Raw genomic sequence first — 56398 nt, 5'->3', positions numbered from 1 at the left:
GCTCGCGCAGCCAGCCGAGCGGGTCTGGCACGGTGGCGGGCGGGCACAGCCCGTGGGTGAGCAGGCCCCGGCGCACGCCGGCGACGACGACCGCGCAGGCCCGGCTCACCTCGATCCCGGCCGCGGCGGCGATCTCGGCCACCGTACGGCGCCCGTCGCAGCGCTCCAGCACCCCCGCGGCGTCGCGCATGGGGCGGGTCCAGGTCTTGCGCCGGGGCACCAGCCCGGCCACCACCGCCGGGTCGGCCAGGATGCGCTCCTGAAGGGCCTCGCCGACGCGGGCGGCGGGGTAGGCGACCCGGGCGGCGCACGCGCGGTGCCCGGCCCAGGTGTAGCCGCTGGGGGCGCGGGGATCGACCCGGCCGTAGTCGATCGGCCCGAAGAAGCTCATGGTCTCGCACTTGGCGCACAGCCGCTGCACGTACGCGGCGAGCTGCCGCCGCATCCGCCTGCCCTGCACTCCCCGGCACACGTCGCGGTAGACGGCGGGCGCGGAGGTGACCAGCGCGTCCAGGAAGCGCTCGTCGGCGGTGACCGCGGCCAGGGCCGCGCCGGCCGCGGCCGAATCGGCCTCGACGGCGGCGGGCAGCGCGGCCCTGACCTCCTCCAGCCTGGTCGTGATCTTGTTCCAGGCGGCGATCCAGCCGGGCGGGCCCGGCGTGCGCGGGGGCAGCGGCCTGAGGTTGCGCAGCCTGCTGAGCGGGCCGCGCGGCAGGTGACCGCCCGGCGGGCGGTCGGCGAGCAGGTCGCGCGCCTGCCGTTCCAGCCGCGCGATCTCCCCGGCGATCTCCCCGGCGCGGGGGTGGGCCAGGGCGAGCACCGTCTCCCACGGGAACCCGGCGCTGCGCACGACCAGCGTGGGCAGCAGGGTCCAGGTCTCCTCCCGGCTCATGCCGGCACCCTCCTCAGGGCCAGGCGGAACTCCGAGGTGGTGGGCCGCCCGCCGTGGCGCAGCCACAGCCCCTCCGGCCCCGGGCGCATCTCGCTCAGCGCCACCGGCACCAGGGCGCCGGCCACGAGGGCGACGAGCGCCTCGACGGCGAGGGGGTTGTCCAGGTCGATGCCGACCGGCTTGGGCTCGCCGGGCACGTGGGCGAAGACGAAGCGGGGCACCTCCCGGGTGACGCGCAGGCGCTGCGCGGCGGCGAAGGCGTCGCCGCCGCGCCCGGCGTTCTCGCGCGGGCTCACGTAGCGGGGCAGGCCCAGGTCGGACGGGGTGATCCACCAGCGGGCGCGCTGCACCACGACGTCGCCGACCACCACGCGCGGGGCGAGGGCGGCGCCGGGCGTCCTGATCAGCGGGAGCGCGGCGGCGGGCGGGGCGAAGGCGGCCAGGTGGGGGCGCTGGTCCTCGCCCGCGTACAGGACCACAGGCCCGGCGGCGTCGCTCAGCACCGGTTCGCCGTCGCGCAGCGTGACGGTCAGGTCGGTGATCGGCACGGTGCGCCGTCCGTCGGCGGTCGCGGTCGCCGTGATCTCCACGAACCGGCCCGGGAACCACTCGGCGACCAGGCCCTTGTGCCGGCGCCTGCGGATCACGGTGACCAGGCGCTCCCGGCCGCCCCACGGCGACAGGTCCTCCTCGAACGCCGCGAGCAGGCCCTCGGGGTCGGGGCTGAACAGCCCCTGCGAGCCCCAGGCGAACACGTACGGGTGCATCTCGCCCAGGACCAGCCGCGGATCGCGGCCGGGGCGGGCCTCCAGCAGCAGATCGGGGGCGGCGAAGCACGGGCCGGCGGCGGGAGGGTGCAGCGCGGCCAGCTCGGCCGGGTCGAGCACCGACTCCACGCCGATACGGCGCCGCTCGGCCAGCTCCGCCAGCGCCGCGGCGAACCGCCTGGCGGGCTCCCCGTGCCCGGCGGCGGGCGGCCGTGCGCCGTGGCCGGGCCACGGCGGCAGCTCCTCCTCACCGCCGATCATCCCGCGCAGCCGCCGGATCAGCTCGTCGTACGGCATGCGCTCGGCCCCCGCGGCCCGCATCACCGCCGCGCACAGCCCGGCCGCGGCCCGGCGCCGCAGCTCGCCGTAGTGCGCCGCGGCGTCGAGCACCGGCCCGAGCGCCGCCTCCCAGCGGCGGGCGACATCGCCCCCGACACGCACCGGCGACTGGTCGCCCTCCGCGTCGATGAAGGCGACCAGGCGGTCGGCGTACATCTTGCCGCCCTCGCGGCGGGGCTGCGCGCCGGCCAGGCCGGAGAAGACGCGCTCCAGCTCGGCCAGCGCGGCCGCCCTGGCACGGTGATCGGGCGCGGCGCAGTAGCGGGCGGCGGCTTCGCGCAGGCCACGCAGGGACTTCGGCCAGTGGGTGCCGCCCGCGTACCGCTCGGCGCGGGCGATGAGCCAGTCGAGCGGACGGGGCATGGCCGAGGGCGGCTCGGGCGCGAGGCGTACGGCGCCCGCGCGGCGAAGCCGCGTCACCAGCGCGTCCACCTCGCCGGGGGCCACGCCCGACTCGGTGGCCAGCCGCCCGGCCTCGCGCGAGCCGTCGATGAGCGCCACGACCCGCCACTGCTCGTGCGTCAGCGCGACACGCCGCCCGCCCGGCAGCGTGATCGCACCCCGGTCGCCGCCGGCGACGGGCTCGCGGCGGCAGGCGGGCACCCAGGTGACCGGGAGCCGCGCGGCCACCTCCGGGTCGGCGGCCATCCGCTCGGCCAGCCGGCAGACCGCCCAGAAGGCCACGAACGCCTCCGCGCGCAGCACGCCGCCGGGCGTCTCGGGGCCGAGCGCGATCCCGGCGGCCGAGGGGTCCACCTCGCCGTGCACGAGCGGCCCGAAGAAGCCGGTGGTCTCGTTCTTGGCGGCCAGCCGCTGCACGTAGAGGTAGGCGCGGCGCAGGAACGCCCGCCCCTTGGCGTCGTCGCGGGCCCGGACGCGCAGGCGGCGCTCGGCCTCCCGGTGGAAGGAGGGCGCGAGCTGGAGCAGGGCGTCCAGGACGCGCTCGTCGCGCAGCACCCCGGCCACCCGCTCGGCCCGTGTGCCCGCCTCCTCGGCCAGCACGGCGTCCAGCGAGCACCGCGCCCGCTCCAGCGCCCGCACGGCGGCGGCGTACCGGGCGAGCAGCGCCGCCGTCCCATCGCCGGAGGCGGTCTCACCCAGATCAACCGGAGCGCCAGGAAGCCGCTCACCCAGATCGGCCGACGCGACAGGCAGCCGCTCACCCAGATCGGCCGGAGCCGCAGGCAGCGGCTCATCCAGATCGGCCGGGGCGGCGGGCAGCCGCCGCGCCACCCTGCGGCGGCAGCGCGACAGCGCCCGCAGGCGGTCCCGGTCGCCGGCCGCGGCGGCGGTCACCACGGCCTTGGGGATCTCCTGCAACAGCGCGCCGCGCACCGCCTCCAGGGCCCGCACCCGGTCCCGGTACACCTCGGCGGCGCCCGCGGCCGGGCCGTCGGCCACGGCGTACAGCAGCTCGAAGGGGAAGCCAGCCCGGCGCAGCAGCAGCCGGGGGTACAACCGCCATTCCCCGCGTCGCCCGGACGTCGTCCCTGAAAGCACCCTCACCCCTGGAAGTTGACGAGATCGAAGGGCCGGTTCAGCTTGGTGCGCGGGCCCGGCAGCAGCTCCGCCGCCCCCACCGCGGAATCGGCGCGCTCGCACAACGCGCGGGCCCGGCCGGCGTTGGCCAGGCTGCGCGCCGCGACGGCCGCCACCTCCGCGCCCGGGGCCCGGCCGCCGCACACCGCCTGGCCCGCCAGCGCCAGCGCGATCCGGTAGGGGTCGCCGAGCCTGCGCGCCGCCTCCTCCCCGGCCGCGAAGCACGCGTACGCCCCCGCCGCGTCGCCCGCGCGGACCAGCAGCCCGCCGGTCTCCAGCCGGATCTCGCAGGCGTGGAAGTCGTCACGCGACTCCTCCGCGCACGCCAGCGACCGCTCCAGGCCCGCCGTCGCGGCGTCGCGGTCGGCCGCGAGCAGCGCGAGCCCGGCCGCACGGTAGGCGTGGTGCTTGGCGAACGGCGTGTTCGACGCCCCGGCCGCCCGCTCGAACCTGGCCCAGGTCGCCAGCGCCTGCCGGTGCCGGCCGGTCTTCTCCTGCAGCACGCTGACGTTCGACAGCAGGTTGATCCGCAGGTGGACGCTGCTCGCGTCGGACAGGCCCTCGATGCAGGCCAGGGCCCGCTTCTCGTGCTCCAGCGCCTCGCGCGGCTCGCCCAGCGCGAAGCAGGTGAGCCCGCGCAGGTTGTGCAGCCAGCCCCGCTCGCGCCGGTGGCCGCCGGACTCGCCCGCGCGCGGCGGCACGGCGGCGAAGCCCCGCTCCAGCTCGCGGATCGCCTCACCGACCCGGTCCATGCGCTTGACCAGGGTGAGCGCGGCGTACAGGTGGGACTGGGCGCGGACCTCCGGCAGCACCCGGCCCTCGCCGCCGCGCATCGCCCGGAAGCACGCCAGCGCCTCGTCCTGCCTGCCGCGGAACGTCGCCTGGATGCCCAGGACCTTGCACAGGTAGGCCCGCAGGTCGGCCGCGGTGCGCAGCACGGCGGGCTCGAACTCGATCGCCTCGGCCTGCCCGTCGTGCCGGCCCGCGGCCTCCAGCACGGCGGGCACCCGCGCGTCGGGGAGCCCGCGGGTCAGCCCGAGCGCCGCCGCGGCGACCACCGCCATGCCCTCCCAGTTGGCGGTGAAGAACGCCGCCCTGGAGTAGGCCAGCGCCGCCGCGAGCCGGTCGGCGGCCGGCGCGCCGGGGTCCATCGCCCGGCGGTACAGCTCGCCGTCGGGCCACCCCGCGGCGTCGTCCGCCCCGCTCGCGGGCAGGTCGGCCCGCAGATCGCCGGGCTCCAGGCCGAGCCCCATGCGCCGCAGGCACCCCGCCCGCTCGGCCCGCAGATCCGCGGCCTCGGCGAGCGGCGCGCGCACCCGCTCCGGGTCGCGCGGCACGATGTCGGCCCCCGGCACGGTACGGGCGTGCTCGACGGCCCGCATGAACCCGCGCAACGACGGCAGATCGGCCCCGCCCACACCCAGCAGCACCAACGGCCGCCCGACCTCGGCCACCCCATGGCACAGCGCCGCCGCCCCCACCGCCAGCACCCGGAAAACCTGCTCCGACTCCCGGTGCAACCGCCGCTCGGAGGCCGCCAGCGCGATCTCGGCCAGCACCGGCCCCCCACTTCCCTCCCCCGGGAACAACTCGGCCCACTCCACCCCGTACCGCCCGGGGATCTCCCCGAACGTCGCCCCCGCATCACGAAGCGCCTCGATCGCCCGCCGCAGCCCCGCATAGGCGACAGCGGGCCCGGTGTTCACCTCGGCCTCCACACCGACGAGCCCGGCGATCCTGGCGTCGGTGCGGGTCACGGCCGAATACCCTCATCGACCGCCAGCGCCAACGGCGCGATCTTGTTCTCCACCTCGTCCAGATCGAAGTCGAGGTCATCCAGATCGTCCAGATCGTCGAGATCGTCCAGGCCCTCCGGGTCCTCCGGGTCGTCCGAGTCGTCGAGGTCCTCCGGCTCCTCCGCCCCGCCGCCGGCCCCCGGCACATCACCGCCGTCGGCGTCCACACCTGCATCGGCGTCCACACCTGCATCCCGCCCCACGACAGCCCGGCCCGCGGTGGCCTCCGGGCCCGCGATGGCCTCCCGGCCTCCGGTCATGTCCCGGCCGGCAGTGGCATCGCCATCCGGGAGGGTGCCCCCGCCTGCACGTGCGTCCGGACCTGCCGCGGCCTCCCCGCCCGCAGCAGCGCCCCGGCCCACGGCCCCATCCAGCCCCGCAGCAGCATCCCGCTCGGCAGCGGCATCCCGGCCTGCGGCAGCATCCTCCTTCGCAGCGGCATGCGGCCCCATGGCGGCCTCCCGACCCGTGGCGACCTCTCGCCCCGTCGCCATCTCCCGACCCCTGGCGACCTGTCGCCCCGTCGCCACCTCGCGCCCCATGGCGGCCTCCCGTCCTATGACGGGCTCCCCTCCCATGGCCGCGGTGGTGCTGTCATGGGGCCTGGGCTCCGCCTGGGCCTTGTCCCGTGTGGTCGTGGGCGGGATGGCGCCACCGCCGCCCACCGCACCCCTGTCCTCGCCCCTGTCCTCGCCGCTGTCCTCGTCGTCCATCGCCGCCGTCTCCCCTCCTCGCTGGGGCGTGCTTTTCCCGCACAATTCGATGAGGTGGCGGCTTTCGACGCCGACCTCACGCAATGCAAGAGCGTACGGAGGCGTATTTCACTGTCAACGGCCCTTACCGGGCACGGCAATAGGCCCGGACATTTCCCAAAGATCCCGCCTTTTCCCCACTTTTCGCCGAGATCCCTCGTACGCGAGCGACGCTCGTTTCATCACTCTCCGCGCATAACACCGGCCACGTGTCACCCCTTGAGTCGCTGTAACGTAGCCAAAGGGTCGATCTCCGTCACCCTCGGTTAGCAAGATCAGGCGCTCCTGCCAGCCGGGCCGCCGGCCCGCACCCCCGTACAGAAAATCGGCCGATTCGCCAATCGCGCGATCCGCACCGGGCGTTTCCCGGAAAAACGCGCGGTCGCAGAAGAGGCCGACCCGCGCCCGTGCCACCGCGAGTGTGAAGATGGGGGTATGACACCCTTACTCGTCTATGACGGAGACTGCGGCTTCTGCACCCGATGTGTGCGCTTCGCCGAGCGGCGCGTCCACACCCGGGCGCGGGCGATCCCCTGGCAGGCCGCCGACCTGGACGCCCTCGGCGTGACCCGTGAGCGGGCCGAGCACGAGGTGCTGTGGCTGGCCGGGGGGCGGGTGCTCGGCGGCGCGCTCGCCGTCGCCGAACTGCTGGTGGACGCCGGTCCCCCGTGGCGGGCGCTGGGCCGGGTCATCCGCTCCCGGCCCGTACGCCCCCTCGCCGCCGCCGTCTACCGGCTGGTCGCGCGCAACCGGCACCGCATGCCGGGCGGCACCCCCGCCTGCGCGCTCCCCCCGGCCGAGCGCCCGGCCGCGAAGGGGCGCGACTGACGCCCGGCTTCGGCCGGCGCGTCCAGTACCCCGGCGCCCTCGAAACCCGGCCTCAGTGCCCGGGGCGCTCAGTACCCGGGGCGCAGGAAGGCGGGCCGTCCCTCGCGCCAACCGGGCGGGTCCAGCTCGTTGAGCGCCTGCACGATCCGTTTCTCCTCGTACAGGAAGTGCGAGTCGAGCAGGGCCGACAGGCCGTCCAGCTCACCGCGTACGCGCCGGACCTCCTCGGGAGCGGGGTTCGAGCCGAGGCCGGCGAGCAGGTCCTCGATCGCGCGCAGGATGCCGGTGACGATGTCGTGGTCGCGGCGCAGCTCCTCCAGCACCGGGCGCAGCCCGGGATGGCGCTCGGCCAGGAGCGGGAAGGCCGTCTCGTCCTCGCCGGTGTGGTGCCGGGTCAGCGCGGCGCAGAAGGCCAGGCAGTGCGCCCGCAGGTCCCGGGACCGGCCCGTACGGCCGGCGTCGAGGGAGGCGCGCAGCGCGGCCAGCTCCTCGCGCAGCCAGGTGTGCATGTCGATCAACTGATTGCCGAACGCCGTCAGGCGGCCGTCAGGCGGGGTGGGTGTGTCCATGGTCGTCCCATGATCCGGCGCCTCCATGCCCTCGGCGGACTTCGTGCCGGGTACACCGCGACGCTGACCCGGGATTCGATCACCGGGCCCCCTGTGGTGTCAAATCGCCCGGTCAGGTGGAGCGGGAGGACAGCGCGGTGAGCATGGCCTCTATCCGGTCGAGACGGGCGTTGATGGCGGCGACGTCGCCGTGGGAGGCGTTCTCCTCCTCCGGGCGCAGCCGGACCAGCAGGGTGCCGCCGGGCTCCAGGGTCACCGAGCGGACGTCGGTCACCCGGTTGCCGCCCTGGCGTTTGATCGCCATCTCCAGGTCGGCGGCGCGCAGGCCGAGGCGGGCCAGGGTGCGCGAGTCGTACCGGCCGTCCTCGGCGAGCGTGACGGGCCGGCCCTCGAGCAGCGCGCCGAGCCGGTTCCAGCGCGCCGCGGCGCGGGCCAGGACCGCGTTGGTCCCGAGCAGCACGACCGCGCCGAAGACCGCCCCCAGGACGGAGTTGTCCGGGCCGATGATCGCGTTCTGCACGACGTTCGACAGCAGCAGCATCACCACCAGGTCGAAGGTGTTGAGCTGCGCCAGGTCGCGCCTGCCGACCACCCGGAGCAGCGCCACCACGCTCAGGTAGACCAGCACGGTGCGGGCCGCCTTCTCGGCCAGGGGGATGCCGCTCACCATCAGATCGGCCCACATCGCCGCTCACCCTCCTCAAGATCGCCGCTCCGGCTTTCCGGGGCGACGATACCTCCGGGCGTGCGGCACGGAAAATTCCAGCATTATTCGCGGCGCACGTTCCACGGACGCGATGACGGGAGATAATGGCCTCATGAAGGGCAGGCGAGGCAACGGAATATCGCTGTTCATGCCCGCGGCATGTGGGATCGCGATCGGGCTGGGCGGCGTCGCGGCATGGTACGCGCCGGAGCCCGCGGACCAGGTCGCGAGCGTGGCCGCGGCCGCGATCGCCCTGTTCGCGCTGACCCTCCAGATCCGCCAGGCGCTCCGGGGTGACGGCGGTCCGGGGGCGTCGGCCACCATTGCCGGAGAATTCCCCCCAGACTCACAGAATTCCCCATCACCGCCAAATCCGACACCGCTTCCAGGCAAGACAAAAGGGGGCCCAATAGAGATATCCCCCGGACTCCCCCATACCGCGCCTGCCCCGAATGCCATGAGATATCGCCGTATCGAGGTGATGTCCGGCGCACTGCTCGCGCTCTCGGCCGCGACGCTCGCCTTCGTCGTCGCGATCGGCCCGCCCCTCCTCGGCGGCGGCGCCGGCCCGCCCACCGGCGACGGCGTGGCCGCCGCCGCGAAGACGGATCGCACCGGCACCGGCCCCGACGGAACCCTGGGCACGGCGGTCGATGCGGGCCAGGGCTTCGAACAGCCCCCCGGCACCGGTCAGGACCCGAGAGCGGCACACATTCCGGGCCAGGGCCAGGGCACCGGCCAGATCCCCGGCACGACCGGCTCCCCGGGCACGGGCCCACCGGCGGGCAACGCGCTCGGGCGAAGCGGCCCGGCGCCGATCGGCATGGCCGTCATCGAGCGCCCCGGCTACGGCGCCGTGCTACCCACCTGCGCCAAGGCCCTCGGCACCGCCGTACTCCCCGACCTCGGCCGGCTCTGGCTGGTCACCCGCAGCCCGCACGGCCACCACTACTTCGTCGATGAGATCACCGTGGAACGCTGGAAGAAGCGGGTGGTCATCGGCGGCGAGTCAGGCGAGGGCGCGGGCCGGCACTTCGCCATCGAGGTGTACTGGGTCCCCAGCGGCACCCCCAGCCCCTCCACCCCCGACCACGCCATCACCCTGCCCCAAGGCGCCCGCCTGCACGACAGCGTCCTGGTCACCAAGGACCCGGAACGTCCCACCTGCTGAGGCCCCGGGGGTACGCCGTCCGCGGCACAACCGCTTCGGGCACCGGCCGCGCGCCCGCGCTGACCGCCGTCGCCGCCCGCGGCGTTGGCGGGAGGTGGTGCGGCACCGGCCGGTGGCCCGGGCTGACCGCCATTACCGCCCGCGGCGTCAACGGGAGGTGGTGCGGCACCGGCCGGTGCCATCCTCGGACCGTCATCGGCGGGCGTGGGCGAGCTACCGGACCACTGGCACATTTCGTCTCCTGGGCCCGATCTTCGCCCGCTACCGGTGGTTGTCGCCCGGTGCGGTGGGCGGAGGTGCTTTGATGGCGGGGGAGGTGGGGCATGGCCGGGCGTGGAGGCGAGGAGCGCGACGGGGTCGCGCTGACGAATCTCGACCAGCCGTTGTTCGAGGGGGCCGGGGCCACCAAGCGGGATCTGGTGGACTATCTCGACGCCATGAGCGAACGGGTGCTGCCCGAGTTGCGTGATCGGCCGCTGTCGGTGTTGCGGGTGTTGCGCGGGCAGGAGCCGTTCATGCAGAAGAACGTGCCGAAGTACACCCCGGAGTGGGTGCGCACGGTCACGCTGTGGGCGGAGAGTTCGCGGCGGGAGGTGCGGTACGCGCTGTGCGACGACCGCCGTACGCTGCTGTGGTTCGCCAACCAGCGGGCGGTGGAGTACCACCCGGCGCTGTTCCGGGCCGCGCACTGGGACCGGCCCACCCACCTCGTGCTCGACCTCGACCCGCCCTCCGCCGACGCGTTCGGCATGGTCGTGGCCGCGGCGCGGCTGGTGCGGCAGGCGCTGGCCGAGGCCGGGCTGGACGGAGTGGTGAAGACGAGCGGGGCCAAGGGCGTGCACGTGTTCGTGCCGATCGAGGGGCTGGCCACGCACGAGGAGGCGGCGGCTGCCACGCGTGCCCTGGCCGCGCGCGCCGAGCGGCTGGACCCGGCGCTGGCCACCACGGCGTACATCATCGAGGACCGGGGCGGGAAGGTGTTCCTCGACTCCACCCGCGCCTACGGCGCCACGGTCGCGGCCGTCTACAGCCCGCGCATCCGGCCCGGCACGCCGGTGTCGTTCCCGGTGGCCTGGGAGGACCTGGACGACGTGCGGCCCGGCGACTTCACGCTGCACACCGTGCCCGGCCTGCTCGGCGCGGCCGATCCCTGGGCCGAGCGCATGCCCGCGCCCCGGCCGCTGGGCGAGGACCTGGTCGAAGAGGGCCGGGCGATCCCCACCGCGCGGGTGCAGGCCATGCACGAGGGCAAGCGCCGCGCCCGCGCCCGGCGCGAGGGCTGACTATTACTGTGTTCAGCAGACGATCCGACCGTGTGTGAATGAGGACCGGGATGAGCGAGGAGTCCGCCCGTGGCGCCGCCCGCAGGAGGATCAACACCCAGATCCCACACTCGGCGCGCGTGTGGGACTACTGGCTGGGCGGCACCGAGAACTACCCCGCCGACCGCGAGGTCGGTGACCAGATCCTGCGGGTGATGCCCGACCTGCCGGTCAACGCGCGGGCGGAGCGGCAGTTCATCCGGCGGGTGGTGCGCTACCTGGCCGGTGAGGCCGGGGTCGTCCAGTTCCTCGACATCGGCACCGGCATCCCCACGGCCGGCAACACGCACGAGATCGCGCAGAGCGTCAACCCGGCGGCCAGGATCGTGTACGTGGACAACGACCCGGTGGTGCTCATCCACGCTCGGGAGCTGCTGCACGGTTCCCCGGAGGGGGCGGTCGACTACATCGACGCCGACCTGCGCAACCCCGAGCCGATCCTCCAGGCGGCCACCGAGACCCTCGACTTCACCCAGCCGATCGCGCTGCTGCTGATGGGCGTGCTGGAGTTCGTGCCCGACGACGAGCAGGCGCGGGCGGCGGTGCGCACCCTGCTGCACGCGCTGCCGAGGGGCAGCTACCTCGGCCTCGCGCACAGCGTGCACAGCCCGTCGATGGACGAGGCCGCCGCCCGGTGGAACGCCAGCGACGCCGCGCCGATCATGCTGCGCACCCCCGCGGACCTGGAGATGTTCTTCGAAGGGCTGGAGCTGATGCCGCCGGGCGTGGTGTCGCTGCCGAAGTGGCATCCCGACGCGACGACCCAGTACACCGACCGGGAGGTCTACCAGTACGGAGGGCTGGGGCGCAAACCCTGAGCCGCCGTGTCCCCGTCTCCGGCGATGTCTCCGGTGGCGTCCTTATCTCTGGGGGATCGTCCGTGGTGGGCGGTCTTGTCCGGGCGGTGGGCTCCCGGGTCAGCGGGGGTGGGCGCCGCCGTCCAGGCTGAGCACCTGGTTGGTCAGGTAGCCGTTGCGGAGCACCGCCATGGCCAGGTCGGCGACCTCCTCGGGACGGCCGTAGCGGCCGACGGGCAGGGCGCGGGGGCCGGGGCCGCCCGCGGGCAGCATGCGGGTGTCCTCGATCAGGGCCGGGGCGATGGCGTTGACGGTCACGCCGTCGCCCGCGACCCGGGCGGCGATGAAGTGCAGCATGCCGTGCAGGCCGGCCTTGGACGCGGCGTAGTGGGGGCCGACCACGCCGCCGGTGAAGGCGGCGATCGAGGAGACGAACAGCACCCGGCCGAAGCCGCGCTCGGCCATGCCCGGCACGATCCGCTGGGCCAGCAGGAACGGGGCGCGCAGGTTGACGGCCTGGGTGCGGTCCCAGGTCTCCAGGTCCACCTCGGTGTAGGCGGCCGGGGCGGAGTAGCCAGCGTTGGGGATCAGCAGGTCGATCGGGCCCAGGGCCTCGGTGGTCGCGTCGGCGAGCCGGGCGGGCACCGCGGGGTCGGCGAGGTCGCCCGGCAGTGCGACCGCGTCCACTCCTGCCGCGCGCGCCTCGGCCACCAGTCGCTCGGCCTCGGCCGCGTGGCCGCCGTAGCAGAAGGCCGTGCGCACCCCGGCGGCGATCAGCCGCCGCCCCAGCGCGCCGCCGATGCCGCCCGATGCACCGGTCAGCAGCGCCACCCGTCCCGCGAGCTCCGCGTCGTGCGACACGTGCGTCCCCTTTCCCTGTGATCGCTGGTCCCACTTCTACCCCGTCCGGCATCGTTGGGCGTACGTTCATCGCGGTGTCCGTGCCGTGGCGCGCGCAGTTCAGTCCGGAGGACTTGGGTCCTAGTGCTCACCCTTATGTGCCGGAAAAAGGTGCTTTCAACATGACTGCAGAGATTTCCCGCCGTAACCTCCTGCGCACCGGCGCCGCCGGCGGCCTCGGCATCGCCATCGCGGGCAGCGTCGAGGCCATCGCCGGCCCGGCCGCCGCGCAGGTCGTCGAGGCCGCGGGTCCGGACAAGGGGGCCGGGTACGGCCCGGTCGTCAAGGACCCCAAGGGCCTGCTCTCGCTGCCGAAGGGCTTCTCCTACACCATCGTGGCCCAGGCGGGCGGCACCAAGCTGGAGTCCGGCGAGCCGACCCCCTCCGACACCGACGGCACCGGCTTCTTCCGCGGCCCGAAGGGCGGCGGCGTGCTGGTCAACAACCACGAGATCGGCGGCGACGAGAAGTACGGCGTGCCCGCCCTGGAGGGCCTGACCTACGACGCCGGAGGCCGCGGCGGCACCACCAACATCGTGGTGGACAAGGACGGCAGGCGCGTGCGCGAGTACGTCAGCCTGGCCGGCACGGTGCAGAACTGCGCGGGCGGCGTCACCCCCTGGGGCACCTGGCTGACCTGCGAGGAGACCGAGGTCAAGGCCGGCGGCGCGCTGAAGAAGGACCACGGCTACGTCTTCGACGTGGACCCCTTCGACAACGACCTCAACCAGGACCCGGTGCCGCTGAAGTTCCTCGGCCGCTTCTCGCACGAGGCCGTCGCGGTGGACCCGCGCACCTCGATCATCTACGAGACCGAGGACGCCGACGAGCCGAACGGCCTGTACTTCCGCTGGGTGCCGCCGAAGGGCTTCCGCCCCGGCAAGGGCGCGCTGAAGCGGCTGGCGCTGTCGGAGGGCGGCGACACGGCCGGCAGGCTCCAGGCGATGAAGTGCACCAAGGGCGGCAGGCACATCGCCGACCTGTCCCAGGCCACGCGGCCCGGCACCCGGTACAAGGTCACCTGGGTGGACGTGCCCGACCGCGACGCCAAGACCACCTCCGTGCGCAAGCAGTTCACCGACGAGGAGGTGACCCGCAGCCGCAAGCTGGAGGGCCAGTGGTGGGCCGACGGCGGTGCCTACTTCGTGGCGAGCTACGCCCGGCACGACGACGGCAGCGTCAACGAGCACGACGGCCAGGTGTGGTTCTACGACCCCGAGTCCGAGACGGTCACGCTGAAGACGATCTTCGGCGTGAACCCCGACCCGGACAAGGACACCAACTACGACGGCCCGGACAACATCACCGTCTCGCCGTACGGCGGGATCATCCTGGCCGAGGACGGTGACGGCATCCAGCACCTCGTCGGCGTCACCGACCGCGGCACCGTCTACCCGCTGGCCCGCAACGAGCTCAACGACAGCGAGTTCGCCGGCCCGGTCTTCAGCGCCGACGGCAAGGTCCTCTACGTGGGCATCCAGAGCCCGGGCTACGTCTTCGCCATCACCGGCCCGTGGGGCGGCCGGGGCCGGCGGCACTGAGCGCCGCCCGGCCGCGGTCAGCGCGGCCGGATGACGATCTCCAGGTAGTCCATGGGCAGCAGCAGCGTGGACCCGTCCTGGTTCAGCTCGGTCACCATGCGGGCCAGGTCGGCGACGAGGGCGGCGCGGCCCTCGTCGTCCAGTGCCTGCGCGGTCATCCGGGTGGGGCCGTAGACCTCGGCCCAGACGCGGGCGTGCGCCTCGGGGGAGGAGAACCTCCACCGGAGCGTACGCCCCGTCACCCGGATGTCGGCCTCGCCGCCGAACAGCTCCTCCAGCCCGGACGAGGTGCCCCAGCGGCTGGGCGGGCGGTAGCCGGGCGGCGGCGGCAGGTAGCGGGTGTTCAGCTCCAGCATCCGGCCCATGTAGCCCGACGGGGTCCAGCAGGCCAGGCCGATGCGCCCGCCGGGGCGCAGCACGCGTACCAGCTCGGCCGCGGCGCGTTCCTGGTCGGCGGCGAACATCACCCCGAACGTCGAGGCCACGACGTCAAAGGAGGCGTCCTCGAACGGCAGGGCCTCGGCGTCGCCCTCGCGGAAGGCCACCTCCAGCCCTTCGGCGGCGGCGCGGTCGCGCGCGACCGCGATCAGCTCGGGCACCAGGTCCAGGGCCGTCACCTCGGCCGCGCGCCGGGCCGCGCCGAGGGCGAGGTTGCCGGTGCCGGTGGCGACGTCCAGCACCTTCTCCCCCGCCCTGATCTCCACGGCCTCGCACAGCATCTCGGCCGCGAGCAGGAACTGCACGCCCACGTGCCGGTAGTCGCCGGCCGTCCAGGTCTGACGTTGCCCGCTCTGCCGCACCGCGCCCTCCCCGAGTCGCCGTCCACACCTTCAGCGATCTTCCTGACCGGGCCGTGCCCGTGGCAAGGCCCCCGGGCCTCGACGGCGACAACTCGCCACCGGTACGGCCGTCCGCCGCGCGGGCGGCGCGCTCGGGCGCGGGCCAGGCGGGGCGGGCCAGGCGGGGGGCGGGCCAGCGGGCGGCGTCCAGGATGCGGGCCAGGCGGGGGGCGGGTCAGCGGGCGGCGTCCAGGATGGCGTCCCAGGCGACCTCGGCGGCGAGGGTGGCCAGGCCGGTGGACCGCACGCCGGTCAGGTCCACCTCGTCGGTGGTCATGGTGAACAGCACGTCGCCGTCGTTCTCGGTGTGGAAGGGCTGGATGCCACGCTGCATGGAGCCGTGCACCTGGCGGCCGAGCTGGTTCAGCTCGCGTTCCGGCAGGCGGACGTTGGTGACCAGCACGGTGAGCGTGGTGTTGCCGGGCACCGGGGCGGGGGCGTCGGGCCGGCCGATCATGGCGGCGTAGTCCTCGGCCGGGTGGCGGCGCACGCCCTCGGCGGAGTGGTAGTTGCCGCGTACGATCGCGCCGTCGCGGTCCACCACCACGCCGACCGAGTTGACCACGGTGGCGACCAGCACCTTGACGTCCCCGTACGCCCGGAACGCCGCGCCCTGGCCGGTGAACTCGGCCCGGCCGAACTCGACCTTCCCGGCGGTGGCGCTGCGGCCGGCGCCGCACCGCCCGACCGGGAACTCGCCCTCCTTGGCGTTGCGCAGCGCGGCGCGGCCCAGGGCGGCGTCCGGGGAGACGGCGTTGTCGCGGGCGGAGAAGTCGTAGATCACCGCGCCGGAGACGATCTGCAGGTCGTCCCAGCGCACCTGGTTGCGCCGCCGCGCCAGCAGTTCGTCACTGACGCCGGCCGCGGCGGCCAGGCCGTACACCGAGCCGCCGGCCAGGCAGATGGCGTGGTTGAAGTCGTACCCGCCGCTGAGCCCGACCGCGCCGCCCCGCGCGTCCACGGCGGTGCGCGCCCCGGCCGGGACGTGGACCACGGTGCACCCGGTGGGGCCCTCGGCGTACTCGGCGGTGCCCACGTACACGCCGGGCAGGTCGAACGGCACCACGCCCCGGCCGGGGCTGGCCTGCGGGGTCAGCGGCAGGTCGTCGTTGCCCGCCACGTCCGGCGCGAACGCCGACGGCGCCGCGAGCCGCGGTTCGGCGGATGGTGTCACGGTGCCTCCAACGGTCACAGTGCCTCCATGGGTCACAGTGCCTCCAAGGGTCACAGGGCGTCCAGCAGACGCCTGGAGTATTCGTGCGATGGCGCGGTGTAGAAGGTCTCGGTGCCGGCGGTCTCCACGATCTCGCCGTCGCGCATGACGGCGATGCGGTCGGCGACGTACCGTACGGCGCCGAGGTCGTGGGAGATGAACAGCGCGCTGAAACCGTACTCCGCCTGCAGGTCCTTGATCAGGTTCAGGATCTGGCCCTGTACGGAGACGTCCAGCGCGCTGACCGCCTCGTCGAAGACGACGAACCGGGGGCGGGTCACCAGGGCGCGGGCGATGGAGACGCGCTGGCGCTGGCCACCGGACAGCTCGTGCGGGTAGCGGGCGGCCAGCTCCGGCTCCAGGCCGACGTGCTCCAGCATCTCGGCCACCGGCGCGGTGTCGCGCCGGCCGAGCACGACCAGCGGCTCGGCCACGCTCTGCCCGACCCGCATGCGCGGGTTGAGCGACCAGTGCGGGTGCTGCAGCACGGCCTGCATTCGCCCGGCCAGCTCGCGGCGGCGCTTGGGGAACGGGCGGCCCTCGAACCTGACCGTCCCGGCGGCGGGGCGCTGCAACCCCAGCGCGACCCGGCTGGTGGTGGTCTTGCCCGACCCGGACTCCCCCACCAGGCCCAGCGTCTCGCCCTCGGCCACGTGCAGGGTCACGCCGCGCATGGCGTGGTGGACGCGGCGGCGCAGCGGCGGCCCGGACGCGAAGGTCACGGTCACGTCGTCGAGCTCCAGGATCACGCGTCCACCTCCGCTTCCCGGGCGGCGGTCAGGACCGGCTCGCCCGCCCGGTGGCACAGCACGGTCTGGCCGCCCACCCGGGCCAGCGCGGGGCGCTCGCGGGAGCACCGGTCGATCGCGAACGCGCAGCGGGGCGCGAACGCGCAGCCCGGTGCGGGCCCGGTGAGCACGGGCGGGCGTCCGGGCACCGGCACCAGCCGGGTGCCGGGCCCCGCCGCGGCCGGGGCCGAGCGGGCCAGCGCGGCCGTGTAGGGGTGGGCGGGGCGGCCCAGCACCTCGGCGGCCGGGCCCTCCTCGACCACGCGCCCGCCGTACATGACCGCGACCCGCTCGCAGCGGCGGGCCACGGCGGGCAGGTCGTGGCTGAGCCAGACGATGCCCGCCCCGGCCTCGGCGGCCAGGCCGAACACCACGTTCAGCACCTCCTCGCGCACCTGGCTGTCCAGCGCGGCGGTCGGCTCGTCGGCCACCAGCAGCCGCGGCTCGGTGGCCATGGCCATCGCGATGGCCACGCGCTGGGCCATGCCGCCGGAGAGCTGGTGCGGGTACGCCCGCGCCACCGCCGGGTCGAGCCGGACCCGCTCCAGGTGCCCGGCCACCTCCTTGTCCCCCGCGCGGCGGCCGAGCACCAGGCGGAGCTGCCGGCCCACCCGCATGGTCGGGTCGAGTGAGGCGATCGGGTCCTGGAAGACGAAGCCGAGCAGTTCCCGGCGCAGGCGGCGCAGCGCCGCCGGGGCCAGGTCGAACACCGGCTCGCCCGCCACCCGTACGCCGCCGCCCGCCAGGTGCGCGGCGCGCGGCAGCAGGCGGCCGACGGCCGAGCCGAGCGTGGACTTGCCCGATCCGCTCTCCCCCACCACCCCGATGCTCGCGCCCTCGTCCAGGACGAGATCGGCCCCGTCGAGCGCGCGGACGGTGCGCCCGCCGATCCGGTAGTCCAGGGACAGGTGCTCGACCCGTAGCAATGCGCCGCTCATGTCAGGCTCCTCGGCTGCCGGGGCTCCAGCCGGTCGCGCAGGCCGTCGCCGAGCACGTTGATGGCCAGGATCGCCACCACCAGCACGGCGCACGGCCCGGCGACCAGCCACGGCGCGGCGATCATGTACGTGCCTCCCTGCCGGATCAGCACCCCCAGCGACGCCTGCGGCGGCTGCACGCCGAAGCCGAGGAAGCTCAGCCCGCCCTCGACCGAGATGCCCACCGACAGCGCGTACGTGCCCTGCACCGCGATCGTGCCGGAGACGTTGGGCAGCACGTGCCGCCCGAGCACCCGCGACAGCCGGGCGCCGCTGATCACCGCCGCGGTCACGTAGTCGCGCCGGGCGACGCCCGCGGCGGCGGCGCGTACCAGCCGGGTCATCAGCGGGATCGTGACCAGCACGATCGCGGCCAGCGCGGCCGTCTGGCCCGGCCCCATCACCGCGGCGACCAGGATCGCCAGCACGACGGCCGGGAAGGAGTACAGCACCTCGACCAGGCGCAGCACCAGCTCGCTCACGTACCCGCCCCGGTACCCGGCCAGGATGCCGAACCCGGCGCTGACCACGGCCGTGACCAGCACGGCGACCGAGGAGAGCAGCAGGGTGGTGCCCACGCCCTCCATCACCCGCGGCAGCATCGAGCGGCCCAGGTTGTCGGTGCCCAGCCACCACTGCGGGCCCGGTGGCTGCAGCCGCGGCCCCACGATCGCGTCGGGGTCGCCGCCCAGGTGGACGACCGAGCCCAGCGCCACCAGCACCAGCAGGGCCAGGCAGGCCAGCCCGGCCCGGGACAGCCCGTCCAGGTCGCGCAGCAGAGCTCTCACGCGGCCCCCTTCCCGGTCACGCCCAGGCGCGGGTCCAGCGCCCCGACGGCCAGATCCACCAGCGCGTTCATCACGATGAACACGGCGGCGGCGAGCAGCACGCCCGCCTGCACCACCGCGTAGTCGCGCCGGCCGACCGCCTGCACGATGTAGGACCCGATCCCGGGCAGGTTGAAGACGTACTCCACCACCAGCGCCCCGCCCAGCAGGTACGCGGTGATCGTGGCCACCAGCGTGACCACCGGCCCGGCGGCGTTGCGCAGGATGTGGTGCCTGACGATGAACCAGGGCGTCTCGCCGCGGGCGACGGCGGCGGTGACGTACGGCTCGACCAGCACGCCCAGCACCGCGTCCCGGGTGGTGCGGGCGGTGGCCGACAGCGCGAACACCGACAGCACCGCCGAGGGCAGCACCATCGAGGCCAGGTTCCCGGCCGGGTCCTGCCCGAACGGGACGTACCCGCCGGCCGGCACGCCCAGGGCGTACCGGGAGAACAGGAACACCGCCAGGCTGCCGAGCACGAACTCCGGCACGCTCACCCCCAGGCCGCTGAGCAGCCGACCGGCCGCCGCGCCACCGCGCGGCCGGGCCCGCACCGCGGTGAGGACGCCCAGGGGCACGCCGAGCAGCAGCGCCGCCGCCACCGAGAACGCCGTCAGCTCGGCGGTCACCGGGAGCCTGGCCAGCAGCTCGTCCGCCACCGGCTGCCGGCTGATCATCGAGGTGCCGAAGTCGCCGCCGGCGACGGCGGCCAGCCAGTGCCCGTACTGCAGGAACACCGGCTGGTCCAGCCCGTAGCGCGCGGCCAGCTCGGCCTTCTGCTCCGGCGTGGCGAACGGGCCGAGGATCGTCTCGGCGAACCCGCCGGGCATCATCCGGACCGCCGCGAAGATCAGCACGGACACGCCGAGCAGCGTCGCCGCGGCGCTCAGCGCCCGTCCGGACCACCACAGTGCCAACCGCATCGCGGCTACTGCGCCTTCTTGGCGCGGATCTCGGGCAGCAGCCGCAGCACGTTGCCGTAGCCCTCGGTGGCGTACAGGCTCGGGCTGAGCGCGTCGGTGCGGTAGGCGACCGTGACCGGGCGGGTGACCAGCGGGATCATCTGCGCGTCGCGGTCGGCCTCCTGGCACACCTTGGCCAGCGCCTCCGTACGCGCCGCGCCGGTGGCCTTCCCGGCCGCGTCGATCGCCTCGCTGAGGGCGGCGTCGGCCTTCATGAAGCCGGCGTTGAACCCGGCCACGTCGGGGTTCCACCACTTGGTGACCATGCCGGCGTCGGCGTACCCGGCGAACCACGACAGGGCGGCGTCGAACTCCGCCGGCGCCTTGCCGTACACCTTGCCGGCCCAGGTCGCCTCGTCGGTCTGCTCGATCTTCACCGTGATGCCCGCCTGCTGGAGGTTCTGCTGGATCACCTGCGCGACCGCGGGCGCGGGCTCGGTGGAGTAGATCGCCAGGGTGAACGACAGGTTCTGCGCGCCCGCCTCGGCCAGCAGCCTGCGCGCCGCCTCCGCGCCGCCGCCGGTGGCCGAGGGCAGCGTGGCCGGGTCGCACGCGCCGGGCAGGCCCGCGGGGGTGACGCCGGTCGGCTTGCCCTGCCCGCCGGTGGCGACCTCGGCGATCTGGGTGCGGTTCATGGCCAGGTTGACCGCCTGCCGCACCCGGGGGTCGGCGAACTTGGAGCCCGGCGCCTGAGTGTTGAGCATCAGGTAGTAGAAGTCGGTGGTGGCCTGGCTGAGCACCTGGACGTTGGCCGCGCCCGCCAGCATGCCGGCCGAGTCCACGTTGCCCAGCGTGGCCATCGAGGCGCTGCCGTTCTGCAACGCCGCGATCCGCGCGGCCTCCTCCGGCGCGATGGTCACGTTGACGGCGTCGAGCGCCGGCCTGCCCTGCGCCCAGTACTCCGGGTTCCGCCTGAAGGACCAGGACACGTCCTGGCGGTGCTCGCCCACCACGTACGGCCCGGTGCCCAGCATCGTGGTGGCCAGGTCCACGGACTTGTCCTCCACCTCCTTCATGGGCAGGACCGCGGCCGGTACGTTGGCCAGCGCGGCCAGGAACGGGGCGTACGGCTCCTTCAGCGTGACCCTGACGGCCGCGTCGCCGTCCTTGGCGACCGACTTCACCGGGCCGAGCTGGCCCACCCACACCGACTTGGAGGCCAGCAGCCGCTTCAGGCTGCCCACCACGTCGTCGGCGGTCATCGCCCGCCCGTTGGAGAACTTCACGCCCTCGCGCAGGTGGAAGACGTACGTGGTGGGGTCGGGGGTCTCCCAGCGCTCGGCCAGCATCGGCTGGATCGAGAAGTCCGGGCCCACCGTGACCAGCGTCTCGTACACCAGCGACATGAGCTGCCAGGAGGTGGCCACGTCGGCGAGCTGCGGGTCCAGGCCGGTGGCCGCGCCGGTGTCCACGTGCACCTGGAAGTTGAGCGTGCCGCCCCCGGGCAGGGCGGGGTCGGCGACGGCGAGGTAGCCGGGCTTGGCGGGGGCGGGGGTGGCGGCGCCGGGCGCGGCGCCCGGTCCCGGGGAGCACGCCGCGGCGAGCAGCACGAGGGCCGTCACGCCGACGGCCGGCCGGGTGTGGCGCATGGGGGCTCCGTTCAGCGAGGGGAGGTCAGTGACAGGGGGCGGAGGAGTCGTGACGGGCGCTCGGCGGGACGTCGAGCGTGGGGTTGCGGTCGAAGAACCCGGCCGGTCTGAGCGTGAACCCGCAGGAGTCCACGGGCATCACCGGCCAGTCCTCCGTACGCGGGAAGTGGGTCATGCCGAACGTGTGCCACAGCACGATGTCCTGACCGTCGATGTCGCGGCCGGCCGCGGCGTAGCGGGGCAGGCCCGCCCCGCCGGGATGCTGGTTGACCAGGTCGCCGGCCGGATACCGCTCGGCAGGGTCGTACCTGGTGACCCACAGGTGGTGGGCGGCGAACTCCGCGCGCCGGCGGATCGAGGAGCCCTCGGCGGCCAGCAGCAGCGGGCCCGCCTGCGGGTACAGCGCGTACCCGACCGGATCGCCGAGCCGGTTGCGCACCTCCGGGTTGACGATGTGCCAGGTGCGGCCCCTGGCGGCGTCCGCGTCGCGCCGGGCCTCGGCCTCGGTGCGCAGCCGGGTGACGGTGCGGCCGAAGGCGTTGCCGTACGGATTGCCGGGCCCCATCGGGCGGGTGGCGACGTCCACCTCGTCCACGGCGTTGCGCGGTCCGTCCACCGCCATGTCCAGGCGGGCGCTGAACAGGTGCTGGTGGTAGGGCGCGGCCAGGCCGGGCGCCACCTGCGAGGCGTACGGCGCGGCGCGCTCGTCGTACGCGGCGGTGAACACGATGCCGGTGGCCTTGACCTCCAGCTCGATGGTCCCGTCGAGGTACAGGTACCAGTAGAAGCCGTAGTCGTAGTTGCCGACGGTGACGAAGAAGGAGATCACCAGGCGGCGCTGCCTGCGGGTCTCCGCCGAGCCGTTGGCCGGGTCGGTGTGCTTCCACAGCACGCCGAAGTCCTCCTCGTGCATGCAGATCGCGTTGCGCAGCACCTTGGGGGTCCCGTCGCCGCCGGTGACGGTCACGTCGAAGTAGGTGATCTCGCCCAGGCAGTCGCAGCCCAGCTCCAGCGAGTTGGCCAGCTTGCCGAGCTGGTACTCGCCGGTGTCGAAGTAGTTCTGCCAGAACCGCACCGGGCTCGGGTCGCCGTAGGGGACGAGCATCTCGGCCACCGACGCGCGGTGCACGATCGGGCGCACCCGCCCGCCGTCCTCGAACCCGATCTGGTGCAGGACCAGGCCCTCGCGCATGTCGTAGCCGATCCGCACCCGCCACTTCTCCCAGGTCACCAGAGTGCCGTCGATCTCGAAGCTCGGCCCCTGCGGCTGGGTGATCTCGATCGGCCGCTGGGTGGTGCGCCACGGGCCGAACGCGCCGGGCAGGTGGTAGTCGCCCGGCTCGCGCGGCACCGGCAGCACGCCGCTGTCCACGATCTCCAGCACCGCGCCCTTGATCAGATCGACGTACGCGACCAGGCCGTCCACCGGGTGCGCCCACGGCAGGCTCTCCTGCGTGGGCCGCAGGTGCGCCAGCACCCGCGCGATCCGCCGCCCCTCCTCCCCGGGCAACCCGTAGTGCCCGGCGCTGAGCGCGGCCAGGTACACCCGCCCGGGGTCGTCGATCCCCCGGCGCGCCAGCGCGGCGGCCCACTCCGCGTCCTGCGCCAGCACCCGGCGCACCAGGGCGTGCTCCTCGTCCAGCATCGGCACCTGACCGTCGGTCACCGGGTCGATGGCCCGGCGCGACTCGACCCGCCCGTCGCGCAGCGAGACCACCACGTCCTCGGCCTCGCCGCCGGTCACGTCCAGCAGGAACGCCCGCGCCCTGCGCCCCGGATCGGGCCCGTCCTTCGGCGGCTCCTCCAGCCCGAGATAGGCCACCCGCGTGGACTCCCCCAGCGCCCCCGCCTCCACCAGGACCCGCCGTACCTGGAGGATCTCCTCGCCGCGCAGCGGGTCGAGCGGGTGCGGCGTTCCCCCCTCTCCGAGCACCCGCCCCTGGTGGGGGGCGCACGCCGTGGACTTCGATCTGTCGGGCACAGTGAGCTCTCCGAGGTAGTGACCGGCCAAGCGCGTCCTGAGTTGCCGGAACGTTCCGGCTCGCGCCAACATACTTCCGGCGACGGCGAGGTGACAAGGGGTACCAGACTCCCGATACACGGCGTTAACACCAGAGCGGGCAATCATCCGGCTACCGCTACCATCGGGGCGTGCGCGAAGAGGAGCCGGTCACCATCATCACCGTGGCCAAACGGGCCGGGGTGTCCAAGACCACCGCGTCCGACGCCCTGCGCGGCTCGGGGCGGGTCTCGGCCGAGACCCGGGCCACGGTCATGCGGGTCGCCGAAGACCTGGGCTACGTGCCGAACGGGTCGGCCCGGCACCTGCGCCGCGCCAGCACCGGGACCATCGGGCTGCACGTGCCGGAGGTCCTCACCCGCTCCAGCTACTACATGTCCTTCGTCTTCGGCGTCGTGGAGCGGGCCGCGGTCAACGACTACGACGTCACCCTGATCACCAGCGGCGAGCGCCGCGCCCGCACCCCCCGCGTGGACGGCCTCGTCCTCGGCGACCCCCTCGTGGGCGACCCGGTGGTCGAGCGGCTGATGTCCGCACGGCTGCCCACGGTCACCTGCGAGCGCTTCCCGGGCGGGCGTGGAGCCGACGGGGTGGTGCTGTCGCCGCACGCCGACATGGTCGGGCGCCTGCTGGACCACCTGCGCGACTCCGGCGCCCGGCGCCCGGCGCTGATCGTGGCGGGCGACGAGAGCGACTGGGCGGCCGAGCTGCACCAGGGCTACCGGCGCTGGTGCCGGGCCAACGGCGTGCCCACCGCCACCCGTACGGTGCCGTTCGACGCGCCGGCCGACCAGGTGCGCGCCGCCGCCCGCGAGCTGCTCGACGCCCGGCCCGCCCCCGACGCCCTGGTCTGCGGGCCCGCCGGCGCCGCCACCGAGGTCCTGCCCGTGGTGCGCGCGGCCGGCCGCGAGGCCGGCCGCGACCTGCTGCTCGCGTCCTGCGTGGACACCCCCGGAATGGCGCTGGCCGACCCGCCCATCACCTCGATCGACCTGCGCCCGCGCGAGGCCGGCGCGGCCTGCGCCGAGCTGCTGTTCGACCTGCTCAACGGCACCGCCCAGCCGGGCACCGAGCGCGTGCACCCGATAGAGCTGCGGCCCCGCGCCTCCACCACGGGCTGACCCGGGCTGAGCTGACCCGGGACCCACCCGCCCGTACGCGCCGGCCCGGCCATTCGCCCTAGTTATATATGACCAAAATGCGTACTACGTGGAACCTTTGACCGCGCTCAGCGCGTCTTATGGGAAGCCGGTACGAGGAAGGAATCCCTGAATGAACCCAACCCGCAAGATGTGGATCTCCGCCGGTGTCGTCGGCGTGGTCCTCGTCGGCGGCGTCTCCGTCGCTGCGGCCGCCACGGCGGGCAGGATCGAGAAGGTCAATCAGGAGACCACCGTCGTCACCACCGGCCAGGACGCCCCCCGCGACGCGGCCGAGCCCATGGCGACGCCGACTCCCGAGGACTACGTCGTCAGCGAGGACGTCAACCCCGACCCCGAGGGCGTCGCGGAGTACTGGGACCACGACCGCCTCGAAGACGCCGACCCGATGCCGATGCCGATGGTGACGTTCAGTCCCAACGGCTCAGGGGAGTAAGTAGGGCAAGGGCGCTGCGGGCGCACCGGGAGACCGGCGCCCGCGCCGCCGCATGCCCGGCACACAGCACACCGACGCACATTTCCCGCACATTGACAAGCAGGACAAGCAGGACAACGCGCACGACCAGTACGACCAGACAGTCGTGGCCAGACGAGCACGCCCACGATCCGGCGATCGAGCGCGCCCGGAGGACATGACCCGTCCTCGGGTATTGGTGACGCCCGGACGGGAATTAACTCGGCGCGCAGGCGTTATTGATACTGGTGCGCAGAGCGGCAGACATCCGCCCCACCCGGACCACAGCCTCGAACCAAAGCCGTTGACACGATCACTCCCATTTGGAGGAGGTGCCCTCATGCCCAGAACCGCCGTGGCGACCCCGCCCGCGGGTTCCGCGACGACTCTCGACCGCCTGCTCGACCGAGGGCGAGCCCAGGGTCACCTTTCTCTTGCCGAGCTTCGCCACGCGTTCGCCGAGGCCGGGCTGACCCCCACCGAGGGCCGCTCGATCCTGCGCGAGCTGACCGAGGCCGGTGTCAGCCTGGGCGCGGACGAGGAGCCCGCGCTGGGCGCCCGCCCCAGGAAGAAGGCGACCACCACGTCCACCCGGTCCGCACGCGGTAAGGGTACCTCCTCACGCCGCGCGAAGGCCAATGCCGCCAAGGCGGAGTCCCCCGCCCCCAAGCCCGCCGCCCCCGCCGAGGGCCGCAAGGCCGCCGGCGAGCCCACCGGGCCCGCCGAGTCCCCCGAGCCCGCCGAGGACTGGCTCGACGCTGAGCCGGAGGAGCTGGACGAGGCGGCCGAGGAGGCCGCGCTGCCGAACCTCCCGGCCGACCCGGCGCATACGGCCGGGAGCACCCAAGACGCAGAGGACGACGCCGCCGACGCCGAGCACGGCGACTCCGAGCAGCTCGACCTGGACGACCAGTCCTCGGTCATGGGCGACTCGGTGCACACCTACCTCAAGTCGATCGGCCGCCGCAGCCTGCTCACCGCCGCCCAGGAGGTCGAGCTGGCCAAGCGGATCGAGGCGGGCCTGTACGCCGAGCACAAGCTGGAGACCGAGCCCAACCTGCCCGACGACCTCCGCGTCGAGCTGGAGTGGGTGGCCCGCGACGGCAAGCAGGCCAAGGACCACATGCTGGAGGCCAACCTCCGCCTGGTCGTGTCGGTGGCCAAGAAGTACACCGACCGCGGCATGGCCCTGCTCGACGTGGTCCAGGAGGGCAACCTCGGCCTGATCCGCGCGGTCGAGAAGTTCGACTACACCAAGGGCTACAAGTTCTCCACGTACGCCATGTGGTGGATCAGGCAGGCGATCCAGCGCGGGTTCGCCGACTCCGCGCGTACGATCCGGCTGCCGGTGCACGTGCTGGAGATGCTGTCCAAGCTCTCCCGCGTCGAGCGCGACATGCACCAGCGGCTCGGCCGCGAGCCCACCCCGGAGGAGCTGGCCGTCGAGCTGGACAAGACGCCCGACCAGATCGAGGAACTGCTGCGCACCAGCCGCCAGCCGCTCAGCCTGAACGCCACCATCGGCGACGACGGCGAGACCACGATCGGCGACCTGATCGAGGACGCCGACTCGCTGGAGGCGTCGGAGCTGGTGGACCGGCAGTTGCTGGCCGACCAGTTGCGCGGGGTGCTGGGCAACCTGTCGCCCAGGGAGGCCAAGATCATGGCCCTGCGTTTCGGCCTGATCGACGGCAAGCCGCACACCCTCGACGAGATCGGCAAGCACCTGGGCCTCACCCGCGAGCGCATCCGCCAGCTGGAGAAGGAGTCGCTGTCGAAGCTGCGCCACCCCAGCAACACGCGCCCGCTGCTCGACTGGGCGAGCTGACCCCGACGCGACAAGGCCCCCGACAGGCCGACGACGCCCGGCGCTCCCGCGTGGAGCGCCGGGCGTTCGCGTGTTCCGGGCCTGCTTCCGGAGGGCTACTCCCAGGGCCTGCTTCCGGAGGGCCGCTTCCACGGGGCCGCTTCCGGGGGGCTACTCCCGCGGGCCTGCTTTCGCGGGGCTACTTGCACGGGCCTGCTTCCGCAGGGCTACTTCCGCGGGGCTGCTCCCACGGGCCTGCTTCCGCGGGGCTACTCCCACGGGGCCGCTTCCACGGGGCTACTTCACGTGGGCCGGGACCTCGCGGGGCAGGCGCGGGATGCCGGTCAGGCGGTGCTGCTCGCGCAGGGTGCGCAGGCGGTGGACCTCGGCGGTCCACATGGCGCCCGCGGGGGTCGCCCTGGCCTTGCGGCGGGCGATCCGGTCGTCGTAGGCCCTGACGCCGTACGTGGCGCGGGCGGCGGCCTCGGCGGCGCGCAGGGCGTCGGTCAGGGCGCGGTCGAGCGCCACCCCCAGCTCGCGCAGCCGCTCCTGGGACGCGCCGGCGGCCTGCGCCTCGCGCAGGGCCCGCTCGGCCTCGCGGGCCTTGCCGAGCAGCGCGGGAAAGCCCCTGCCGACCTCCTGGTCGGCGTGGTAGCGGACCTCCGCCTCCCGGCTGACACGCGGTCGGAAGAACGCCATCGCCTGCCCCTCCTCGGGCCTGGCGCCGGATGCCCTCCGGTCGCCTGTTCGAGTCTGTCGAGGAAAACCTTACAGCGCTGCTGAGGGGCCGTGTGCGGGCGCTCCGGCGCGCCGCCCTTTACACAGTAAGGTCGCGCCGGGCATGATGATCGGCATGCCCGCCAAGAGACCGCCCATCCCGCTCTCCCGGGAGCGGATCATCGACGCCGCGCTGGAGATCGCCGACAGCCAGGGGCTGCGCCGCCTGACCATGCGCAGGCTCGGCGACGCGCTCCAGGTCGAGGCGATGGCCATCTACCACCATCTGCCCGGCGGCAAGGAGGCCCTGCTCGACGCGCTGGCGCAGCACGTGACCACCGTGGAGGTGGACCCCTCGGGCGCCGGCTCCTGGCAGGAGCTGGCGGCGGCCTGGTGCCGGGCCGGGCGGGCGGCGCTGCTGGCCCACCCGGGCGTGCTGTCGCTGGCGATGACCAAGCCGCCCAAGGGCAGCGCCGCGGCCACGATCAGGGAGCAGACCCAGCAGCTCGGCGACGCCGGGCTCGCCGATCCGGCGGGGGCGGTGCGGGCGCTGCGCGCGTACGTGTTCGGCAGCGTCGCGGTGGAGCTGCAGCAGACCGGATGGGCCGATCCGAAGACCCAGCCCGTCGAGCCCGACCCCGACGGCGATACCGCCTTTGAGCAGGGACTTTCCGCGCTCATTGCCGGGCTGGCACAAGCGTGATCGACTCTTGATGAAACCGGCGGCGTGTCGCGCTTGGACCGTTATAATCCATAGGACACCCTGTGTGGTGGGTCACACAAGCAACAGCCGGGCGTACCACCCACTCGACGGTCCCGAACCGTCCTAACGGGCTATGTCGCCGGGGTGTGCCACGACGCACACTTGATCTGTCAATGTGTGGTCCGCCACACGCCAACCCCACGTGCTCGTCCGTCGTCAAAGAGGGGTACGGGACACCAGGTCCCAACGAGCCGAGACAAGAAATCCGGAGGCACGGCCAATGTGCCCGCACGAACCGCCCTGTCCGTCAGCGGAATCACAGGACCGCGAAGCCGCCCGCACCATCGCGGCCCACCCCGAGCAGGGGTGGAGCCTGCTGTGCAACGGCGTCGTGCTCTTCGAGGACACCGGTGAGCTGCTTCCCAACGGCGTGGCCATCGCCCCCCACCGTCCGCTCCCGCTCGTAGGCGCGGCCTGAGCGGCACGCCGCTCGCCGGCGTCACATCCGCCATATACGTGACAGCCGTCACATACGTCACATACGTCACATACGTCATATAGGCCATATAGGCCATGTGCGTCATACCCGTGCGCCTTCCAGGCGCGCACGGCCGAGCAGCCACTCGGTCACGACCTCGGTCACGACCTCGCCCACCCGGGCGGGGTCCTTCTTGAGATCGTGACCCTCGCCCGGCAGGACCACCAGCCGGGCCGCGTCCGCCGCGTCGGGCACCCCGAACGGGTCGCGATCTCCGTTCACCACCAGCACGTCCACTCCCGCGCCGCGCAGCTCGTCGGCGCGGGAGCGCTCCGGCCTGCCCGGGGGATGCAGGGGGAACGCCAGCGCCACCACCCAGTCGGCGCCTACGGCCACAGCCGTACGGCAGGCCACCCGCGCCCCGTTGCTCCGCCCGCCCTGCGCCAGCGGCACGCCCGGGAACCGGGCCCGCACCGCCGCGACGATTTCGGCCCACGCCTCGTCCTGGCGCGCGGCCGGGCCCGGGGCCCGCCTGCCGGCCAGCCGGAACGGCTGGGTCACGCGTGCCACCGCCATGCCGGCCTTCAGGGCCGCGTCGCGCACGGCCAGGAGGTCGGGCGCGTCCACTCCCCCGGCCGAGCCGTGGGTGAGCACGAGGAGCAGGCGGGGCTCCGCCACCTCGTCCAGCTCCACCGCGGCGGGGCCGTGCGCCGTCATGACCTCCATGACTGGCAACCGTAACGTGTGCCCGCACCCCCGCAGGTATCCGGCCCCCCATGGATAGCTCTTTGTTTCCGCATAACTACAGACAGTGACCGATCGCATGCGGGAAGATCGCCGCGGTCCCGTCCGGGACCGATGGGCGAGGAGATGAGGAACCCGCATGAAGGCGATCAGCGTCGCCGCGGCCCTGGCGGCCGCGATCCTGGCCGTGCCCCCGGCGGCCCACGCGTCCACCGGGACGAGCCGGCAGCTTGTGGAATGGGTGGCCATGGGCGATTCGTACACGGCGGGCGCCATCCGGGCGGCCGGCGAGGAGTTCGAGTCGCCGCGCGACGGCTGCGTGCGTACCGACCGGTCCTACCCCGAGGTGCTCAGGGCGGCGCTGGCCTCCCAGTACACGCTGCGCAACGTGAGCTGCGGCGGCGCCACGATCGCCGACATCGCCGAGCGCGGGCAGGTGCCCAAGGGGCTGCACTTCCCGCCGCTGCACACCGACCCCGACCACCCCTTCGCCCCGGTGGCGCCGCAGATCCAGGAGGCCGGCCCCGAGACCGGGCTGATCACGATCGGGATCGGCGGCAACACCCTGGGCTTCGGCGAGATCATCCGGACCTGCGTCAAGCTCGGGCTCAAGAGCGCCGGAAGGGGGAGCCCCTGCCGCGACCACTACCGCGCCGAGATGGCCCGCCGGCTGAAGGACCTCGCCGTCCAGTACGACCGCATGCTCACCGCCCTGCACCAGCGGGCGCGCAACGCGCGGATCATCACCGTCGGCTACCCGCACATCGTGCCCGAGGACACCGGCAAGTGCGTCTACGGCAGCCCGGTCGGTTTCGCCACGGTCACCAAGGGCGATCTGGCGTGGCTGCGCACCAACGCGCTCGAACCGCTCAACGACGTGATCGCCAAGACGACCGCGAACCACGGCGACACCTACGTCGACCTGTACGCCTCCAGCGCCGGCCACACCGTCTGCGACAAGCTCACCGGCCCCAACTGGGTGGAGGGCATGCTGGACACCCGGGGCCGCCCGGCCCTGGTCCACCCCAACGCGGCCGGCCACGCCAACGCCGCCAGGCTGCTGGAGCGGGCGATCGTGGGCCTGTGATCCCGCCGCCCGGTCCTCCCCTGGCACGATCCCGTCTGTACCTTCGGACGATGGGCAGGCCCGCGCTCGCTGTCTAGATTGGATGTCGTGCCGGACCAATTCCCTCCGCGCGACGACATGCGCGCCACGATCGAGGCCCGCAGAGACCTCGGTCCCGAGTACGAGGCGGCCCTGATCGAGTCGTTCCTGGACAAGGTCGAGGCGTCGATCGCGATGCGGGTGCGGGCCGAGGTCGACTCGCGCCTCGGCCCGCACCCGTACGCCCCGATGCCGCCGCCGCACCACCTCCCGCAGCCGCGTGCCAACCACGACGCGCTGTGGGTCGCCATCGCCTCGATGGCCCTGGGCATCCCGCTGACCGGCATCGCGGCGGGCACCGCGGGCACCTCGGGCCTGTTCCTCGCCTGGTTCGGCATCGTGCTGATCAACGTGGCCGCGGCGCTCTCACGCCGCCGCTGACCCGGCCCTCAGATGTCGCGGTCGTAGCGCAGGCGCACCTGGCCGGCGAGGTTCTCGTCCTCGTGCTCCAGGCCGTAGCGCCACACGCGCTCGGCGTCCTCGTCGCGCCCGCGCAGCGGCAGGGTACGGGCCAGCAGCTCGATCGCCAGCGCGCCGGTGTCGGCGTCGGTGCCCTCCTCCACCGCCGCCGCGAACTGGGTGCAGGCCATCTCCAGGTGGGCGATGCCCAGCAGCACCCGCAGCCGGTCCACCGCGCCCACCTCGGGCGCCGCCAGCGCGGTCAGCAGCACGTCGGCCGCCTCCCCCGGGTCGCCCTGCTCCAGGAGCTGCTCGGCCAGCCACTGCGCCGCCCGCGCCACCACGTCGGGATCGCCGGTCGCCAGTGCCTCGCGCAGCGCCCGCTCCACCTCGCCCGCGTCGCCCTCGGCGGCGGCGAGCCGGGCCAGCGCCATGTGCGCCAGCGGCAGGTACGCCGCGTTGCCCACGCCGATGACGGCCTGCCAGGCGGCCCGGGCCTGGTCGCGGCGGCCCTCGCGCTCGAAGCTGCTCGCCAGGTGGCAGGCGGCCTGCGCGGCGTACTCGGGGTGGCCGGTGGCCAGGGCGGTGCGCGCCGCGGCGCGGGCCCCCTCCACGTCGCCGCGCTCGTCCAGGACGACCGCGAGCCCGACCGCCGCCTGCGCGCGGTCGGGCCCGTCAGGGTCGGACACGAGCTCCGCGAAGATCCGCGCGGAGCCGTCGAGATCACCGCTCTCGGCGAGGCGGCGCGCCTCGTCCAGCGCGGGGGTGTCCAGCTCTGGGGGGGTCATCGAACTCCTTCGTCACATGATCACCCTGAGCCTAACGACTTGTGCGGGCCCCGTCGCCCGACATGCCCAGACCCGGCATGACGAACTTGCCGGTCCTTTGCCCCCGCTTTACACCAAGTCCAATGATCAATCCTCGTAAGCGGAAAGGGGCGGGCAGGAGCAGACCAGGTTGCGGTCGCCGTACGCCTGGTCGATGCGGCGCACCGGGCTCCAGTACTTGGCGTCCTTCAGGCTCGGCACCGGGTAGGCGGCCTCGGCCCGCGAGTACGGGTGCGGCCACTCCGCCGCCAGCAGCGCGTCGGCGGTGTGGGGCGCGTTGCGCAGCGGGTTGTCGGCGCGGTCCCACTCCCCCGAGGCGACCTTGGCGATCTCGCCCCGGATGGCGATCATGGCCTCGGCGAACCGGTCCAGCTCGGCGAGGTCCTCGCTCTCGGTGGGCTCGATCATCAGCGTGCCGGCCACCGGGAAGGACATCGTCGGGGCGTGGAAGCCGTAGTCGATGAGCCGCTTGGCCACGTCGTCCACGGTGACGCCGGTCTCCTTGGTGATCTGGCGCAGGTCGATGATGCACTCGTGCGCGACCAGCCCGCCGCGCCCGGTGTAGAGCACGGGGTAGTGCGGGGCCAGCCGCCGCGCGAGGTAGTTGGCCGACAGGATGGCCTGCTCGGTGGCGGCGCGCAGGCCGTCGGCGCCCATCATCCGGATGTAGGCCCAGGAGATCGGCAGGATGCCGGCCGACCCGTACGGCGCCGCCGAGACCGGCCCGACCGCGGCGCCGTCGCGCAGCGGGTCGCCCGGCAGGTACGCCGCCAGGTGGGCGCGCACGGCCACCGGCCCCACGCCGGGCCCGCCGCCGCCGTGCGGGATGCAGAAGGTCTTGTGCAGGTTCAGGTGCGAGACGTCGGCGCCGAACTCGCCCGGCTTGGCCAGCCCGACCAGCGCGTTGAGGTTGGCCCCGTCCACGTAGACCTGGCCGCCCGCCTCGTGCACCCGGGCGCAGATCTCGGTGACGGTCTCCTCGTACACGCCGTGGGTGGACGGGTAGGTGAGCATGATCGCGGCGAGCCGGTCGCGGTGCTGGGCGATCTTGGCGTCGAGGTCGGCGAGGTCCACGTTGCCCTCGGCGTCGCAGGCGACCACGACCACCCGCAGCCCGGCCATGACCGCGCTGGCCGCGTTGGTGCCGTGCGCGGAGGACGGGATCAGGCACACGTCCCGCTCCTCCTGGCCGTTGGCCCGGTGGTAGGCCCGGATGGCCAGCAGGCCGGCGAACTCGCCCTGCGACCCGGCGTTGGGCTGCAGCGACACCGCGTCGTAGCCGGTGACCTCGGCCAGCCAGCCCTCCAGGTCGCCGATCAGCTCCAGGTAGCCCTCGACCTGGTCGCGGGGAGCGTACGGGTGGATGCCGCCGAACTCCGGCCAGGTGATCGGCTCCATCTCGGTGGTGGCGTTGAGCTTCATGGTGCAGGAGCCGAGCGGGATCATCGAGCGGTCCAGCGCGACGTCCCGGTCCTGGAGGCGGCGCAGGTAGCGCAGCATGGCCGTCTCGGAGCGGTGCCGGTGGAAGACCGGGTGGGTCAGGTACGCCGAGCGGCGCGCCAGCGCCTCGGGCAGCGCGTCGCCGGTCTCGCGGTCCAGGTCCGCCACGGTGGCGCCGGTCGCGCCGAACGCGGCCAGCACCTGGGTGACGTGCTCGGGCGTGGTGGTCTCGTCGCAGGCGACGGCCACGTGGTCGGCGTCCACGAGCCGCAGGTTGATCCCGCGCTCCAGCGCCGCCTCGACGACGCCCTCGGCGCCGCCGGGCACGCGGGCGAGCACGGTGTCGAAGAACGTCTCGTGCACCACCTCGACGCCGCCGGCGCGCAGCCCCGCGGCCAGCACGGCGGCGAGCCGGTGGGTGCGGCGGGCGATCGTGGCCAGGCCCTCGGGGCCGTGGTAGACGGCGTACATGCCGGCGATCACGGCGAGGAGCACCTGCGCGGTGCAGATGTTGCTGGTGGCCTTCTCACGCCGGATGTGCTGCTCGCGAGTCTGCAGCGCCAGCCGGTACGCCGGGCGCCCGTCGGCGTCCTGCGACACCCCGACGAGGCGGCCGGGCATCTGCCGCTGCAGCCCCTCGCGTACGGACATGTAGGCGGCGTGCGGCCCACCGAAGCCGAGCGGCACGCCGAAGCGCTGGGTGGAGCCCACGGCGATGTCGGCGCCCAGCTCGCCCGGCGAGGTGAGCAGGGTGAGCGCGAGCAGGTCGGCGGCGGCGACGACCAGCGCGCCCCGGGCGCGGGCGGCCTCGGCCACGGCGCGGAACCCGGCCACCCGGCCGCTCGCGCCGGGGTACTGCACGAGCACGCCGAAGCACTCCGGCAGCTCGGCCCCGTCCCCGAAGGAGGACAGGTCGGCGCTGTCGCCGAAGGAGGCCGGGTCGGCCCTGTCGCCGAAGGAGGCGAGATCGACCTCGGCCAGCTCGATGCCCAGGGGCTCGGCGCGGGTGCGCAGCACGGCCTTGGTCTGCGGCAGCGCGTCGGCATCGACGACGAACACCGCGCTCTTGGCCTTGCTCGCGCGCCGGGCCAGCGTCATCGCCTCGGCGGCGGCGGTGGCCTCGTCCAGCAGGGACGCGCCCGCGACGTCGAGGCCGGTCAGGTCGGCGACCATGGTCTGGAAGTTGAGCAGCGCCTCCAGCCGGCCCTGGGAGATCTCGGGCTGGTAGGGCGTGTACGCGGTGTACCAGCCGGGGTTCTCCAGCAGGTTGCGCCGGATCACGGCCGGGGTGATCGTGCCGTGGTAGCCCAGGCCGATCATGGAGGTGAGCACCCGGTTCCGGCCGGCCAGGGCGCGCAGCTCGGCGATGGCCTCGCTCTCGCCCACGGCGGCGGGGAGCTTGAGCCGGTCCTTGGCCCGGATCGCCTCGGGGACCGCGACGGCCACCAGGTCGGCCACCGACTCGAAGCCGACGGCGGCGAGCATGCGGGCCTGCTCGTCCGGGGAGGGGCCGATGTGGCGGGCGGCGAACGGCGGCCCGGCCAGGTCGCCGAGCCGGCGGGGCGACGCGGGAAGGCCGTCGCCGAACGGCGAGAGCGGGGCGAGGTCGGTCATGGAGCCTCCCGAGGCGGTGGAGACCGGCGCGCTGGGCGCGGGCGTGCTGGTGCCGGGTCTCCCCCTCTGTCAGCGCGGGCTGCGCCCGCGACCTGAGAGCTTCACCCCCGCGCGGACGCGGCGGCTTGCACCGTCGGTGAGACGCGCCTGGCTGGAGCGTCTGCTTTCCAGAGTCGCCTCGCCCGTGCGGTACGGGTGCCTGAGAGATTCCGGGGAGGTTGCTCCTTCGGCGCCCCGATGTCGCCGCGGCGCGGCGTCGGGGACTCTCCCGCACGGGGTTGTCGGCCTTTCAGCCCTAACCTTACCCGTTCACGCCGATTGTCCACCGCCAGGCCCTCGGCCGTGGCGCGCGCCGGGGCACGTCCGGGCCCGACCGGCCCGGACGCGCCGTTGCCCCGTCCAGCTCAGCCCGTCTTGCGCGCCCGGCGGCGGCGCGCGAGCTCGTCGTTCGGATGCTGGTCAGTGAGGCCCGGGGCGGCCTCCGCGCGTTCCCCCGGCAGCTCCGCGAGGGATCCCTCGACCTCGCGCCAGACCCGGCCCAAGGCTATGCCGAACACGCCCTGCCCGCCCTGCAGCAGGTCGATCACCTCGTCGGCCGAGGTGCACTCGTAGACGCTGACGCCGTCGCTCATCAGGGTGATCTGCGCGAGGTCGTTGACCCCGCGGTCCCGCAGATGCCGTACGGCGGTGCGGATCTGCTGGAGGGACACGCCCGTGTCGAGCAGCCGCTTGACGACCTTGAGCACCAGGATGTCGCGGAAGCTGTAGAGCCGCTGCGAGCCTGAGCCCTGGGCGGCTCTTATCCCCGGCTCCACGAGCCCCGTGCGGGCCCAGTAGTCGAGCTGCCTGTAGGTGATCCCGGCGGCCGCACAGGCGGTGGGGCCGCGGTAGCCGATGTCGGCGGGCAGCGTCGTCGGCCGCTCGTCGAAGAGCAGTCCCTGCTCACCGGCACGCTGGCGCGCGTTCTCACGCCGCCCCGGATCATCCTGGCCGGCTGTCTTACCCTCGCCGCTGCTGACCGCCACTGCGGACCTCCGGCTTTCTCTCATCCCGCGGTCTGATCTGGGGGTTCGTGAATGACAACCGCAGGGTTCACTTGCACCGTAGGACCGTGGTCATCAGCAGTCAACGATCCCGCTCGGCGCGTCGTGAAGCGTAAATGCACTGAAATGCCTAGCCGGCCCGGCCGAAGTCCTCCGGGCTGATGGTGTCGAGGAACTCGCGGAACTTCTCCACCTCGTCCTCCTGGTCGTCGGGGATCGTCACCCCGGCCTCCTGCATGACCTCCTCACTGGCGAAGATGCGCGCGCCCGTTCGCAGGGCGAGCGCGATGGAGTCGGACGGACGGGCGCTGACCTCCACCCCGTTGGAGAAGATGAGGTCCGCGAAGAAGATCCCGTCGCGGAGCGACACGATGTTGACCGTGCTCAGCCGTACGCTGAGCGCGTCGAGCACGTCCCGGAACAGGTCGTGCGTCAGGGGCCGGGGCGGCGGCTCGTCGGCCTGAGCCATGGCGATGGCCGTCGCCTCCGTCATACCTATCCAAATCGGTAGATATCTCTCCCCGTGCGTCTCCTTGAGCAAGACGATCGGCTGGTTGGTGGGCATCTCGACCCGGACGCCCACGACCTCCATCTGCAACACGGGCTCGCTCCGTATCCGTTGTCGCGCACCTTCCGCGGTCGCCCGCGTCGGGCCTGCTCTCCGTCACCTTTGGCCGCTACCACCGCAATTCAACGTAACACCCGCGGGGACCTGGATGCCCCTATGGGGGTCAACGACCGAGAACGCCGCGTACGCCCGAGCGTACGAGGGCGGCGTGCAGCGCGAGAAGCAGCTCGGAGATCTCCCTGGCCGTCTCGTCGGCCTGGTCGATGGCCCCGGGGGCCCGGCGGCGCAGCAGCGGCGCGACGGCCTGCTCCACGAGCCCGGCCTCGCGCTCGGCGGCGGCCTTGACGGCCCGCAGGTGGCGGGCGTGCAGCCCGAACACGGCCAGCGCGCCGACCGCGCGGGCCACGGCCAGCGCGTCGGCGTCGTAGCGCCGGGCCACCGCGGACAGCAGCCCGTAGTCCTCCAGCTCGGCGAGGGTCTCGTCGTCCAGGCCGCTGGCGGCCAGCAACTCCTCGCGGCTCAGCCGGACCTCGGCGGGCTCGGCCGGCTTGGGCGCCCCCGGCACCGCGCGCGGCCGCGTGAGCGGCCGGTCGTCGCGGTCGGCACGCTCCAAGTGATCCTTGATCACCCGGAGCGGCAGGTACCGGTCGCGCTGCTCGGTGAGGATGTAGCGCAGCCGCTCGACGTCGGCGTGGGTGAACTTGCGGTACCCGGACGGGCTGCGCTGGGGCTCGATCAGCCCCTCGCCCTCCAGGAAACGGATCTTGGAGATGGTGACGTCGGGGAACTCGCCCCGCAGCAGGGCGAGGACCTCCCCGATGCTCATGTACGAGCGTGCTGCCTGGGCGCTCATGGCCCTCCAGCGCCCCTGGTGAGGAACACCAGGCGGAACTTGCCGATCTGCACCTCGTCTCCCCCGTAGAGGGGCACCTCCTCGATGCGCTCGCGGTTGACGTAGGTGCCGTTCAGGCTGCCCACATCGCGCACCGTGAAGTTTCCCCCGCCGCGATGGTAGAACTCCGCATGTCTGCGTGACACCGTCACATCGTCCAGGAAAATGTCGCTCTCCGGGTGGCGACCCGCCGTGGTGAGCTGGTTGTCCAGCAGAAAACGGCTCCCCTCGTTGGGTCCGCGCATCACGACCAGCAGGGCAGTGCCGGGGGGAAGCTGCTCGACCGCGGCCCGTTCGGAGAGGAGCGTCTCACCGGCCTCGGCCTCGTACGCCTCGATCCCGGCGATGGAGATCGTCGAGGTGGTGTCGCCGGGGGCCTCGGTACGGCTCAGCGGCGATCCACATCGCGAGCAGAAACGGGCATCCTCGGGGTTGGCATGTCCGCACTGCGTGCAGTAGACGCTCGGCATCGATCGGCTCGGCCTCCTACCGCGAAGACGCGGCTTTCGTGCTCACGACTGCGTCTCGCTCTTCGCTTCTCAAACGTTCCTCCGACTGCGAATGCCGCAACATACGCTGCTGAGAGCCAAAGGTCAAGACGAGGCTGGACGGTGGGTTCGGTCGCCCACAAAGCTACCGCCGAGCGCGGCCCAAGGTCCATGCCGCCGCGCCGTTGGACATGATCGCCTCTTGAACATGGCAAGATTGTCCCAGCGCCGGGCGCGCCGGGCCAACCGGCCCCAGCCGCCACGCGCCCGCGGCGGCCCGCGCCCGCCCGAAGGCGCGGGCGCTCAGGTGCCGGCGGCGTGCTCCACCACCCGGGCCCAGTGCTCCAGCAGGCTCTGGGCGGAGTCCACGTCGTGCGACTCGGCCCACAGGTGGGTGACCGCCTCGGTCGGGTCGGGCAGCACCAGGGCCCACCCGCCGTCCTCGGCGACCACGCGCACCCCGTCGGTGGTGTCGATGGCGTAGCCCTCGGCGCCCTCGATGACCGAGCGCATGACCGCGCCCTTGGCCGCCCAGGGCGTCGGGACCGTGCGCTTGAGCAGCTTGGCCTCCGGAATCCGGGCGTCGATGCGGCTCAGCGACAGCCGGGTGCGGGCGACCAGGCCGAGCAGGCGCAGGAACACGGCCAGGCCGTCCACCGTAGAGCCGAACTCGGGCACGATGAAGCCGCCACGCCCGTCGCCGGCGAAGATCATGTCCTCGCCCCTGGCGGCGGTGGTGAGGGCGTCCACGGAGGTCGCGGTCCACTCGACCTGCACCCCGTGGAACCGGCACACCTGCTCGGCGACCCTGGTCGTGGTCACCGGCAGGGCCACCCGGCCGCTGCCCCGCTCGGCCGCGACCAGGTCGAGCACCACGAGCAGGGCCCGCTCCTCGCTGATGAGCTGGCCCTTCTCGTCCACCAGGGCGACCCGCTCGCCGACCGGGTCGAAGCGCACGCCGAACGCCGCGCGGGCCGAGGAGACCAGCTCCGACAGCCGCTGCAGGTCGCGGCGGCGCTCGGCCAGCGTCTCGGTCGGCGATGCGTCGTCCAGCCTGGCGTTGACGGTCAGCACGTCCACGCCCACCCGGCCCAGCAGCGTGGGCAGGACCAGGGAGGAGGTGCCCCCGGCGCAGTCCACCACGACCTTCATGCCGGTGTCGCGCACGCCGCGCATGTCGATGCAGCGCAGCAGCTCGTGCGCGTAGTCGTCCACGGCCCTGGCCGGGAAGCTCAGCTCGGCGATCTCGCCCGGGAACGCGCGGCGGAACTCCTGGCGGGAGAAGACCCGCTCCAGCTTGCGCTGGGCGCCCAGTGACAGGTCGGCGCCGCCGCCGTCCATGAAAACGATGTCCACGCTCTGCGGGTCGCCCGGGGTGGTGCGCAGCGCGATCCCGCCCACCGCCGGGGTGCGCGCGGTGTGGAAGCGCGCCACCGGCAGCGGCGCGGCCTCCAGGTCCAGCACGTCGATGGCGCCGGCGTTCAGCGCGCTGATCACCGCCCGCTTCAGCGCCCGCGCGGCCCGCGAGGAGTCGCGCGAGGTGACCACCGAGGCGCCCTTCTTCAGGGTGGTGGCGTAGGCGCTGGCCAGCCGGACGCACAGCTCGGGGGTGATCTCCACGTTGACCAGGCCCGACACGCCCCGGGGGCCGAACAGGCTGCGCTGGCCGCGCGACTCCCAGATGACGCTGGTGTTGACCACCGCGCCGGCCTCGATGGTCTTGAACGGGTAGATCTTCACCCCGGACGAGACGTACGCCTCGGCCTCGATGATGCACTCGTCGCCGATGACCGCGCTCTCCTCGATCCGGGCGCCGGTCATCACGTCGGTGTTCTTGCCGATCACACAGCCGCGCAGGTTGACGCTGGGGCCGATGTAGACGTTGTCGTGCACGACCGCGCGGTGCAGGAACGCCCCCTCGCGCACCACGACGTTGCTGCCCAGCACGGTGAACTCGCGCAGCTCCGCGCCCGCCTCCACCTTGGCGTAGTCGCCGATGTAGACCGGCCCCTTGAGCACGGCGTCGGAGTCGACGAAGGCGCCCTCGGCCACCCACACGCCCGGCGACAGCTCGAAGCCGTCGATCTCGACCTTCACCCGGCCGCTCAGCGCGTCGGACTGGGCCTTCAGGTAGCTCTCGTGGGTGCCGACGTCCTCCCAGTAGCCCTCGGCGACGTAGCCGTACAGGGGCGCGCCCCGGGCCAGCAGGCGCGGGAACACGTCGGAGGACCAGTCCACGGGCCGGCCGGTGGCCACCTCGTCCAGGACCTCGGGCTCCATCACGTAGATGCCGGTGTTGACGGTGTCGGAGAAGACCTGGCCCCAGGTGGGCTTCTCCAGGAACCGCTGCACCCGCCCCTGGTCGTCCACGATCACGATGCCGAACTCCAGCGGGTTGGGCACCCGCTTGAGCCCGATCGTGACCATGGCGCCGTTCTCGCGGTGGAAGCGGATCATGTCGGTCAGGTCGATGTCGGTGAGCGCGTCACCGGAGATGACCAGGAAGGGGTCGTCGCGGAGCTTGTCGGCGGCGTTCTTGACGCTGCCGGCGGTGCCCAGGGGCATGTCCTCGGTGGCGTAGTACAGGTCCATGCCGAGTTCCTCGCCGTCGCCGAAGTAGTTGCGGATCAGCGCGGCGAGGAACTGCACGGTCACGACCGTCTCGGTGAGCCCGTGCCGGCGCAGCAGGCGCAGCACATGCTCCATGATCGGCCGATTGATCACCGGTAGCAGGGGTTTGGGCTGGTTGGCGGTCATCGGCCGCAGCCGCGTGCCCTCACCACCCGCCATCACAACGGCCTTCACGGATCACACCCCTTACGGTGACTTCGCCCCTTTTACGAGCTGTCGCACCTGTACCACATACAGCACCCCCGCCCACCAGTACAGGCCCGTTCCCCAGATGGCGAACGCCCACCCGACGATCCGCGCCGGGTCGGCGTACCAGCCGGTATGGGAGGCCAGGAACAGCAGCGGGAAGGCGTACAGCAGGTTGGCCGTGGCCGCCTTGCCCAGGAAGTGGACCGGCAGCGCCGGGCCGTACCCCAGCCTGCGCAGGATCGGTGGCACGATGACCACCAGCAGCAGGTCACGCAGCGGAATCGCCAGCGCCAGCCACCACGGGATGATCTCCCGCGCGGCCAGCCCGAAGAGCGTGGCCAGGATGTAGAGCCGATCGGCCAGCGGATCGAGCAACCGCCCCAGCCTGCTCGTCTGGTTCCAGGCCCGCGCCAGCTTGCCGTCCAGCCAGTCCGAGGCCCCGGCCAGCGCCAGCAACAGGATCGCCCACCCATCCGCCCGCGGCCCCAGCACCAGCCACAGGAACACCGGCACCCCGAGCAACCGCGCCAGACTCAACGCGTTCGGAATCGTCCAGATGCGATCCTCCGCCGATTTCACGCTCACGGTTGCGACCCTACTGTGCTTATTGCCCGTGCTCCGCACGGGCGGGCTGTGCTTATTGCCCGTGCTCCGCACGGGCGGGGCTTGGGCGCTTCCAGGGCCGTGTCTTCCCTCGTCGGTCGTGAACCCTCCTTCGTCGGGTTCACGCCCTCCTCAGTCCAGACACGGCCCGCGCCCAAGCCCCCACAACCCGCCCGGCACCCGTAGGGCCGTCACCCGCCCACCCCGACACCCGCAACCCCCTCCGCACCCGAAAGGCCGCCGCCCGTCCACCCCGACACCCGCAACCCCCTCCGCACCCGAAAGGCCGTCGCCCGCCCACCCCGGCACCCCCTCGACACCCGTAAGGCGGTCACCCATCCACCCCGGCACCCATGACCCCCTCCGCACCTGCGAGATCATCACCCGGCCACCTCACACCGGCGACCCCTCGCACCCGCGAGATCATCGTCCGCCCACGCGCTCACAACCCGCTGAGCACCCGCCAGAGACCTCCCATCCACGGCCCAAGACCGGACAGCCATCCCCTGCCACACCACCCGCCATCCCCCTGCCGATCACACAGCCCCGGCCCGCACTCCCCCATCCGCGGCCCGCCCCATCCCCCGATCCACCCGGACTCGCAAGGCCGTCACCCGGCCACTCCATACCCGCAACGCCTTGGCGCCTGCGAGGTCATCGCGCGTTCCGCTCACGCGTCCGCAGCCCGCCGGGCGCCCGCCAGGGACCTCCCGCCCACGGCCTCCACGCTGGACATCCAGCCCTCGCAGCACCACCCACCGTCCCCTGCCGGTCACACAGCCCTGGCCCGCACTCTCCCACCCACGGCCCCCGAGACCCCGATCACCCGGCACCGGCGACTCATCACCGCTCGGCTCATGCTCGCAACCCGCCGGGTGCCTGCCAGGGCCTCCCGCCCATGGCCTAAGACCAGCCCCGGGCCCTCACCACACCGGCCGGGAGTGTCCGCATCTTCTTTGCCAAGGCGGGTGGGGTAGGTGCCGGAACCCGCGGCAACGCCATACCCTCCCGCCACCTCCTCCCGGAGGGGGCATACGGGTGTGTCCGTGTTCGGGAGAATCCACCATTGCCCGGACACTCCCCACCGGCCGCCATTCTCCTGTCGCCGGCCTTGGGGGCGGGGTGGGTCAGGGGCGTTTCACGGGGCGGAAGGAGGCGTCCACCAGGCCGATGCGGTGGGCTACGACGGCGGCCTGGGTTCGGTTGCGGAGGCCGAGTTTGTCCATGGCGGAGCCCACGTGGGTCTTGACGGTGGTGACGCCGACGTTGAGGACGTCGGCGATCTCGGCGTTGGACAGGCCCGTGCCCACCAGGGCCAGGACCTCCAGTTCGCGTTCGGTGAGGGAGGCGGGGATGGGCTGGCTGGCCTGTTCCTCGGCGGCCAGGGCGCGTTCGACGACGCGACGCAGGACCGAGGGGGCGAGCAGGGGTTCGCCGGCGGCGGCCAGGCGGACGGCGTCGAGCATGCGTTCGGGCTCGTCGTCCTTGACCAGGAAGCCGAGCGCGCCGGCGCGGAGGGCGGCGTAGACGTTGGCGTCGTCGGCGAAGGTGGTCAGGACCACGATCCGGGCCGAGGGCCAGGACGCGAGGATGCGCCTGGTGGCCTCCAGGCCGTCCAGCTTGGGCATGCGCAGGTCCATCAGCAGCACGTCGGGGCGGTGCTGCTCGCACAGCCGCACGGCCTGCAGGCCGTCCACGGCCTCCGCGCAGACCTCCATTCGGCCGGTGGCCTCCAGGAGCATGCGCACCCCGGCGCGTACGAGGGCCTGGTCGTCGGCGACCAGTACGCGGATCAACGTCGTTCTCCCATGGTTCTGGTGATGCGGCAGGAGTCGCCGAGCAGGGGGCCCGGCGGGGTGTCGCCCAGGGGCAGGGTGGCGATCAGGGACCAGCCGCCGCCGGGGCGGGGGCGGGCGATGAGGGTGCCGCCGAGGGCGGCGGCGCGTTCGCGCATGCCGGGGATGCCCTGGCCGGAGGAGGGGAGGCCGGCCGGCGGAGCGGCGGGCGGGCCGTTGTCGACCTCGACCACCAGGCGGCGGCGTTCCAGGGCCAGGCGCACCTCGACGTCGGTGCCGGGGCCGGCGTGCTTGAGCACGTTGGTCAGCGCCTCCTGGACGATCCTGGCCGCCGAGGTGCTGACCACGAGCGGCGCGTGGGCGGTCTTGGGGTCCAGGTCGAGCTTGATCCGCAGGCCGGCGGCGGTCATCCGCTCCACCGCGTCCACGACCAGGTCGGCGGGCTCGGCGAGGGGCAGGTCATCCGGCGGGTCGGGGTCGCGCAGCACGTTGAGCAGGCCGCGCAGGTCCTCCAGCACCTGGTGGCCGGTGGCGCGGATGTCGGCGAGGGCGTCGGCGACCGGGCCGGGCGGCAGGGCGTACTGGGCGGCTCCGGCGCGCAGGACCATGGCGCCGACGTGGTGGGCCACGATGTCGTGCACGTCGCGGGCGATCCGCTCGCGCTCGGCCAGCCGGTCGGCCCGCATGCGGGCCGCGATGTGCTTTTCGGCCTCGCGAGTCATGGTGCGCTCCAGTTCGGCGGCGAGCCTGCGCCCGCGCAGGTAGCGGCCGATCACGACCGGCGTGGCCACCATGGTCATGAGCAGGAACGCCCGCCACGCCGTCACCTGGGAGGGGTGGTCCACCAGGGTGAGCGCGGTGACCCCGCAGGCGGCGAGGTAGACCACGCCGGTCCAGCCCCAGGAGGCGCGCATCGCGAAGACCGCGACGGTGACCATGAGCATGCCCTGGAGCGTGTCGGCGGCCTTCATGGCGTAGGAGTCGGCGACGAGCAGGATCAGCGCCTGGATCAGGAAGACCATGCCGGGCATGCGGCGTACGACGCCGAGGGACAGGCCGGCGAGGACGACGAGCAGGCCGTTGACCGACACCGGCAGCCCGCCGGTGTGCCATTCGCGCCAGGTGCCGAGCACCGACAGCGCCACGCCGCCGCCCGCGAGCAGCACGTCGGGGCCGAAGCCCTGGGCCTCGCCCTCGGGCAGGCGGCCCTCCGAGCCGCGCAGGTAGCGGCCGACGATCACCGGGACCAGCGCCGCGGCGGCCGAGTAGAACCAGCCCGGCGTGGTGAACGCCACACCGGGGTCGGCGATGTTGAGCGCGGTCGCGCCCGCGCCGCACAGCGCGGCGGGCGCGATCCAGCGCCACCTGCTCTGGTACGCCAGCGCGCCGAGCGCGATCGGCACCAGGATCTGCACGCTGTTGACGGTGTAGGCGCCGAGCTGGTCGGTGAGCACGAGCTGGCCCGACAGGTAGAAGCTCACCGGGCCCGGCCACCGGCGTACGAAGCCCATGGCGCCCCCGACCAGCACCGACAGGGTCAGCCCCAGCCACGCGGGCGCCGACGGCACGCCCCAGGACTCGAAGGAGACGAGCACGTCGAGCGCGATTCCGGCCACCGCCAGGACGATGTCCACGGCCACTCCGTACCTGCGCATGCTGGAACGGTATACGCCACCCCGCACTGCCCGTAGCCCGGCGAACCGTAACGGACCCCCCACAGGGGCGCCATAGCCCTCCAGGGGGGTGGCGTCTCCTCCAAGTGGCCGGAAGATCGGCCGCAAGACGGACGAGAGCACCCGCCCGAAGGCCGTACCTTCTGCACATGCCCAGCGACGCTTCACTCTTCATCGAGCAGTTCATGCGCGCCCCTGCCGTCGTCGGCGCGGTGGCGCCGAGCTCCCGGCGGCTCGCCGAGGCCGTGGCCGCGCCGGTGCCCGAGAAGGGCGAGCCGGTCGTGGTGGAGCTGGGCCCCGGGACGGGCCCGTTCACCGCGGAGATCCAGCGCCGCCTGGGCGGCCGGGGCCACCACCTGGCGGTGGAGATCAACGAGCGCATGGCGGCGCGGCTGGCCGCACGCTTCCCCCGCGTGGACGTCGTGACCGGCGACGCGGGCGAGCTGCCCGACATGCTGGCCGAGCGGGGCCTGCCGGCCGCCGATGTGGTGGTCAGCGGCCTGCCGTGGGCGGCGTTCTCGCAGGAGCGGCAGCGCCGCCTGCTCGGCGCGGTGACCGCCTCGATGGTCCCCGGCGCCGCGTTCACCACCTTCGCGTACGTCCACGCGATGCCGCTGGCGACCGCCCGCAGGTTCCGGCGGCTGCTGCACGAGGTGTTCGAGGAGGTCGTGCCGAGCAGGACCGTGTGGCGCAACCTGCCGCCGGCCTTCGTCTACAACGCGCGCCGCCCGAGGGTGTAGCCGGGTCAGGCGAAGCGCGGGGGCCGCTTCTCGCGCAGGGCGCTCAGCCCTTCGGCCGCGTCGGGGCCGGTGAAGCCGAGGAACTCCAGCGCCAGGGAGGCGTCGAAGGAGGGGCCGGCCTGGCGCAGCCAGTTGTTCAGGGCGTACTTCGTCAGCCTGATCGCCTCCGCCGAGCCCTGGGCGAGGCGGGTGGCGATCTCGATCGCGCGCTCGTGCACCTGGTCGTCCTCGACGCACAGGCTGACCAGGCCCATGCGCTCGGCCTGCTCGCCGCTGACCGGCTCGCACAGCAGCAGGTGGTACTTGGCCTTGGCCAGGCCGCACAGCAGCGGCCAGATGATCGCGGCGTGGTCGCCGGCGGCCACGCCGAGCCGGGTGTGCCCGTCGATGATCCGCGCCGTGCGCCCGGCGACGCTGATGTCGGCGAGCAGGGCGACGGCGAGCCCGGCCCCGACGGCGGGGCCCTGGAGGGCCGAGACGACGGGCTTGGCGCAGTTGACCAGGTTGTAGACGATGTCGCGAGCCTCGGTGAGCACCCGCATGCGGGTGGCGTGGTCGCGCGTCATCTCCTCGATCATGGACAGGTCGCCGCCGGCCGAGAACGCCTCACCGTCGCCCCGTACGACCACCGCGCGCACCTCGTCGTCGCGGTCGATCTCGCGCCAGATCTCCGCCAGCTCCCGGTGGCCCACCGTGTCGACGGCGTTCAGCCGCCTCGGCTCGCTGATGACGACCCGTAGCACCCCGTCGGCGACCCGGTCGATCCGCAGCCGCTCGTATCCCGCGTACTCGCCCATTCCCGAACGATAACCCCGGATCAGGGGCGGGCGGCCTCGACGAACGCCTCGAACAGGCGGTTGTCGTCGCCGCGCTCGGGGTGCCACTGCACGCCCACGCCGAACCGGTGGCCCTGCAGCTCGATCGCCTCCACGATCTGGTCGTCGGCCCAGGCCACGGCCAGCAGGCCGGTGCCGAGCCGCTTGACGGCCTGCCGGTGCGGCGCGATCACCTCGACGTGGTCGCCGACGGCCTTGCCCAGCTTGCTGGACACGCTCACCTGGATCGCGTGCGGGACCCCGGGCTCGTGGTGCCGGTCGTGCCCGACGACCTCGGGCAGCCAGGGGATCAGCGCGCCGCCCTGGGCGACGTTCAGCACGTGCATGCCGCGGGCGATGGCCAGGATCGGCAGGTCGGCCTGTACGGCGGCGCGGGCGAGGGCCAGCTCGAACCGGTCGCGGTGCGGCTGCGGGGCCTCCACCCTCTCGTCCTGCTCGGCGCCGTAGAGGGTGGCGTCGAGCTCCACCCCACCGGCCAGCACCAGCCCGGACAGGCCGCGCATGTAGTCGCCGATCACGTCCAGGCGGATGGGCGGCAGCACGACCGCGGCCCCGCCCGCCTTCTCCACGGCCTTGGCGTACGCCGGCGGCGACAGGACCGCCTCACGGACCCAGGAGCCCCAGCGGGCGGCTTCGAGATAGGAGGTGATTCCGATCAGCGGTCGGGTCATGCGTTCTCCCCAGGTGGCATGCGCGGAGTCGTACCACCCTGCCTCGGGCGACACCCACCCCATTTCCAGCGGCGGTCCCATCATGGCGCACTCCATTTCCGTTATGTCATGGATCTCGGGTTTCCGTTTCGTAGCATTTGCAAGCGTTGGCCGCGTTAGGGTGCGCTGTGCACGCCGGTCGAGGCGGCCAAGTCGTGTTGGTCGCGTTGGCGCAGGTCGGTTGCCGCAGGGCGCGCGTCGCGTTCCCAGTGGACACGACCAGGATCACGAGCAACACCTCACCGGCAGGGCGCACCCCACCACTACCGGCCGTGACCACCTCACCCACTGGGCGCGCCCACACCGGCTACCGATTCAACCCACTAGAAGACTCGGAAACGATCAAGACTCCCGAGTGGCCCTGGATCCGGGGCCAGTAGAGTTGATGAGTGGCCCTCCGCCCGCATTCGCCCAGGGCGGCGGGGCGCGGGCGGGTCTGGTTTGTGGCTCAGACGGGCCCGCCCGACCTGCGACTCAGCTCCGCCGCGACGCCTCCAGGCGTCAGCGTTGCCGGGCGACCGCCGGTTCCCGGATTCCGGTGGACCGGACTCTCCGACCGGTGGACGCTGGATGCGTGTTCGGGACCGAGCAGTTCTATTCGACGGCCGCCCAGGTTCTACCGACGCTACTGGTCGCGATCGCGGTCGAGGGGGGCTTGCTGACGCCGGAGCGTACTGATCGTCGGCGTGGGTAGCCTGGCGGACCCGTCCGGGAAGGACGGGCGCCGCTGTCGTCAGGTGATCACGGCTAGTTCGAGGGCGTAGGACGGCGGTCTTGTGACGCGGATCACACTGTGGTCCCATGAGGACGAAACCGGAGACAAGGGGCCTCATGACCGATCAGCCGTTCCAGCCTGCGCAGAGCGTACGCACGCAGGCGGGCAGCCGCGTGCCGTATCCGGAGGTCGCCGGCCCGCGCGGGCAGGGGTTCCAGGTGCTGAGCCTGGACCTCAACTTCGCGTCCGGGCTGGTCGTCCAGGAGAACCAGCCCGACTCCGACGCCTCGGAGTCGGGCGAGCCGGGGGACGAGGCCCCCGAACTGCCGTCCCACGCGATCGGCTCTTTTGGGGTCGACTTCGACGCGACCGTGCGGTTCGCCGGGAACGAGGCGTGGAAGATCGGCTGGGTGCAGACCGTCGAGTCGGCCGACTTCTGGGTGCTCTACCGCAGCGGCGCGCGCGCCGCCCGGCACCGCACGAGGCTGCCGCAGCGCATGCGGGACAGCGACACCCTCAAGGGCTGCTGGTACGGGGACGAGTCGCGCGAGAAGGCCGACCCAAACAACCCCGTCAACATCCGATTGATGGACGATCCGGTGGTCCCCTTCCACCACCCCTCCCACACCGGCGGGCCCGGCCTGGAAGCTCTGGTCGGCTGGGCGCCGGCCGGGTGCGGCGGGGAGAAGGAGTTCTGGACGTGGCTGGTCGCCGTCCGGGAGGGCGCCAACCACCAGCCGGTGGACGTGGTCTACCTTCACCACATCCACTGGAAGGTCGTGTTCGACTGCGTGATCCACGGCGACGCCGGCACGCCGACCGCGACCGTCCCCGCCGCGTCCGGGGTGGTCCTGCTCGGCGAGGGCGTCGGGCAGGGCGGGGCGACGCCCGTCCTCGGCGGGAGCGGGGTCCTCCCGCGGGACGAGGTCAACCAGGTGGAGCACCTGCCCGACCGCGAATAGCGGTGATGCTCGGTCCGCGATGTTGGTGAGGGCAGGGCCGCTCCTGTCGTAGATCGAGCTATTGATGGACGGCCCAGCCGGCTCCTTCGCTTCGGCTAGGTCCAGCTCGTCCAACAGGATCTCCGTGTCGTTCAGGACGCAGGTCGGAAGTGCGTAATCAGTGTTAGGGCCGGCGGGCAGGATGCGCTGGGGCCGGGCGTCTCAGAACTCTGTTTTCGAATCGACCTTCGCCTCCTCCCGTATCTGCTGCTCGGTCGTACCACGCACACCCACCAATATCGCGCCTCTGAGATCTTCGGTGGTCGTGATCTCTTTGCGCTCGGCCGCAGTCAGGGGTGTCGTCTCGCCGGCCAGGTGGCGGGCACGCCGGTGCGGGAACACCGAGCGGGCCCAGACTCAGCCGCGATTACCCCTGATTACGCCAGGTCGCGCTGAATCGCGGAGTGGCACCCGCTGGCAGGGCGCCTCCCCTTAGCCACGTTGCCGCGCGGCAACCAACGGATCACGCCGGAACGCGATGGCCTGCCCGAAGGCAGGCCCCTGCCGCTCTACCGCCATCAGGCGAGTGCTGAGACCTGTCAGACGCCGCCACCGAGGACGCGAAAGCTGAATGTTTACCGCAGCACGGGCCGCCGCGGATTCTCCTCAGGGCATGAAAGAGCCGAACCGCTCCGGCCGCCACAAAGGACAACGATGACCATCCTGGTGCCGACAGGCGACATCGACCAGCCGCAACACCTGTTCGTCCCGTACTTGACCTGGGTGCAGGAGACAACCCCACCTAACAGGCAGCTTCTCATCACCTACACGGGAGTGATCGCACTCAGGCCGCCCTTCAACGTGGGAGGTCACCTAGCCGTGGATGAGGTGGTGTCCTACGTGCCGTACTCGGACGGAACGCTGCAGACGTTCAGCGACCTGCCGATCCAGCGCCTGCAAGGCACAGCCGTGGCGTCGCTGGGAGCCTGGCACGTCTTCCCCGACAGTGACGCCCTGGAAGCCACAGACCGAGCTCGCGTGGAGATCAGTGAACCGCAAAGCCAGCTCCAGGGGAAGCCGAGGGTCCTGCTCCTTCGCATCGACGTCGGCGGCCTGCACGGCAAGCTCCTTCGCATCCCCTATCAGGTGATGGTCAGGATCAGAGCAGAGCTGGACGGGGAGAACCACGACAGCCAGGAGGGCATCGAGGCCATCCATAGCGTCTTCAACCTGGAGACGAGTGTCGAGCCCGGGAACAACCTGCCAGAGGTGTGAGGACCTACCAGGGCGGCTCCCAAGGACGGCACCCACACCCGGGCACCGCGCCACCAGCCTACCCGGGCCCCCTCCCCACCACCGGCGAAGCGACCACCTCCTCCGGCACATCCGCCACCAGCCCGAGCTGCCCCGCCCCGATGAACCGCCGCGTCACCAACAACCCCGCCTCATGCGCCTCCTCGCCGGCGCTGCTCGCGCACGCGTCCACGATCACCCACGGCGTCAGGTCCAGCCCGAACGCCCCCAGCGCCGTCGCCGGCACACACGACTCGGTCGCGATCCCGCACACGTACAGGTCCCGCCACCCCCGCTCCTCCACCAGCGCCGCCCCGGCCCGGTCGGCGAACAACCCGTACCCCCGCTTGTCCACCACGTGGGCCCGCTCGGCGTACGGCACCGGCTCCTCCACGATGTCAATGGCCGGGGAGGTCATGCACTCCGACCAGCGCACAGCCGCTCGAACGGCGAGCCGGGGTAGTTGATGTGGCCCGCCCAGGAGAGACAAGAAGCTTGATCATTTGCGGGGTGTTCCCGTTCGCCTTAGCGCGTCGGGAGTCAGGACTGGGCCACCGCGCGGCGGCCCCGCTTATGCCGGTTTGCTGGTTTCGTCCTGGCCAAATCTCCCACCGGACCACGGCTTGACCGATCAGGCGATCATGATCTCCAGTGCGCCGCAACGACACTTCCCCCTCATCCGTCACAGGCGCTCTCGCACCTCACACGCCCGGTCACGTACCGCGATCGGGGCGTCCGGGCGCCTGCTCGGGCTGCCGGGCGGGGTCCGGCGGGCCGCAAATCGCGGTTGGGGACACTTCGGGGCGGGGCTGACCGGGGGTTCCGGGATCGGTAAATAGCGGAGCCAACGAACGCGATTATTTTTCGCTTTAGCCTCGATTATGGGGAACCGGCAATGACGATCTGATCACGGATAGTTCGCTTACCCGTCTGATCACGGCAAAACGGTTGTGTCACCCAGGCGGTGGTGGAAGACTCAAATTCGAGCGATCGGACGAGCCGGGGCCGCCGGCGCTCGTTACCCGGAGCCGTCAGGGAGGTGGATCAAGGCGATCGGAAGTCATTCCGATTGATTAGGGTTGGTTTTCAGCAAATGTCAGTGAATCCGCGGCTCATCAAAGAGAGTTTCGCGCTCGTCGAACCGGTCGCGGCCCAGGCCGCGGCGTACTTCTACGGGCGGCTCTTCGCCGAGAGCCCCCATCTGCGCGGCATGTTCCCGCCCGCGCTGGACGTGCAGCGCGACCGGCTCTTCGGCGCGCTGACCCGCATCGTGTGGAGCCTGGACAGCCCCGACGGCCTGGCGGCCTACCTCGGCCAGCTCGGCCGCGACCACCGCAAGTACGGGGTGCTGGCCGAGCACTACACGGCCGTGGGCAACGCGCTGCTCGCCACCGTCAGGCGGTTCGCGGCCGAGATCTGGACCAGCGAGATCGAGGCCGCCTGGGTCGCCGCCTACACCGCCGCCGCCAACATCATGATCGACGCGGCCGAGTCGGACTCGGGGGTGTCCCCGGCGTGGTGGCTCGCCGAGGTGATCGACCACGACCGGCGTACCGAGGACATCGCGGTGCTCACGCTGCGGCCCGCGCAGCCGCTGCCGTTCACGGCCGGGCAGTACGTCAACGTCCAGACGGCGCGCTGGCCGCGCGTGTGGCGCACCTTCTCCATCGCCAACGCGCCCCGGGCGGACAACACGATCAGCCTGCACGTGCGCGCGGTGCCGGGCGGCTGGGTGTCCACGGCGCTGGTCCGGCACACCCGCATCGGCGACACGCTGATGCTGGGCCCGCCCATGGGCACCATGGCACCACCCGCCGGCGACCGCGACATCCTCGCCGTGGCGGGCGGGACCGGGCTGGCCCCGCTGAAGGCGATCGTCGAGGACGTCATCGCCTCCGGCCGCCGCCCGAACATCCACCTGCTGTTCGGCGCGCGGCGGGAGCGGGAGCTGTACGACCTGCCCGACCTGGCGCGGCTGGAGTCGTCGTGGCCGTGGCTGCGGGTGCTGCCGGTGGTCTCCGACGAGCCCGGGTACGCCGGGATGCGCGGCAGCCTGCCGGACGTGATGGGGCGCTTCCACTCCTGGGGCGAGCACGTGGCGTACGTGTGCGGCCCGCCCGCGATGGTGGAGGAGGCCGTGCGGCGGCTGCGCGCCGACGGGGTGCCGCTCTCGCGCATCCACCACGACACCCTTCGGCCGGAGCCGCCCTGCGGGGAACCGCGCGAGCCGCGCCCGGCGTACTCGCGCTGCCCCTCCCCCGCCCCCGGGCGGTGAGGGCTACTCCCCGGCCCAGGCCCGCAGCGCGGCGGCCGTGGCCTCGTCGTTCGGCCAGAACATCTCGATGGCCAGCTCGGAGACCGTGACGTCCACGGGGGTGCCGAACGCGGCGATCGTGGTGAACAGCGACAGCACCGCGTCGCCGTGCCGGACCCGCAGCGGCACCAGGATGTCGGCGGCGCCGGGCAGGCGGGCGACGTTGACGTCCACGCCGGGGTAGCGGTAGGCGGCGATCTCGTCGTGCAGCTCGGCGAGCACGCCGTCGCCGGACGCGTCGGCCTGCCGCCTGAGGTTGTACAGCAGCGACGCGCGCACCTCGGGCAGGTTGACCATGCGCGCGGCCAGGCCGTCGGGGTGCAGCGACAGCCGCATGACATTGATCGGGGGCTCCAGCAGGTGGTCCGGCATGCCCTCCAGGAACAGGCCCGCGGCGCGGTTGGCCGCCACGAGGTGCCAGCCCCGGTCCACCACCAGCGCCGGGTACGGCTCGTGCCCGGCCAGGATCTTATCCAGGGCCGCGCGCACCGCGCCCATCTCCGGCGCGTCCACCGGGCGCTCCCGGTAGGCCGGGGCGAAGCCGGCCGCCACCAGCAGCCGGTTGCGGTGCCGCAGCGGCACGCCCAGGTTATCGGCCAGCCGCATCACCATCTCGCGGCTGGGCCGCGCCCGCCCGGTCTCCAGGAAGCTGATGTGCCGCGCCGACACCCCGGCCGCGATGGCCAGGTCGAGCTGGCTCACCCTGCGCCGTTGCCGCCAGCTCCGCAACAGCTCCCCGATCGGCGCCTCGCGCTCGTCCCGTTCCGCAGTTCCCCGCATGCCCCGCACGCTACCGGGCGGCGGGGAAGCGTTGCGATTACCCCCCGGGTAATCGGCGCCGGCACGCGCGCCCTCTCCGGGCCTGCCGGATACCCCGGTTTGGCGTGGGACGAAATCAGCCTGAGCCGGGCCGTATACCTCAATATTTACGACCATCAGGGCGAACCGCAGGCACAAATCCGCCAGAGAGCGGCCGTCAGGTTTCCAACGTGACACCATGGGGCCCATCCGCGCGCAGCGGCCGAACGTGACCCCCGCAGACGGCGAGACCTGGGAGAAGGTGCTGTGAGCGAGCCACCCGACGAGCACACCAGCGCTGCGCCCGCGGCTCCGGCACAGGAGGGGCTGTGAGGACATGTCCAGACCGGTCACGCTGGTGACGTTCGTGCTGCCGGCCACGCTGCGCCACTGGGTGCGCGGGGCGGGCGAGGTGCGGGTCTTCGCGGTGGCGCCGGCCGAGGGCGGCCATCCCACGCTGGGCTCCGCCCTGGACCGGCTGCGGCGTACGCACCCGTGCCTGGAGCGGCGGCTGCGCGACGACCACGGCCGCATCCGCGGGCACATCACCATGTTCGTCTGCGGCGAGAACGCCCGCCGCCTCGGCGGCCTGGACTGCCGGCTGCCCCCCGGGGCCGAGATCTACGTGCTGCCGGCGCTGCCGTCCTGACCCCCGGCTACCGCCCTCCCTATGGCGAGACGCGGCCGTTGGCGACGAAGGCGGCGTGGGTGATGGGCATCAGCCCGGCCCACAGCGCCTCCATCTTCTCCGCGACCATCTCGATCTCGCGTTGCGGGAAGGAGGGCACCTTGGCGTCCTCGCTCTTGGTGCGCAGCGACAGGAAGTGCATCAGCGAGCGGGCGTTGCAGGTGGCGTACATGGTGCTGAACAGCCCGACGGGCAGCACGGCGCGCGCCACCTCGCGGGCGACCCCGGCCTCCAGCATCTCGCGGTAGGCGGAGTACGCCTGCCGGTAGGCGCCCTCCATGGCCTCCAGCACCACCTTGCGCTGCCCCGGCGTGCCCTCGACGAAGACGTACCGGCCCGGCTTGCCCTCCTGCACCAGCTTGCGCTCGGGACCCGGGACGTAGAAGACCGGGCGCAGCTCGCGGTAGCGCCCGCTCTCCTCGTTGTAGGACCAGCCGGTCCTGTGCCGGTGGAACTCGCGGAAGACGAAGATCGGCGCGCTGATGAAGAAGGTCATCGAGTTGTGCTCGAACGGACTGCCGTGCCGGTCGCGCATCAGGAAGTTGATCAGCCCGCGCGACCGCTCGGGGTCCTTGTGCAGCTCCTCCAGCGACTGCTCGCCGGCGGTGGAGACCCGGGCCGCGAACAGCACGTCGGCGTCGGACGCGCTGTGCTTGACCAGCTCCACCGTCACGTCGTCCAGCAGCCGCACCTCGTCCTCGATCACGTCCCGGCCTCCCCCCGTTCAAACGACCCGACCAGCCTAGACGAGCGTGCCCGGCGTCTGGTCCGCGATCGCGGGCGACCGTGGCCGATTCCCAGGTGATGTCGCGGCTTCCCAGGTGATGTCGCGGCTTCCTAGGTGATGTCGCGGCGCAGCGTCGTCAGCGACGCCACGGCCGCGAACAGCAGCGCGTACGCCACCAGCACCGCCGCGCCGCCCCAGGCGGGCAGCAGGTCGAACTCGCCGAGGCCGGTGTTCACGTTGACGTTGATCAGGGCATTGGACGCGCCTCCCGGGGTCCACTTGCCGACCGTACGCAGCGCGGGCACCACGGCCAGGATCGCCTCCACCACGAACACCCACGCGACACCGGCCATGATCGCGCCGATCTGGTTGCGGATCAGCGCGCCGAGCCCGATGCCGAACAGCGCGTACAGCGCGACCGAGGCGAGGACGCCGCCCGCGATGCGCGGGATGCCGTGGTCGGTCAGGGTGACCTCGCCGCCCGACAGGCTCACGGCGGGGATCACGACGACGGCGGTCAGCGCCAGCGTGGCCAGGCCGAACAGCACGCCCACGACCAGGCCGGCCAGCAGCTTGGCCGTCACCACCCGGCCGCGGCGCGGCGTGGTGAGGAAGGTGCCGGTGATGGTCTGGTAGCGGTACTCGGCGGTGACCATCACGATGCCGAGGATCATCACGAACAGCGTGGCCGCGGAACCGGAGGACCAGGCGAGCTGCTGGTACTCGGGGGTGTCGCGCCCCGGGCTCGCCGGCACGCCGGGGCTGCCGGACACGCCCGCGAAGGCGGTGACCAGGACCAGCACGAAGCCGCTGTAGAGCAGGGCCGAGATCAGCATGACCCACCACAGCCGGGTGGTGAACAGCTTCTGCAGCTCGGCGCGGACCAGTGCGACCATCAGGCGTCACCTCCCGAAGTGGAGCGGGGCTGCGGCCACTCCACCTGCGGCCGGGGTTCTCCGGCCGAGCCGTTCTGCGCGGAGCCGGTCAGCTCCAGGAAGACCTTCTGCAGGTCGGAGCGCTCCTGGACCATCTCGCTGACCAGAATGCGCTCGTCCAGGGCGATCCGGCCCACGGCCTCGCGGTCCAGGCCCCGCACGCGCAGCACGCCGTCGCCCAGGCGCTCGGCCCGGCCGCCCTCGCGCTCCACGGCCGCGGCCAGCTTCTCGTCCTCGTCGGCCCGCACGCGTACGCCGTGGTCGCCGTTGGCGGTCAGGTCGGCCAGCGCGCCCTGGTGCACCAGGCGCCCGCCGGCGATGATCACCACGTTGTCCACGGTCTGCTCGACCTCCGACAGCACGTGGCTGGAGACGAGCACGGCCGCCCCCTTCTCGTGCGCGAGGTGGCGCAGGAAGCCGCGCAGCCACTGGATGCCCGCCGGGTCGAGCCCGTTGGCGGGCTCGTCCAGGATGAACACCTTCGGCCGGCCGATCAGCGCGGTGGCCAGGGCCAGGCGCTGGCGCATGCCCAGGCTGAACCCGGCGACCCGCTTGTTCGCGACGTCGGCCAGGCCGACCTGGGCGAGCGCGTCGTCGGCCCGGTCGGCGGGCAGCCCCGCGGCCGTGCACATGACGCGCAGGTGGTTGCGGGCGCTGCGCCCGGGGTGGAAGTTGGTCGCCTCCAGCACCGCGCCGACCTCGGTGAGCGGGTGGTCGAGCTCGGCGTAGCGGTGACCGTTGACGAGAGCGGTGCCGCCGTCGGCGGCGACGAGCCCGAGCAGGCACCGCAGGGTGGTGGTCTTGCCCGCGCCGTTGGGACCGAGATACCCGGTCACCGTGCCGGACTCCACCGTGAATGAAACGTCGTTGACCGCCTTTACCGGCCCGAACGACTTGAATAGGTTTCGGATTTCGATGGCAGACATCGCCCCGATTATTGACCCGTAAAGGGGGGGTCACCTCCTACCAGAGAACGAGATCCCATAACAGGAAATGCATGACTATTGCCTGCCCTGGGGCGGGCGGGGCGCCGATGGGGACCACGACGCCGCTGCCCTGGGGGAGCCAGGCCAGCCGCGGGCGTGGGAGGGGGAGCCGGGCCGGACGCGGGAGGGGAGCAGGGCCGGGCGCGGGGGGCCGGGCCAGGCGGGGGGCCGGGCCGGGCGCGGGGGG

Annotated in this window: 51 protein-coding genes and 1 riboswitch (1 of these 52 running past the window's edge); of the genes, 17 read left to right on the top strand and 34 right to left on the bottom strand. The window is 73.0% G+C overall.

From position 1 onward, the window contains the following. The 4 genes in view from HNP84_RS20075 to HNP84_RS20060 are tightly spaced (at most 44 nt apart) and all read right to left on the bottom strand, a layout consistent with a single transcriptional unit that may run on beyond the window. Positions 1-892, bottom strand: the beginning of a protein-coding gene (locus tag HNP84_RS20075; RefSeq protein WP_185051295.1) for a lantibiotic dehydratase family protein. 1382 nt of this gene lie to the left of the window's left edge; only the first 892 of its 2274 coding nucleotides appear in the window; its start codon is at positions 890-892; its stop codon lies off the left edge, out of view. Beyond that, positions 889-3456, bottom strand: coding sequence for a lantibiotic dehydratase (locus HNP84_RS20070; RefSeq protein ID WP_221336494.1), 2568 nt, complete (start codon positions 3454-3456; stop codon positions 889-891). The genes HNP84_RS20075 and HNP84_RS20070 overlap by 4 nt, the downstream gene beginning before the upstream one ends. 44 nt (positions 3457-3500) lie before the next feature. Then, on the bottom strand, positions 3501-5294 hold the full coding sequence (locus tag HNP84_RS20065) for a hypothetical protein (protein ID WP_221336493.1): 1794 nt from the start codon (positions 5292-5294) through the stop codon (positions 3501-3503). Then, positions 5291-6130: an ammosamide/lymphostin RiPP family protein gene (locus tag HNP84_RS20060; protein ID WP_185051294.1), complete on the bottom strand. Its 840-nt coding sequence runs from the start codon at positions 6128-6130 to the stop codon at positions 5291-5293. The genes HNP84_RS20065 and HNP84_RS20060 overlap by 4 nt, the downstream gene beginning before the upstream one ends. Positions 6131-6520: 390 nt before the next feature. On the opposite strand from HNP84_RS20060, the gene HNP84_RS20055 reads away from it, so the two are divergent. Continuing rightward, positions 6521-6913, top strand: coding sequence for a thiol-disulfide oxidoreductase DCC family protein (locus tag HNP84_RS20055; RefSeq protein ID WP_185051293.1), 393 nt, complete (start codon positions 6521-6523; stop codon positions 6911-6913). 68 nt (positions 6914-6981) lie between these two features. On the opposite strand, the gene HNP84_RS20050 is transcribed toward HNP84_RS20055, so the two are convergent. Both HNP84_RS20050 and HNP84_RS20045 read right to left on the bottom strand, forming a co-directional pair. Then, complete coding sequence (locus HNP84_RS20050) at positions 6982-7482, bottom strand: hemerythrin domain-containing protein (protein ID WP_185051292.1); 501 nt, start codon at positions 7480-7482, stop codon at positions 6982-6984. 112 nt (positions 7483-7594) lie between these two features. Continuing rightward, a complete protein-coding gene (locus HNP84_RS20045) occupies positions 7595-8167 on the bottom strand; it encodes a DUF421 domain-containing protein (protein WP_185051291.1) in 573 nt (190 codons plus the stop codon). A gap of 478 nt (positions 8168-8645) precedes the next feature. Between HNP84_RS20045 and HNP84_RS20040 the strand changes: the two genes are divergently transcribed. The 3 genes from HNP84_RS20040 to HNP84_RS20030 all read left to right on the top strand — a co-directional run bounded on the left by HNP84_RS20040 (position 8646) and on the right by HNP84_RS20030 (position 11499). After that, the gene (locus HNP84_RS20040) at positions 8646-9359 is read left to right on the top strand and encodes a hypothetical protein (protein ID WP_185051290.1); all 714 of its coding nucleotides are present in this window, start codon (positions 8646-8648) and stop codon (positions 9357-9359) included. Positions 9360-9682: 323 nt separating this feature from the next. Beyond that, positions 9683-10642: a non-homologous end-joining DNA ligase gene (ligD, locus tag HNP84_RS20035; RefSeq protein WP_185051289.1), complete on the top strand. Its 960-nt coding sequence runs from the start codon at positions 9683-9685 to the stop codon at positions 10640-10642. Between the two features lie 50 nt (positions 10643-10692). Beyond that, positions 10693-11499 carry an SAM-dependent methyltransferase gene (locus tag HNP84_RS20030; protein ID WP_185051288.1) on the top strand — a complete coding sequence of 269 codons (807 nt, stop codon included), beginning with the start codon at positions 10693-10695 and terminating at the stop codon, positions 11497-11499. A 99-nt stretch (positions 11500-11598) separates the two neighbouring features. On the opposite strand, the gene HNP84_RS20025 is transcribed toward HNP84_RS20030, so the two are convergent. Then, entirely contained in the window at positions 11599-12339 is a 741-nt protein-coding gene (locus HNP84_RS20025) for an SDR family NAD(P)-dependent oxidoreductase (RefSeq protein ID WP_185051287.1), read from the bottom strand. A gap of 161 nt (positions 12340-12500) precedes the next feature. Between HNP84_RS20025 and HNP84_RS20020 the strand changes: the two genes are divergently transcribed. Continuing rightward, positions 12501-13919, top strand: coding sequence for an alkaline phosphatase PhoX (locus HNP84_RS20020; RefSeq protein WP_185051286.1), 1419 nt, complete (start codon positions 12501-12503; stop codon positions 13917-13919). A 17-nt stretch (positions 13920-13936) separates the two neighbouring features. On the opposite strand, the gene HNP84_RS20015 is transcribed toward HNP84_RS20020, so the two are convergent. The 8 genes from HNP84_RS20015 to HNP84_RS19980 all read right to left on the bottom strand — a co-directional run bounded on the left by HNP84_RS20015 (position 13937) and on the right by HNP84_RS19980 (position 23098). Then, positions 13937-14719 (bottom strand): class I SAM-dependent methyltransferase, encoded by a 783-nt coding sequence (locus HNP84_RS20015; protein ID WP_312925283.1) that lies wholly within the window; start codon positions 14717-14719, stop codon positions 13937-13939. A 214-nt stretch (positions 14720-14933) separates the two neighbouring features. Then, positions 14934-15932, bottom strand: a complete 999-nt coding sequence (locus tag HNP84_RS20010) for a P1 family peptidase (protein WP_185051285.1) — start codon at positions 15930-15932, stop codon at positions 14934-14936. Between the two features lie 50 nt (positions 15933-15982). Continuing rightward, positions 15983-16720: an ABC transporter ATP-binding protein gene (locus HNP84_RS20005; RefSeq protein ID WP_312925280.1), complete on the bottom strand. Its 738-nt coding sequence runs from the start codon at positions 16718-16720 to the stop codon at positions 15983-15985. After that, positions 16717-17697, bottom strand: coding sequence for an ABC transporter ATP-binding protein (locus HNP84_RS20000; RefSeq protein ID WP_185051284.1), 981 nt, complete (start codon positions 17695-17697; stop codon positions 16717-16719). Before HNP84_RS20000 ends, HNP84_RS20005 begins: the two co-directional genes overlap by 4 nt. Further along, positions 17694-18524, bottom strand: coding sequence for an ABC transporter permease (locus HNP84_RS19995; protein ID WP_221336492.1), 831 nt, complete (start codon positions 18522-18524; stop codon positions 17694-17696). The genes HNP84_RS20000 and HNP84_RS19995 overlap by 4 nt, the downstream gene beginning before the upstream one ends. After that, a complete protein-coding gene (locus HNP84_RS19990; RefSeq protein ID WP_185051283.1) occupies positions 18521-19489 on the bottom strand; it encodes an ABC transporter permease in 969 nt (322 codons plus the stop codon). The genes HNP84_RS19995 and HNP84_RS19990 overlap by 4 nt, the downstream gene beginning before the upstream one ends. Before the next feature lie 5 nt (positions 19490-19494). Beyond that, the gene (locus HNP84_RS19985) at positions 19495-21117 is read right to left on the bottom strand and encodes an ABC transporter substrate-binding protein (protein WP_185051282.1); all 1623 of its coding nucleotides are present in this window, start codon (positions 21115-21117) and stop codon (positions 19495-19497) included. A 25-nt stretch (positions 21118-21142) separates the two neighbouring features. Next, positions 21143-23098 carry a primary-amine oxidase gene (locus HNP84_RS19980; protein WP_312925276.1) on the bottom strand — a complete coding sequence of 652 codons (1956 nt, stop codon included), beginning with the start codon at positions 23096-23098 and terminating at the stop codon, positions 21143-21145. 170 nt (positions 23099-23268) lie between these two features. Here HNP84_RS19980 and HNP84_RS19975 point away from each other — a divergent pair, with 170 nt between their 5' ends. From HNP84_RS19975 to HNP84_RS53190, 3 genes are all read left to right on the top strand, one after another. Further along, complete coding sequence (locus tag HNP84_RS19975; protein WP_185051280.1) at positions 23269-24258, top strand: LacI family DNA-binding transcriptional regulator; 990 nt, start codon at positions 23269-23271, stop codon at positions 24256-24258. 151 nt (positions 24259-24409) lie between these two features. Continuing rightward, entirely contained in the window at positions 24410-24733 is a 324-nt protein-coding gene (locus HNP84_RS19970; RefSeq protein WP_185051279.1) for a hypothetical protein, read from the top strand. Positions 24734-25091: 358 nt separating this feature from the next. Further along, on the top strand, positions 25092-26579 hold the full coding sequence (locus HNP84_RS53190) for an RNA polymerase sigma factor (RefSeq protein WP_246518398.1): 1488 nt from the start codon (positions 25092-25094) through the stop codon (positions 26577-26579). Positions 26580-26855: 276 nt separating this feature from the next. Here the strand turns inward: HNP84_RS53190 and HNP84_RS19960 are convergent, their stop codons facing one another. Then, positions 26856-27257 (bottom strand): hypothetical protein, encoded by a 402-nt coding sequence (locus HNP84_RS19960; RefSeq protein WP_185051278.1) that lies wholly within the window; start codon positions 27255-27257, stop codon positions 26856-26858. Positions 27258-27411: 154 nt separating this feature from the next. On the opposite strand from HNP84_RS19960, the gene HNP84_RS19955 reads away from it, so the two are divergent. Both HNP84_RS19955 and HNP84_RS19950 read left to right on the top strand, forming a co-directional pair. Next, entirely contained in the window at positions 27412-27978 is a 567-nt protein-coding gene (locus tag HNP84_RS19955; protein ID WP_185051277.1) for a TetR/AcrR family transcriptional regulator C-terminal domain-containing protein, read from the top strand. Positions 27979-28258: 280 nt separating this feature from the next. Continuing rightward, the gene (locus HNP84_RS19950; protein WP_185051276.1) at positions 28259-28456 is read left to right on the top strand and encodes a DUF5999 family protein; all 198 of its coding nucleotides are present in this window, start codon (positions 28259-28261) and stop codon (positions 28454-28456) included. Between the two features lie 102 nt (positions 28457-28558). Here the strand turns inward: HNP84_RS19950 and HNP84_RS19945 are convergent, their stop codons facing one another. After that, positions 28559-29182 carry an alpha/beta hydrolase family protein gene (locus HNP84_RS19945; RefSeq protein ID WP_185051275.1) on the bottom strand — a complete coding sequence of 208 codons (624 nt, stop codon included), beginning with the start codon at positions 29180-29182 and terminating at the stop codon, positions 28559-28561. Positions 29183-29339: 157 nt separating this feature from the next. Here HNP84_RS19945 and HNP84_RS19940 point away from each other — a divergent pair, with 157 nt between their 5' ends. Both HNP84_RS19940 and HNP84_RS19935 read left to right on the top strand, forming a co-directional pair. Further along, complete coding sequence (locus HNP84_RS19940; RefSeq protein ID WP_185051274.1) at positions 29340-30287, top strand: SGNH/GDSL hydrolase family protein; 948 nt, start codon at positions 29340-29342, stop codon at positions 30285-30287. A gap of 87 nt (positions 30288-30374) precedes the next feature. Further along, the gene (locus HNP84_RS19935; protein ID WP_221336491.1) at positions 30375-30746 is read left to right on the top strand and encodes a hypothetical protein; all 372 of its coding nucleotides are present in this window, start codon (positions 30375-30377) and stop codon (positions 30744-30746) included. A gap of 8 nt (positions 30747-30754) precedes the next feature. On the opposite strand, the gene HNP84_RS19930 is transcribed toward HNP84_RS19935, so the two are convergent. The 10 genes from HNP84_RS19930 to HNP84_RS19885 form a co-directional block, all read right to left on the bottom strand. Then, a complete protein-coding gene (locus tag HNP84_RS19930; protein ID WP_185051273.1) occupies positions 30755-31552 on the bottom strand; it encodes a tetratricopeptide repeat protein in 798 nt (265 codons plus the stop codon). Between the two features lie 126 nt (positions 31553-31678). Continuing rightward, a complete protein-coding gene (gcvP, locus tag HNP84_RS19925; RefSeq protein ID WP_185051272.1) occupies positions 31679-34645 on the bottom strand; it encodes an aminomethyl-transferring glycine dehydrogenase in 2967 nt (988 codons plus the stop codon). Between the two features lie 177 nt (positions 34646-34822). After that, positions 34823-34926, bottom strand: a riboswitch (glycine riboswitch). 123 nt (positions 34927-35049) lie between these two features. Then, positions 35050-35670, bottom strand: a complete 621-nt coding sequence (locus HNP84_RS19920; RefSeq protein WP_185051271.1) for a MerR family transcriptional regulator — start codon at positions 35668-35670, stop codon at positions 35050-35052. A 148-nt stretch (positions 35671-35818) separates the two neighbouring features. Then, the gene (locus tag HNP84_RS19915; RefSeq protein WP_185051270.1) at positions 35819-36289 is read right to left on the bottom strand and encodes a bifunctional nuclease family protein; all 471 of its coding nucleotides are present in this window, start codon (positions 36287-36289) and stop codon (positions 35819-35821) included. A gap of 130 nt (positions 36290-36419) precedes the next feature. Then, a complete protein-coding gene (ftsR, locus tag HNP84_RS19910; RefSeq protein WP_185051269.1) occupies positions 36420-37109 on the bottom strand; it encodes a transcriptional regulator FtsR in 690 nt (229 codons plus the stop codon). Then, the gene (locus tag HNP84_RS19905; RefSeq protein WP_185051268.1) at positions 37106-37618 is read right to left on the bottom strand and encodes a double zinc ribbon and FHA domain-containing protein; all 513 of its coding nucleotides are present in this window, start codon (positions 37616-37618) and stop codon (positions 37106-37108) included. Before HNP84_RS19905 ends, ftsR begins: the two co-directional genes overlap by 4 nt. Positions 37619-37939: 321 nt before the next feature. Next, positions 37940-40441, bottom strand: coding sequence for a mannose-1-phosphate guanyltransferase (locus HNP84_RS19900; protein ID WP_185051267.1), 2502 nt, complete (start codon positions 40439-40441; stop codon positions 37940-37942). 12 nt (positions 40442-40453) lie between these two features. Continuing rightward, on the bottom strand, positions 40454-41041 hold the full coding sequence (clsA, locus tag HNP84_RS19895; RefSeq protein WP_185051266.1) for a cardiolipin synthase ClsA: 588 nt from the start codon (positions 41039-41041) through the stop codon (positions 40454-40456). Positions 41042-42186: 1145 nt separating this feature from the next. After that, positions 42187-42855 (bottom strand): response regulator, encoded by a 669-nt coding sequence (locus HNP84_RS19890; RefSeq protein ID WP_185051265.1) that lies wholly within the window; start codon positions 42853-42855, stop codon positions 42187-42189. Beyond that, complete coding sequence (locus HNP84_RS19885; RefSeq protein WP_246518397.1) at positions 42852-44510, bottom strand: sensor histidine kinase; 1659 nt, start codon at positions 44508-44510, stop codon at positions 42852-42854. Before HNP84_RS19885 ends, HNP84_RS19890 begins: the two co-directional genes overlap by 4 nt. A 167-nt stretch (positions 44511-44677) precedes the next feature. Here HNP84_RS19885 and HNP84_RS19880 point away from each other — a divergent pair, with 167 nt between their 5' ends. Further along, on the top strand, positions 44678-45268 hold the full coding sequence (locus HNP84_RS19880; RefSeq protein WP_185051264.1) for a class I SAM-dependent methyltransferase: 591 nt from the start codon (positions 44678-44680) through the stop codon (positions 45266-45268). A gap of 5 nt (positions 45269-45273) precedes the next feature. Here HNP84_RS19880 and HNP84_RS19875 read toward each other — a convergent pair whose 3' ends face one another. Both HNP84_RS19875 and HNP84_RS19870 read right to left on the bottom strand, forming a co-directional pair. Next, positions 45274-46065, bottom strand: coding sequence for an enoyl-CoA hydratase/isomerase family protein (locus HNP84_RS19875; RefSeq protein ID WP_185051263.1), 792 nt, complete (start codon positions 46063-46065; stop codon positions 45274-45276). Between the two features lie 20 nt (positions 46066-46085). Beyond that, positions 46086-46775: a gamma-glutamyl-gamma-aminobutyrate hydrolase family protein gene (locus tag HNP84_RS19870; RefSeq protein ID WP_185051262.1), complete on the bottom strand. Its 690-nt coding sequence runs from the start codon at positions 46773-46775 to the stop codon at positions 46086-46088. A gap of 870 nt (positions 46776-47645) precedes the next feature. On the opposite strand from HNP84_RS19870, the gene HNP84_RS19865 reads away from it, so the two are divergent. Both HNP84_RS19865 and HNP84_RS19860 read left to right on the top strand, forming a co-directional pair. After that, positions 47646-48491, top strand: a complete 846-nt coding sequence (locus HNP84_RS19865) for a hypothetical protein (protein ID WP_185051261.1) — start codon at positions 47646-47648, stop codon at positions 48489-48491. Between the two features lie 693 nt (positions 48492-49184). After that, a complete protein-coding gene (locus HNP84_RS19860) occupies positions 49185-49745 on the top strand; it encodes a hypothetical protein (protein ID WP_185051260.1) in 561 nt (186 codons plus the stop codon). Positions 49746-49803: 58 nt separating this feature from the next. Here HNP84_RS19860 and HNP84_RS19855 read toward each other — a convergent pair whose 3' ends face one another. Beyond that, positions 49804-50181 carry an isochorismatase family protein gene (locus tag HNP84_RS19855; protein WP_185051259.1) on the bottom strand — a complete coding sequence of 126 codons (378 nt, stop codon included), beginning with the start codon at positions 50179-50181 and terminating at the stop codon, positions 49804-49806. Positions 50182-50856: 675 nt separating this feature from the next. Between HNP84_RS19855 and HNP84_RS19850 the strand changes: the two genes are divergently transcribed. Further along, entirely contained in the window at positions 50857-52038 is a 1182-nt protein-coding gene (locus HNP84_RS19850; protein ID WP_185051258.1) for a globin domain-containing protein, read from the top strand. A 3-nt stretch (positions 52039-52041) separates the two neighbouring features. On the opposite strand, the gene HNP84_RS19845 is transcribed toward HNP84_RS19850, so the two are convergent. Beyond that, positions 52042-52857 carry a helix-turn-helix domain-containing protein gene (locus HNP84_RS19845; protein WP_185051257.1) on the bottom strand — a complete coding sequence of 272 codons (816 nt, stop codon included), beginning with the start codon at positions 52855-52857 and terminating at the stop codon, positions 52042-52044. Between the two features lie 355 nt (positions 52858-53212). On the opposite strand from HNP84_RS19845, the gene HNP84_RS19840 reads away from it, so the two are divergent. Continuing rightward, complete coding sequence (locus HNP84_RS19840) at positions 53213-53524, top strand: ubiquitin family protein (protein ID WP_185051256.1); 312 nt, start codon at positions 53213-53215, stop codon at positions 53522-53524. Positions 53525-53543: 19 nt separating this feature from the next. Here HNP84_RS19840 and thyX read toward each other — a convergent pair whose 3' ends face one another. The 3 genes from thyX to HNP84_RS19825 form a co-directional block, all read right to left on the bottom strand. Further along, a complete protein-coding gene (gene thyX, locus HNP84_RS19835; RefSeq protein ID WP_185051255.1) occupies positions 53544-54269 on the bottom strand; it encodes an FAD-dependent thymidylate synthase in 726 nt (241 codons plus the stop codon). A 131-nt stretch (positions 54270-54400) separates the two neighbouring features. Continuing rightward, on the bottom strand, positions 54401-55186 hold the full coding sequence (locus tag HNP84_RS19830; RefSeq protein WP_185051254.1) for an ABC transporter permease: 786 nt from the start codon (positions 55184-55186) through the stop codon (positions 54401-54403). After that, the gene (locus HNP84_RS19825) at positions 55186-56061 is read right to left on the bottom strand and encodes an ABC transporter ATP-binding protein (RefSeq protein WP_425585917.1); all 876 of its coding nucleotides are present in this window, start codon (positions 56059-56061) and stop codon (positions 55186-55188) included. The genes HNP84_RS19830 and HNP84_RS19825 overlap by 1 nt, the downstream gene beginning before the upstream one ends. Between the last annotated feature and the right edge of the window lie 337 nt (positions 56062-56398).

This window comes from Thermocatellispora tengchongensis (assembly GCF_014202315.1).
Taxonomy (GTDB): Bacteria; Actinomycetota; Actinomycetes; order Streptosporangiales; family Streptosporangiaceae; genus Thermocatellispora; species Thermocatellispora tengchongensis.
This window is presented reverse-complemented; position numbering and strand designations above follow the sequence as displayed.

What these genes read in the sequence shown, in the direction of transcription:
- HNP84_RS20055 (WP_185051293.1), top strand. Translation starts at nt 6,521, where the DNA reads ATGACACCCTTACTCGTCTATGACGGAGACTGCGGCTTCTGCACCCGA.
- HNP84_RS20050 (WP_185051292.1), bottom strand. Translation starts at nt 7,482, where the DNA reads ATGGACACACCCACCCCGCCTGACGGCCGCCTGACGGCGTTCGGCAAT.
- HNP84_RS20045 (WP_185051291.1), bottom strand. Translation starts at nt 8,167, where the DNA reads ATGTGGGCCGATCTGATGGTGAGCGGCATCCCCCTGGCCGAGAAGGCG.
- HNP84_RS20040 (WP_185051290.1), top strand. Translation starts at nt 8,646, where the DNA reads ATGAGATATCGCCGTATCGAGGTGATGTCCGGCGCACTGCTCGCGCTC.
- ligD (WP_185051289.1), top strand. Translation starts at nt 9,683, where the DNA reads ATGGCCGGGCGTGGAGGCGAGGAGCGCGACGGGGTCGCGCTGACGAAT.
- HNP84_RS20030 (WP_185051288.1), top strand. Translation starts at nt 10,693, where the DNA reads ATGAGCGAGGAGTCCGCCCGTGGCGCCGCCCGCAGGAGGATCAACACC.
- HNP84_RS20020 (WP_185051286.1), top strand. Translation starts at nt 12,501, where the DNA reads ATGACTGCAGAGATTTCCCGCCGTAACCTCCTGCGCACCGGCGCCGCC.
- HNP84_RS20000 (WP_185051284.1), bottom strand. Translation starts at nt 17,697, where the DNA reads ATGAGCGGCGCATTGCTACGGGTCGAGCACCTGTCCCTGGACTACCGG.
- HNP84_RS19990 (WP_185051283.1), bottom strand. Translation starts at nt 19,489, where the DNA reads ATGCGGTTGGCACTGTGGTGGTCCGGACGGGCGCTGAGCGCCGCGGCG.
- HNP84_RS19985 (WP_185051282.1), bottom strand. Translation starts at nt 21,117, where the DNA reads ATGCGCCACACCCGGCCGGCCGTCGGCGTGACGGCCCTCGTGCTGCTC.
- HNP84_RS19970 (WP_185051279.1), top strand. Translation starts at nt 24,410, where the DNA reads ATGAACCCAACCCGCAAGATGTGGATCTCCGCCGGTGTCGTCGGCGTG.
- HNP84_RS53190 (WP_246518398.1), top strand. Translation starts at nt 25,092, where the DNA reads ATGCCCAGAACCGCCGTGGCGACCCCGCCCGCGGGTTCCGCGACGACT.
- HNP84_RS19960 (WP_185051278.1), bottom strand. Translation starts at nt 27,257, where the DNA reads ATGGCGTTCTTCCGACCGCGTGTCAGCCGGGAGGCGGAGGTCCGCTAC.
- HNP84_RS19955 (WP_185051277.1), top strand. Translation starts at nt 27,412, where the DNA reads ATGCCCGCCAAGAGACCGCCCATCCCGCTCTCCCGGGAGCGGATCATC.
- HNP84_RS19950 (WP_185051276.1), top strand. Translation starts at nt 28,259, where the DNA reads ATGTGCCCGCACGAACCGCCCTGTCCGTCAGCGGAATCACAGGACCGC.
- HNP84_RS19945 (WP_185051275.1), bottom strand. Translation starts at nt 29,182, where the DNA reads ATGGAGGTCATGACGGCGCACGGCCCCGCCGCGGTGGAGCTGGACGAG.
- HNP84_RS19940 (WP_185051274.1), top strand. Translation starts at nt 29,340, where the DNA reads ATGAAGGCGATCAGCGTCGCCGCGGCCCTGGCGGCCGCGATCCTGGCC.
- HNP84_RS19930 (WP_185051273.1), bottom strand. Translation starts at nt 31,552, where the DNA reads ATGACCCCCCCAGAGCTGGACACCCCCGCGCTGGACGAGGCGCGCCGC.
- gcvP (WP_185051272.1), bottom strand. Translation starts at nt 34,645, where the DNA reads ATGACCGACCTCGCCCCGCTCTCGCCGTTCGGCGACGGCCTTCCCGCG.
- ftsR (WP_185051269.1), bottom strand. Translation starts at nt 37,109, where the DNA reads ATGAGCGCCCAGGCAGCACGCTCGTACATGAGCATCGGGGAGGTCCTC.
- HNP84_RS19905 (WP_185051268.1), bottom strand. Translation starts at nt 37,618, where the DNA reads ATGCCGAGCGTCTACTGCACGCAGTGCGGACATGCCAACCCCGAGGAT.
- HNP84_RS19885 (WP_246518397.1), bottom strand. Translation starts at nt 44,510, where the DNA reads ATGCGCAGGTACGGAGTGGCCGTGGACATCGTCCTGGCGGTGGCCGGA.
- HNP84_RS19880 (WP_185051264.1), top strand. Translation starts at nt 44,678, where the DNA reads ATGCCCAGCGACGCTTCACTCTTCATCGAGCAGTTCATGCGCGCCCCT.
- HNP84_RS19875 (WP_185051263.1), bottom strand. Translation starts at nt 46,065, where the DNA reads ATGGGCGAGTACGCGGGATACGAGCGGCTGCGGATCGACCGGGTCGCC.
- HNP84_RS19870 (WP_185051262.1), bottom strand. Translation starts at nt 46,775, where the DNA reads ATGACCCGACCGCTGATCGGAATCACCTCCTATCTCGAAGCCGCCCGC.
- HNP84_RS19865 (WP_185051261.1), top strand. Translation starts at nt 47,646, where the DNA reads ATGACCGATCAGCCGTTCCAGCCTGCGCAGAGCGTACGCACGCAGGCG.
- HNP84_RS19860 (WP_185051260.1), top strand. Translation starts at nt 49,185, where the DNA reads ATGACCATCCTGGTGCCGACAGGCGACATCGACCAGCCGCAACACCTG.
- HNP84_RS19855 (WP_185051259.1), bottom strand. Translation starts at nt 50,181, where the DNA reads ATGACCTCCCCGGCCATTGACATCGTGGAGGAGCCGGTGCCGTACGCC.
- HNP84_RS19850 (WP_185051258.1), top strand. Translation starts at nt 50,857, where the DNA reads ATGTCAGTGAATCCGCGGCTCATCAAAGAGAGTTTCGCGCTCGTCGAA.
- HNP84_RS19845 (WP_185051257.1), bottom strand. Translation starts at nt 52,857, where the DNA reads ATGCGGGGAACTGCGGAACGGGACGAGCGCGAGGCGCCGATCGGGGAG.
- HNP84_RS19840 (WP_185051256.1), top strand. Translation starts at nt 53,213, where the DNA reads ATGTCCAGACCGGTCACGCTGGTGACGTTCGTGCTGCCGGCCACGCTG.
- HNP84_RS19830 (WP_185051254.1), bottom strand. Translation starts at nt 55,186, where the DNA reads ATGGTCGCACTGGTCCGCGCCGAGCTGCAGAAGCTGTTCACCACCCGG.